The 57,671-nt window shown below is 69.0% G+C and carries 38 protein-coding genes (1 of these 38 cut by a window edge); 21 read left to right on the top strand and 17 right to left on the bottom strand.

Features of this window, described 5'->3' with window-relative positions:
• Window positions 1-326: 326 nt before the first annotated feature.
• The 3 genes from H4O13_14170 to H4O13_14160 form a co-directional block, all read right to left on the bottom strand.
• Window positions 327-899, bottom strand: a complete 573-nt coding sequence (locus H4O13_14170) for a RebB family R body protein (GenBank protein ID MBE5316536.1) — start codon at window positions 897-899, stop codon at window positions 327-329.
• A gap of 414 nt (window positions 900-1,313) precedes the next feature.
• The gene (locus H4O13_14165) at window positions 1,314-1,958 is read right to left on the bottom strand and encodes a hypothetical protein (protein MBE5316535.1); all 645 of its coding nucleotides are present in this window, start codon (window positions 1,956-1,958) and stop codon (window positions 1,314-1,316) included.
• Window positions 1,959-2,168: 210 nt separating this feature from the next.
• The gene (locus H4O13_14160) at window positions 2,169-2,825 is read right to left on the bottom strand and encodes a hypothetical protein (protein MBE5316534.1); all 657 of its coding nucleotides are present in this window, start codon (window positions 2,823-2,825) and stop codon (window positions 2,169-2,171) included.
• Window positions 2,826-3,202: 377 nt separating this feature from the next.
• Between H4O13_14160 and H4O13_14155 the strand changes: the two genes are divergently transcribed.
• Entirely contained in the window at window positions 3,203-3,649 is a 447-nt protein-coding gene (locus tag H4O13_14155) for a DUF3293 domain-containing protein (GenBank protein ID MBE5316533.1), read from the top strand.
• A gap of 35 nt (window positions 3,650-3,684) precedes the next feature.
• On the opposite strand, the gene H4O13_14150 is transcribed toward H4O13_14155, so the two are convergent.
• The 4 genes from H4O13_14150 to mnmG all read right to left on the bottom strand — a co-directional run bounded on the left by H4O13_14150 (window position 3,685) and on the right by mnmG (window position 9,075).
• A complete protein-coding gene (locus H4O13_14150) occupies window positions 3,685-4,035 on the bottom strand; it encodes a VOC family protein (GenBank protein ID MBE5316532.1) in 351 nt (116 codons plus the stop codon).
• A 71-nt stretch (window positions 4,036-4,106) separates the two neighbouring features.
• Entirely contained in the window at window positions 4,107-4,817 is a 711-nt protein-coding gene (locus H4O13_14145; protein MBE5316531.1) for a helix-turn-helix domain-containing protein, read from the bottom strand.
• Between the two features lie 104 nt (window positions 4,818-4,921).
• Window positions 4,922-6,631: a gamma-glutamyltransferase gene (gene ggt, locus H4O13_14140; protein MBE5316530.1), complete on the bottom strand. Its 1,710-nt coding sequence runs from the start codon at window positions 6,629-6,631 to the stop codon at window positions 4,922-4,924.
• Between the two features lie 515 nt (window positions 6,632-7,146).
• Window positions 7,147-9,075 (bottom strand): tRNA uridine-5-carboxymethylaminomethyl(34) synthesis enzyme MnmG, encoded by a 1,929-nt coding sequence (mnmG, locus tag H4O13_14135; GenBank protein ID MBE5316529.1) that lies wholly within the window; start codon window positions 9,073-9,075, stop codon window positions 7,147-7,149.
• A 698-nt stretch (window positions 9,076-9,773) separates the two neighbouring features.
• Here mnmG and H4O13_14130 point away from each other — a divergent pair.
• Window positions 9,774-9,959 carry a hypothetical protein gene (locus H4O13_14130; GenBank protein ID MBE5316528.1) on the top strand — a complete coding sequence of 62 codons (186 nt, stop codon included), beginning with the start codon at window positions 9,774-9,776 and terminating at the stop codon, window positions 9,957-9,959.
• 375 nt (window positions 9,960-10,334) lie between these two features.
• Here the strand turns inward: H4O13_14130 and H4O13_14125 are convergent, their stop codons facing one another.
• Complete coding sequence (locus H4O13_14125) at window positions 10,335-11,654, bottom strand: hypothetical protein (GenBank protein ID MBE5316527.1); 1,320 nt, start codon at window positions 11,652-11,654, stop codon at window positions 10,335-10,337.
• 581 nt (window positions 11,655-12,235) lie between these two features.
• On the opposite strand from H4O13_14125, the gene H4O13_14120 reads away from it, so the two are divergent.
• From H4O13_14120 to H4O13_14085, 8 genes are all read left to right on the top strand, one after another.
• Window positions 12,236-13,018 carry a DUF3450 family protein gene (locus H4O13_14120; GenBank protein MBE5316526.1) on the top strand — a complete coding sequence of 261 codons (783 nt, stop codon included), beginning with the start codon at window positions 12,236-12,238 and terminating at the stop codon, window positions 13,016-13,018.
• On the top strand, window positions 13,015-14,427 hold the full coding sequence (locus H4O13_14115) for a MotA/TolQ/ExbB proton channel family protein (protein ID MBE5316525.1): 1,413 nt from the start codon (window positions 13,015-13,017) through the stop codon (window positions 14,425-14,427). Before H4O13_14120 ends, H4O13_14115 begins: the two co-directional genes overlap by 4 nt.
• Before the next feature lie 29 nt (window positions 14,428-14,456).
• Window positions 14,457-15,113, top strand: a complete 657-nt coding sequence (locus H4O13_14110) for a MotA/TolQ/ExbB proton channel family protein (GenBank protein MBE5316524.1) — start codon at window positions 14,457-14,459, stop codon at window positions 15,111-15,113.
• Window positions 15,114-15,125: 12 nt separating this feature from the next.
• Complete coding sequence (locus H4O13_14105; GenBank protein MBE5316523.1) at window positions 15,126-15,539, top strand: biopolymer transporter ExbD; 414 nt, start codon at window positions 15,126-15,128, stop codon at window positions 15,537-15,539.
• Complete coding sequence (locus H4O13_14100; GenBank protein ID MBE5316522.1) at window positions 15,539-16,168, top strand: energy transducer TonB; 630 nt, start codon at window positions 15,539-15,541, stop codon at window positions 16,166-16,168. The genes H4O13_14105 and H4O13_14100 overlap by 1 nt, the downstream gene beginning before the upstream one ends.
• Window positions 16,165-17,310 (top strand): tetratricopeptide repeat protein, encoded by a 1,146-nt coding sequence (locus tag H4O13_14095; GenBank protein MBE5316521.1) that lies wholly within the window; start codon window positions 16,165-16,167, stop codon window positions 17,308-17,310. Before H4O13_14100 ends, H4O13_14095 begins: the two co-directional genes overlap by 4 nt.
• Window positions 17,311-17,362: 52 nt before the next feature.
• Window positions 17,363-20,428: a TonB-dependent receptor gene (locus H4O13_14090; protein MBE5316520.1), complete on the top strand. Its 3,066-nt coding sequence runs from the start codon at window positions 17,363-17,365 to the stop codon at window positions 20,426-20,428.
• 124 nt (window positions 20,429-20,552) lie between these two features.
• Window positions 20,553-22,247: a hypothetical protein gene (locus H4O13_14085; protein ID MBE5316519.1), complete on the top strand. Its 1,695-nt coding sequence runs from the start codon at window positions 20,553-20,555 to the stop codon at window positions 22,245-22,247.
• Window positions 22,248-22,335: 88 nt separating this feature from the next.
• Here H4O13_14085 and H4O13_14080 read toward each other — a convergent pair whose 3' ends face one another.
• From H4O13_14080 to lexA, 4 genes are all read right to left on the bottom strand, one after another.
• Window positions 22,336-25,515, bottom strand: a complete 3,180-nt coding sequence (locus H4O13_14080) for an error-prone DNA polymerase (protein MBE5316518.1) — start codon at window positions 25,513-25,515, stop codon at window positions 22,336-22,338.
• Window positions 25,516-26,126: 611 nt separating this feature from the next.
• Window positions 26,127-27,575, bottom strand: coding sequence for a DNA polymerase Y family protein (locus H4O13_14075; GenBank protein MBE5316517.1), 1,449 nt, complete (start codon window positions 27,573-27,575; stop codon window positions 26,127-26,129).
• 12 nt (window positions 27,576-27,587) lie between these two features.
• On the bottom strand, window positions 27,588-28,364 hold the full coding sequence (gene imuA / locus H4O13_14070; protein MBE5316516.1) for a translesion DNA synthesis-associated protein ImuA: 777 nt from the start codon (window positions 28,362-28,364) through the stop codon (window positions 27,588-27,590).
• Between the two features lie 20 nt (window positions 28,365-28,384).
• Window positions 28,385-29,002, bottom strand: coding sequence for a transcriptional repressor LexA (lexA, locus tag H4O13_14065; protein MBE5316515.1), 618 nt, complete (start codon window positions 29,000-29,002; stop codon window positions 28,385-28,387).
• A gap of 324 nt (window positions 29,003-29,326) precedes the next feature.
• On the opposite strand from lexA, the gene H4O13_14060 reads away from it, so the two are divergent.
• Window positions 29,327-29,725, top strand: a complete 399-nt coding sequence (locus tag H4O13_14060; GenBank protein MBE5316514.1) for a VOC family protein — start codon at window positions 29,327-29,329, stop codon at window positions 29,723-29,725.
• A 409-nt stretch (window positions 29,726-30,134) separates the two neighbouring features.
• Here H4O13_14060 and H4O13_14055 read toward each other — a convergent pair whose 3' ends face one another.
• Complete coding sequence (locus tag H4O13_14055) at window positions 30,135-31,046, bottom strand: DUF808 domain-containing protein (protein MBE5316513.1); 912 nt, start codon at window positions 31,044-31,046, stop codon at window positions 30,135-30,137.
• 235 nt (window positions 31,047-31,281) lie between these two features.
• Between H4O13_14055 and H4O13_14050 the strand changes: the two genes are divergently transcribed.
• From H4O13_14050 to H4O13_14040, 3 genes are all read left to right on the top strand, one after another.
• A complete protein-coding gene (locus H4O13_14050; protein ID MBE5316512.1) occupies window positions 31,282-33,990 on the top strand; it encodes a hypothetical protein in 2,709 nt (902 codons plus the stop codon).
• Window positions 33,991-34,111: 121 nt separating this feature from the next.
• Window positions 34,112-36,952, top strand: coding sequence for a hypothetical protein (locus H4O13_14045; GenBank protein MBE5316511.1), 2,841 nt, complete (start codon window positions 34,112-34,114; stop codon window positions 36,950-36,952).
• A 323-nt stretch (window positions 36,953-37,275) separates the two neighbouring features.
• Entirely contained in the window at window positions 37,276-39,690 is a 2,415-nt protein-coding gene (locus H4O13_14040) for a serine/threonine protein kinase (GenBank protein MBE5316510.1), read from the top strand.
• A 197-nt stretch (window positions 39,691-39,887) separates the two neighbouring features.
• Here the strand turns inward: H4O13_14040 and H4O13_14035 are convergent, their stop codons facing one another.
• Window positions 39,888-43,685, bottom strand: a complete 3,798-nt coding sequence (locus H4O13_14035; protein ID MBE5316509.1) for a glycosyl hydrolase 115 family protein — start codon at window positions 43,683-43,685, stop codon at window positions 39,888-39,890.
• 474 nt (window positions 43,686-44,159) lie between these two features.
• Between H4O13_14035 and H4O13_14030 the strand changes: the two genes are divergently transcribed.
• From H4O13_14030 to xylA, 5 genes are all read left to right on the top strand, one after another.
• A complete protein-coding gene (locus H4O13_14030; protein ID MBE5316508.1) occupies window positions 44,160-45,662 on the top strand; it encodes an MFS transporter in 1,503 nt (500 codons plus the stop codon).
• The gene (locus tag H4O13_14025; protein ID MBE5316507.1) at window positions 45,659-46,678 is read left to right on the top strand and encodes a glycoside hydrolase family 43 protein; all 1,020 of its coding nucleotides are present in this window, start codon (window positions 45,659-45,661) and stop codon (window positions 46,676-46,678) included. The genes H4O13_14030 and H4O13_14025 overlap by 4 nt, the downstream gene beginning before the upstream one ends.
• 10 nt (window positions 46,679-46,688) lie before the next feature.
• Window positions 46,689-47,534 carry an aldose epimerase gene (locus H4O13_14020; protein MBE5316506.1) on the top strand — a complete coding sequence of 282 codons (846 nt, stop codon included), beginning with the start codon at window positions 46,689-46,691 and terminating at the stop codon, window positions 47,532-47,534.
• Between the two features lie 82 nt (window positions 47,535-47,616).
• Complete coding sequence (gene xylB / locus H4O13_14015; protein MBE5316505.1) at window positions 47,617-49,149, top strand: xylulokinase; 1,533 nt, start codon at window positions 47,617-47,619, stop codon at window positions 49,147-49,149.
• Window positions 49,150-49,187: 38 nt separating this feature from the next.
• Window positions 49,188-50,525: a xylose isomerase gene (gene xylA, locus H4O13_14010; GenBank protein MBE5316504.1), complete on the top strand. Its 1,338-nt coding sequence runs from the start codon at window positions 49,188-49,190 to the stop codon at window positions 50,523-50,525.
• A gap of 60 nt (window positions 50,526-50,585) precedes the next feature.
• Here xylA and H4O13_14005 read toward each other — a convergent pair whose 3' ends face one another.
• A complete protein-coding gene (locus H4O13_14005) occupies window positions 50,586-51,557 on the bottom strand; it encodes a LacI family DNA-binding transcriptional regulator (GenBank protein ID MBE5316503.1) in 972 nt (323 codons plus the stop codon).
• Window positions 51,558-51,856: 299 nt separating this feature from the next.
• Here H4O13_14005 and H4O13_14000 point away from each other — a divergent pair, with 299 nt between their 5' ends.
• Together H4O13_14000 and H4O13_13995 are read left to right on the top strand one after the other, a co-directional pair.
• A complete protein-coding gene (locus H4O13_14000) occupies window positions 51,857-53,863 on the top strand; it encodes a 9-O-acetylesterase (GenBank protein MBE5316502.1) in 2,007 nt (668 codons plus the stop codon).
• 245 nt (window positions 53,864-54,108) lie between these two features.
• Window positions 54,109-55,755, top strand: a complete 1,647-nt coding sequence (locus H4O13_13995) for a glycoside hydrolase family 43 protein (GenBank protein ID MBE5316501.1) — start codon at window positions 54,109-54,111, stop codon at window positions 55,753-55,755.
• A gap of 41 nt (window positions 55,756-55,796) precedes the next feature.
• On the opposite strand, the gene H4O13_13990 is transcribed toward H4O13_13995, so the two are convergent.
• A complete protein-coding gene (locus H4O13_13990) occupies window positions 55,797-57,356 on the bottom strand; it encodes a tryptophan 7-halogenase (protein MBE5316500.1) in 1,560 nt (519 codons plus the stop codon).
• 75 nt (window positions 57,357-57,431) lie between these two features.
• Window positions 57,432-57,671, bottom strand: the end of a protein-coding gene (locus H4O13_13985) for a cupin-like domain-containing protein (GenBank protein MBE5316499.1). Its footprint extends 780 nt past the window's final position; the window shows 240 of its 1,020 coding nt (coding positions 781-1,020); the start codon falls outside the window, past its right edge; its stop codon occupies window positions 57,432-57,434.

Here is a 57,671-nt window from a genome sequence, read left to right as displayed (position 1 = left end):
CGGTCGTACCCGCCGCACCCTTGAGCCCGAGCGAAGCGAAGTCGGCTTGGGGAGAGGGGGGAGCCTTGCGGCGAGATCCACCGCTCTCCTCCGGCCCCACCTTCGCTTCGCTCGGGCGCATGGGCCTCAAGCTCGCACCCGGGGCCTGAAAGCGAGCCGCCTCGCCCCACACGGGGGAAGGGGAGGATCTGAGCCCGGCGATCTCACCACGCTCAGTCGCGATCGATCGAACTGTGCGTCAGGCGCAGCTCGAATCGGATACGGCCAAAGCGACCGAAGGCGTCATGCTCACGCAGCACCTGCGCCGAACGCCAAGCCGCTGTCGCTCAGGCCAGCGCCTCGATGCTTGCCAATACCTGCGCGTACTCCGCCGCCTTGTCAGGGGCACGCAGCATGCAGGCGATGCAGGCGGCGCGGGCGGCGTTCTTCAGCAGCGCGCTCTGCGATTCCAGGGTGGTCCGGTTGAGTGCGCCTAGCGCGGCCACCGCAGCGCCGGCGCTGACGCGCAGGGCGTGGGCGAAGGCATCGGCATTGTCCAGTGTGGCGGCATTGCTGAAGATCATGGACTGGATGATCTGCTCGTTCAGCCCACTTGCCTCGGCTTGCAGGGTGGCCTGCACCTCGCTGTGCTGGCGTCCGATCGCGGCGACGAGGCTCGGGTCGGACAGCGCGGAGGTGAGCGTGTCCGAGCTGAAGAGGAGCACGACGCCCTGATTGGTGGCGGCCTGGGAAATCGCGTTCATCTGCTGCTGGGCAGACACCGCGTTCTGAAAGGCGATTCCCATGCTGTAGGCCAAGGCTTCGTAGAGCTGGCTGATAGCTGAGGCCGGGGATTCCCCCAAGGTTTTGGTGTTGGCCGGGGTTACGGCATCGGTGACCTGCGGGTTGATGCTGTCCATGAGTGCTCCGTTGGAAGAGGGGGGGCGGCTGAGAAGGGGCCTCGATCAGGTCCAAGGCTGCGCACTTTCGCTCGCTGGATTTCGCAGCACGCGCCTTGCCCTGGCTTGGGTACAGCAGTGCCAAGCCGCGGAGCGCTGTTCGTGCGGCCCGCGCATCACAGCACGCGACAGCAGGAAGGTGAGGCGGCAGGAGATCCGAGCTTGTGGACGAAATGGGACCGACAGCGCGGCGCGGCCGGACGGCTGCGGTCTGCTGGGCGAAGCCCGGCTCACGCGGCCATCTTTGCGCCGGGTCAGGCTTGGCAGTGGAGGCCTGTGTGGGCGGCTCCGCATCCGGAAGGTGGATGCGATGAAGCGCGCGGCCGACCGGCTGGCTGCACCCTCTTGCATGAGGCAGAAGTCTGCGGACGCTCCTCAGCGGCTCGGCGGCTTCCTGAGGTTCGGCAGATGCGATCGCGGAAAGCGGAAATCGCGCCAGCGCGCCCAGGCCAGTGCGCCGAAATACAGCGCGCCGAAGGCGATCACGATGTGCGGGTTCTGAACCCATTCGCCGCCACCTTCGATGCCGAGCTGCGGCTGGATCTCGTGGGTGATGCCAAGCCGCGGCAGCGGCAGGAACAGGGTGGCGAATGCGCCGCTGAGGTAGAGCATGCAGGTCAGGGCCCAGTCGGAATGGCGCTGCCAGCGTGCGTCATCGCTATCGGCCGTGCCGAACAGGCGAACCAGCTTCGCCAGCAACAGCCAGCCGAAGGCGTACACCGGCCACCACTCGCGAAAGGCGAAGGCGAACGCGCCGATGAACAGCGCGTAGAGCAGGCCGAAGCCGAGCAGCACGCGGACCTTGGCCACTCGCCCCGAGCGCGCCTCGACCGTCGCGCCCATCATCGCGGTGGCGTGGATCAGCACGAACTCGACCAGCATCAGCAGCATGGCGTTGCGCACGCCGGCGGCGCCGAAGGCGAAGGGCGAGACCCACAGTGCGAGGAAGACGCCGGCGGTGATCGCGTCGGGCAGGGCGGAGCGCGCGCGCGCCCACTGCGACTTGGGTTCCCTCGACACGGCTTCTCTCAAGCTGCCTTTCGACATCAATCGGTATCTCCGGTCCGTGGCGGGATTCGAGGACGTGCTCTTTCCCATGGATCTGGAGCGCAGGCTGCGCGCGGCTCAGAGCTCACCCACGGCGCCCCTTGAGTGCGGAGCGGCGATCCCAGCCCTACACCGTACCTGCGAATGCATATTCGCCGTACTCGTCCCGCCCGCGCGACATCTTCAATCGCGACCCTCAGGCTTCGCCGCGTTCGCCCTCGGCAACCTCAGCCCGCGCCATTTCGCCCAGGCCAGAAAGCCGAAGTACAGCGCGCCGAACGCGATGCCGGTCTGCGGGGATTCGATCCATTGGCCGCTGCCCGGCAGCCCCAGCGTCGCGACGACATCCGGCTGCAGGCCGAGACGAGGCAGGGGCAGCAGGCTGGTGGCGACCACGCCGCCGAGGTAGGCCATCATGCTGAGCGCCCAGTCGTCCTTGCGCTGCTGACGCGCGGCCTCGCCGCCGTCGGCGCCGAACAGGGTGCGCAGTTTGCCGAGCAGCAGCCAGCCCATCGCCGCCAGCGGCCACCACTGGCCAAAGGCCAGGGCGAAGGCGCCCACCATGCCGAGGTAGAGCGCGCCGAACAGCAGCAGGGCGGGCACCGGGCTGCGGCCGTCGCTGCGGCGCGCTTCCAGCGTGCCGCCCAGCATGGCGCTGGCGTGGATCAGCAGGAACTCGACGATCATCAGCAGCAGGGCGCCGCGCACCGCATCCGGCCCGAGCGCGGTGGGCGCGATCCACAGCAGCAGGAAGCTGGCGCAGGTCACCGCATCGGGGCTGCTGGCCAGCACGCGGGCGGGGAGTGAGGTCGAAGCGCTGGTTCCGGGTTCGATGCGCATGGGGCCGGCCGGGGTGGCGTGTACTGGCGTGTCGCAGAGTGCCAGCCGTGGCGGCGCCCGTCAGCTGCTGGCGACCGCGGGCCGGACCCATGCGCGTGTGGGCCGGCGGATCAGCGCAAGCCTTGGCATGCGATACGGTGCAGCGCGTCGGCAAGCGTCAGGCCCTGGGTTGCGCCGCCTGCGGCGAATGCAGGGCGTGAGCGTGGCGCATCCTTCGCCGCAGGAGGCGGCCGACGGTTGCCTTACATCGTCCGTGCTGGCGATGGGCCCGCCGTGGAGCGTGCGAAGCTCGACCGCGCGCATACGCGTACTTGCGCTTGGGATAGCCGAGTGCGAAGTGGCTTGCGAGCTGGGCATAGGACAGGCAGCGTGCGCGCATGGATGCCGCCACCCGCGCCCGCTACGAGCCGCTCTACCGCGCCACCGACTACTGCGTGGAAGATCCGCGGCTGCGCTGCAGGCTGCGGATCGATGAGCCCTGCGAGGCACTCGCCACCTGGCTGCGCGCACAGGGTCATGGCGGGGCCGTCTTCATCACCGCCTGGAACCCGCACAGCCTGCCGCAGCCTGATCAGCGCAACCGACGCGACATGCGGGCCTTGCAGGGCGCTGTCGAAGCCCTGGGTCTGCCCGCCCTGAAGGCGATCGGTCGAGCGTTCGAGGGGGACTACAGCGAGCCCAGCCTTCTGGTGGCCGGGCTCGGCCTTGATCAGGCGCAGGCCCTGATGCAGCGCTTCGCTCAGAACGCCTGCCTGTGGTTCGACTGTGCCGCGCCGTTGGCGCGCCTGCAGTGGCGCGAGGTGCGCGAACCGGGGCAAGGCTGAAGAAGCCAGCGTTCGCCAGCGGCGTCGGCCAGGCTTCAGCTCGCTGACCAGACCGCCCATTCGTAGCCGTCCGGGTCGAGAAAGTGGAAACGGCGACCGCCGGGAAAGCTGAAAATCGGGTGGCAGATGCGCCCGCCTGCGGCTTCGACCTTTGCCAAGCTGTCCTCAAGCGCCGTCGATGCCAGCACGACCAGCGCGCCGCCCGGCCGAGGCGATGCATGGGCGAAGCCACCGCACAGGCGACCGTCGCGGAATTCGCAGTAGTCGGGCCCGTAGTCCTGGAACGTCCAGCCGAAGGCTTCGCCGAAGAACGCCTTGCACGCGGCGATCGAGGCGACGTTGAACTCGAGATAGTCGATGCGATGGTGGTGTTCGGCAGCGCTCATGGCGGATCTCCGTGGGCAACAGCCTGCAGTCTGAGCCGACCCCCGCAGCCTGTCTTGGCGAAATCGGACATTCAGCGGGACGAGGTCGCCACCAGCAGGGTGGGCGTCAGGCCGGTCAGGCGGCGCGCGTCGCCGGCAAGCTGGGCCGCGTCGTAGTAGCCCGCGTCCAGTGCGGCCTCCAGCAGGGTGGAATGCGTGCGCCGGCGATCGAGAAAGCGCTGCAGCCGCAGGATCCGCGCCAGCAGTTTCGGGCCATAGCCATAGGCTTGCTCGCAGTGCCGCAGCAGCGTGCGTTCGCTGACACCCAAGTCCCGGGCCAACTGCGCAACAGGGGTCGAAGGCGCCGATGACAGTCGCAGGTGGACTGCGCTCAGCCGGTCGGCGCGGTGAGCCGTCTCGGCCAGGATCCGCGCGGCCAGCCAGCCCAGAGCCCCTCGACCGTGCTCGGCCATGCGCTCGGACAGGCGCGCCAGACGAGGAACGTCGAGCTCATGCAGGGCCACACGCTGGTCGGCAAGCGTGTGCAAGGGCACACCCAGCCAGCGCGCTGCCGCGCCGGGCGCAAAGCGCAGGCCTTGCAGGCGCGTGCCCGGTGCCAGCTGCGCGTACTGGGCCTGACGGTCGGGTCCGGCGACCCGAAGCGTGTTGCCATCCCACAGCAGATCGACGCATGCATCCGGCAGCACGAGGACAGGCGTGGCTGAGGTGTCCTGGCGGTAGTCCCAGCGGCACAGCAGCGCCTGCCCCTGCGCGAAGCTCCGCTGCCGGTAGCGTCCGCTCATGCGCGCATCGCTTCAGCGAACGCCGTGCGCCACGCCGCGTCGTACGGCATGGCATCGGTGGTCATCGGGCGTGACCGCAGCGACCTGGGCACGGGCGTCGCCGTTCAGTACCCGGCTGCCTGCCCATCCTTGCGGCTCTCGGACGCGCCGATGTACACGCCCTGTTCGTGATCGCGGGCAATCGCCTGGTAGCCGCCGAAGGGGCCGTTGGCGAACTTGACGCTATGGCCCGCATTCATCAGCGCGCGCACGGTCTCGTAGGGAAAGCCCGTTTCGAGTTCGATCACGCCGCCGTCGGTCATCTGCAGGGCCTGGCCGGTGGGCTCGGTGCTGCCGTCGTGGTGGATGCGCGGCGCGTCGCCGGCCTCCTGCAGGTTCATGCCGAAGTCGACCATGTTGATCACGATCTGCGCATGGCCCTGCGGCTGCATCGCACCGCCCATCAGGCCGAAGCTGACCCAGGGCTTGCCGTCCTTGGTGATGAAGGCCGGGATGATGGTGTGGAAAGGACGCTTGCGTGGCGCGAAGGTATTCGCGTGGCCTTCTTTCAGCACGAACATCTCGCCGCGGTTCTGCAGGATGAAGCCGAGCCCTGGCGGGGTCATGCCCGAGCCCATGCCGCGGTAGTTCGACTGGATCAGCGAGACCATCATGCCGCTCGCATCGGCGGTGGTGAGATAAATGGTGTCGCCCTCGTTGAGCCGCGGATTGCCGGCCTCGACGGTGCGCGCCGCGCGCTGCGGGTTGATCAGGGCGCGGCGTTCGGCGGCGTAGTCCTTGCTGATGAGTTCAGCCACGGGTGCCGGCGCGAACTCGGGGTCGGCGTACCAGCGGGCGCGGTCCTCGAAGGCCAGCTTCTTGGCCTCGGTGAACAGATGCACGTGCTCGAAGCTGCCGAAGCCGAAGGACTTGAGGTCGTAGCCTTCCAGAATGTTCAGGATCTGCAGGGCGGCGATGCCCTGGCCGCTGGGCGGAAGCTCCCACACGTCGTAACCGCGGTAGTTGGTCGACACCGGCTCGACCCATTCGCCGCGGTGCTCGGCAAGATCCTCCACGCTGAGAAAACCGCCCTGGGCCTGCACGTAGTCGGCGATGGTCTTGGCGATATCGCCCTTGTAGAAGCCGTCGCGGCCGCGGCGGGCGATGGTCTCCAGCGTGTTCGCGAGGAAGGGGTTCTTCCACATCTCGCCCTTGCGCGGGGCGCGGCCGTCGAGGGTGAACTGCTCGACGAAGCCCGGGTACTGCGAAAGCGCGGGCACGCTGCGCTCCCAGTAGTAGGCGATGGTCTCGTGCACCGGGTGGCCATTACGCGCGTAGTCGATGGTCGGCTGCAGCAACTCGGGCATGGAGAGCTTACCGAAGCGCTCGTGCAGATCGAACCAGCCGGCGACCGCGCCCGGCACGCTCACCGGCAGCGCCCCGCGCTGCGGGATGTCCTGGTAGCCCTTGTCGATGAACCACTGCAGCGAAAGACTTGCGGGTGAACGACCGTGGCCGTTGTAGCCGTGCAGCTTCTGCGTCTTCGGGTCCCACACGATCGCGAACAGATCGCCGCCGATGCCGTTGCCGGTGGGCTCCATCAGACCGAGTGCGGCATTCGCCGCGATCGCTGCATCCACCGCGGTGCCGCCGGCTTTCATCACGTCCAGCGCGATCTGCGTCGCCAGCGGATGCGAGGTCGCGGCCATGGCGGACGGCGCGATGACCTCCGAGCGCGTGGTGAAGGGCTGGCCGGTGATGCGATCGGCGGCGCTGGCGGGCGTTGCCAGCAGCAGGCTGAGGGACAGGGCGAGCGGGGCGAGCAGCAGACGCATGGCGAGCTCCGGCGGGTGGGCAGGCCCGCGAGTGTGCGCCGCTGTGGTGTGTGCGGCCTGTGGCTTTGGTTGGAGGAGTTGGGAGCGGGGATTGGGGATTGGGGATTCGGAGTCGCGCGGCTCGGCGCTTCGCCCTTCTCCCCACGGGAGAAGGTGGCGCGTAGCGCCGGATGAGGGGCCGTTCGAAGCGCGACGATGCTGGGCGAGTGCCGAGCGCGCGGGTGGAGGCGGAGCGAAGCCACGCTTGAGCCCCTCTCCCCTTGGGAGAGGGGTTGGGGAGCGGGCTGGGTGCCTTGAGCAGTGGGTTTGCTAGAGTTTTTTCTGTGCCTCTAGGCGAGGTTCGCGTCGGCGCTTCGGCCGAACCCTCGCCCCAACCCCACCTCGCTTCGCTCGGGCTCTCGGGGCCATCGGCTGCCACCGGCAGCCGGTCAGCGTCCCCGAACCGCTCCGACGGGAGAGGGGCACGAACCGCGCGACAAACAAGTGCGCGGGCAAGTGGATCGCTGTCGATTGCGTCAGCCGGCAGCACCCGTGCCGGCGGATCGCGCCGCGCCGCGCTCCCCCAATCCCGAATCCCGAATCCCGAATCCCCGCTTCAAGAACACCAGCAGCAGCGAGATCGCGGCCGGCGTCATGCCGGGAATGCGGCTGGCCTGGCCCACGGTTTCGGGTCGCGTCGCGCGCAGCTTCTGCAGCACTTCGGCCGATAGGCCGGAGATGTGTGCGTAATCGAAATCCGCGGGGATCGGCGTGCTCTCGCTGCGGCGCGCGCGTTCGATCTCCTCGCGCTGGCGCTCGACGTAGCCGCTGTAGCGCACCTGCACTTCGATCTGCTCGATGGCTTCGGCGTCGTCGATTCCCGGGCCCAGCGCCCCGACCTGCATCAGCTTCGCGTAGTCGATCTCAGGGCGCTTCAGGAGATCCAGCGCCGGCGTCTCGCGGCTGATCGGCACGTCGAGCTGCTGCGCGATCGCCGCCCCAAGACTGTTGTTCGGCGCGGCCCAGATCGCGGCGAGACGCGCGCTCTCGCGTTCGATCGCCTCGCGCTTGGCGCTGACCCGCGCCCAGCGTGCGTCGTCGACCAGTTTGAGTTCGCGCCCGATTGCCGTGAGCCGCAGGTCGGCATTGTCTTCGCGCAGCTGCAGGCGGTACTCGGCGCGCGAGGTGAACATCCGATAGGGCTCGGGCGCGCCCATGGTGATCAGGTCGTCGATCAGCACGCCGATGTAGGCCTCGTCGCGTCGCGGCGCCCACGGCGCCTCGCCGCGCGCATGGCGGGACGCGTTCAGGCCGGCGATCAGGCCCTGGGCCGCGGCCTCCTCGTAGCCGGTGGTGCCGTTGATCTGGCCGGCGAAGAACAGGCCCTCGATGGCCTTGGTTTCCAGCGAGGCCTTCAGCCCGCGCGGGTCGAAGAAGTCGTACTCGATCGCGTAGCCCGGGCGGGTGATCTCGGCGCGCTCGAAGCCGCGGATCGAGCGCACCAGATCCACCTGCACGTCAAAGGGCAGCGAGGTCGAGATGCCGTTCGGATAGATCTCGTGGGTGTTCAGGCCTTCCGGCTCGACGAAGATCTGGTGCGAGTCGCGCTCGGCGAAGCGCACCACCTTGTCTTCGATCGAAGGGCAGTAGCGCGGGCCGGTGCCTTCGATCTGGCCGGAGTACAGCGGTGAACGATCCAGCGCCCCGCGGATGGTCTCGTGGGTTTGCGGGGTGGTGTGGGTGATCCAGCAGGGCACCTGGCGTGGATGCGAGGCGCGCGAGCCCATGAAGGAGAACACCGGCGCCGGATCGTCGCCGGGCTGGATCTCCATCACCGAGTAGTCGAGCGTGCGGCCGTCGATGCGCGGCGGCGTGCCGGTCTTGAGCCTGCCCACGCCGAGATCCAGCTCGCGCAGCTTCTCGGCCAGGGCAACCGCGGGCGGATCTCCGGCGCGGCCGCCGCTGTACTGCGCGGGGCCGATGTGGATGCGGCCGGCGAGGAAGGTGCCGGCGGTCAGCACCACGGACGGCGCGAAGAAGTCGAGGCCCATCTGCGTGCGCACTCCGATCACGCGCGTGCCTTCGATCAGCAGGTCGTCGACCGCCTGCTGGAACAGGCGCAGGTTCGGCGCGTTCTCCACCGCTTCGCGGATCGCCGCACGATAGAGCATGCGGTCGGCCTGGCAGCGCGTGGCGCGCACTGCCGGGCCCTTGGACGCGTTGAGCGTGCGCCACTGGATGCCGGCGCGATCCGCGGCCCAGGCCATGACGCCGCCGAGCGCATCGACCTCGCGCACCAGATGCCCCTTGCCGATGCCGCCGATCGCTGGATTGCAGCTCATCGCGCCGATGGTCTCGATGCTGTGGCTGAGCAGCAGGGTGCGCGCGCCTGAACGGGCAGAGGCAAGTGCCGCTTCGGTGCCGGCGTGGCCGCCGCCGACGACGATGACATCGAAAGACTTCATGGCGGTGGTCCGGGCGACTCAGCGCATAGCAAAGGAGCGGGGCGTGAATTCTGAGGCCGCGACGACCGTTCTGTCGCGCCGGAACGTGAACGCCCTCGGTCTTGGCACGCAATCTGCTTAGCCCACAGCGCACCCGCGGCGGCTGACCGCAAGGTGGCCGGGTATGGAACAGGGACCGGCCGTGCGCGTTGTGGGGTAGCACGGCGCGCGACCGCGGTCTTTAGGACGCGGTCGCAGCGCCAGCGGCATGGGTCATCCAAGCGCCAGCGGCATAGGTCATCCAGTGGCGAAGCCTCTCCGAGCCCGCGCGACTTCGTCCTGACAGGGCGAAGGCCCAAAACCGTGCGCGAGATCCGGCCTTTCGCGACATCGCGAGTATTCGCCGTGTCGAAACGCAAAGGTAACGCCGAGCAAGAACGCGATGACGCCCGCGTTCCCGCCCGTCAGATCAGAGGAAAGTCGGCGCCCGGCAGTCTTAGGAACAGGGGGAATCCAGGGGACCGTTGGCCCGGGCGCCGATGAGCGTGCAAGAGGGGGAGCGAAGACTTCGCTTCGCGTCAGAACCCGCCCTCAGGCGTCAACGGCTGAGATTCTGCCGCTGCTTCGTCGCGCCGTGCAAGCTTTTTTACAAACCTCTGTGATGCTCATCACCAAAGTTTTTCCAGATGCTCAGAAACACCGCACCAGGAACCGACCCCATGAACGCCATTGAGCACTTCGACATGTCTGAAGACCTGCGCTATCGCCACGACCTGATGGTCGAGCTGTATCGCGTCGAGCAGGCCCAGGAGCAAGCGCGTCAGCGCGCCAGTGCGCCCGAGCTGGAGCGCCTCCAGCGCCAGCAGCGGATGATTCGCGACGCCTTGGCCCGGCTCGCCGCCTGAGCCTCGAATCGCCCCCGGCGCTGACTCCTGCTGGGCGCTGGAGCGCCTGATCCTCATGGCAACGCTCGAGAAATCAGCGTGGACGCCCGAGATGGGCGGGCGCGCTGGCGGATCGAAGGCGCGATGCTGGATCCAGCGGAAGCGAGTCCCCTCACGCGCCTGACGTGAGACCTCGGATCAAGTCCGGGTGAACCTGGTCTGTGTTGTCGCAGGCGACTGCCGCGCCATCGTGTCGGAGCAGGCCGAGCTGTCGGCAGGCTATCTGCCTTGCCTTCCGTGCGTTGAAATCCGCGCCTTCAAGGCAGATCGCCAGGCGCGTGCCTCGCGATCTGCCGTGCCGGGTATCGGATGCTTGCGACGTTTTCTTCTGCAGCGCTAGTCAAACGGCAGCGCTTCCCGCGCGCGCGACTCTTCTCGTTCATCGCGGCCGCCCCCGTCGAACTGCGGCGCCGGCTCGCTGCGCATCTCGCTCGGCTCGCTGCGGAACATCTCCTCGCGTGGGCTTTCGAAGCGCGGCGCCGGTGCATCAAAGCTGCGATCGCCGAAATCCGAGCCGCGGCCGCTGCGCTCCGTGCGGAACTCGCTGCGCGGGGCGGCGGGCTCGAAGCGTTCGGCCGGGGCGTACTCGCGCGGAGGCTCCTGGTACTCGCGGACGGGTAGCGACTCGCGCGGCGCCGGCCGGTACTCCTCAGCCGGCGCGAAGCTGCGTCCGCGAAAGCGGTCGCGCGATTCCGGCATCGCCTGATACACCCGGGCGGGTGCGCTGCGGACCGGGGCCGGGTCGGACTGCGGCCCCGATGGCAGGACGATGCCCTCCACCTCGGCACTCCGGCCTCCGAGCTCACGGCGCCCGCCGCCGAAGGTCCGGGCTGGCGCTGAGCCGATCTCGCGGCGATCCAAGGCGGGCTCAGACCACGACTCGCGGACGGACGCGGCGCGGCCAGGCAGCACGGCCGGCGCTGCGGCGGGCGCCATCCGCGTCGCGCCGCGAGGGCCGTAGTCCGCGCCTCGTGAGGGCGCAGCCCCGGTGCCATACGTGCGCGGCGTCCCACCGCCCAGCCCGGTGGCCATGCCGTCACCGCGCACCGACGCGCGTTCGCGTTCCTCCCAGGCCAGTCGCTCGGCGGCGTTGCGCGCATGGCCAAAGCGCGGCTGGCTGTAGGCCGGCGCGTAGTAGCCGTGGCCGCGGCGGTTGTCGCGATAGTGGAAGCTGTAGCGATCCCAGTCGTAGTAGCTGTCGACCCAGCTGTTGCGGTAAGGCGAGTACCAGTGGCTGTAGCCGAAGGCGATTCGGTAGCCGCTGCTGTAGCCCCAGCGCGGCAGGCTGTGCCCACGCCAGCCGCTGTGGAAGCTGACGCTGAAGTAGTTGCGTGGGAAGTAGGTCACCCCGTAGTGGAAGTCCGGGTACCAGTAGGGGTCGTGGTACCAGCGGTGGAGCGGCCAGAACAGCGAGTAGTAGGCGGAATAGCTGACGTAGTCCGGCGCGTAGTAGCGATAGCCGCCCGAGCCGTAGCGGTAGCCACCGCTGTAGTAGTCGCCGTAGTCGCCGTCGGTCGGGCTGTAGTAGGTGTCGTCGCCGACGTAGTGCGAGTCGCGCACCGGAGTGCCGTCGCGGTAGGTGTAGGTGGGGTAGGTGACGCAGCCGCCAAGCAGCAGCGACAGCGGCAACAGCAGGGCGATCTTCCAGCGGTTCATGGCGCATTCCCCCGAATCAGGACGCACAGGCTGGCGTCCGGCAGCCCGATGCTCGCATGCGGCGCGCATCACGGGCCGAGTCTTGGCGCGGACGGGTGAATTGCCACTGAAGTAAGGCGATGGGACGCGCTGCGGCCGCAGGCCCTAGCGACAAGGCGTGTCTCTGCCACAGCACAGCGTGCGCTTGGGGAGGATGCGGCAGGACCCCGTCGCCTGCGGCGGTCGCCTAGGGTGGGTCTCGACCCACCAGGCGCCCCGCGCTCGCCTCGGCCGTATTCCCGGGCTTCATCGCACGCTTCGCCGCGTGTTCACTCCGCTGCAAGCGTGGCGCGAACGCCGAAGGAGGCCCCGGCGTGGAAGAAGGCAGGATGCCCGGGGTCGAGAAAGGCCGCCCAAAGCAAGGCCTGCACGTCCGCGCCCTGCGCGAGCAACACGCCTCGTGCGCGTCGCCTGCGTCCGGGCGACGCGCAGATGTTTCAAGCGCATGACCGCCCTGTCATAAAAGCGCAATTGCCCGGTCATACCGTATGCGGCTGCCAAGCGCAGCCTGCGCCGCGCTGATCCCGCTGTCCGGAGCCTCCATGACCCGCCCCACCGCGTTTCGTCCGCGCGCACTGGCTGCCTTCGCGGCCCTGTGCCTTGCGGCTGCCGTTCCCGTTTCTGCCCAGGACGAAGCCGATGAGCTGGCCCAAGGCCTGATCCGTCTGCGCGGTGAAGTCGAGCAGCTGAACTCCGAGCTCGAACTGCTGCGCGAAGAGCAGCGGGTGATGCTGGCAGGTCTGAACCAGCAGAAGGCCGAGCTCAGCAACAGCGCCGAGCGTCAGGGCCTGGCGGCACGCGAAGCGCGCGAAAAGCTGGCCGCCAAGCAGGCGGAAATTGAAGCCGCCGGCGCCAGCGGCGACAACCTGCGCCCGGCCCTGCTCAGTGCGATCGAAGCCCTGAAGACACACATCCAATCGGGCCTGCCCTTCAAGATCGAAGAGCGTCTCGGCGAACTCGACCGCTTCCGCGGCGAGCTGGAGAACGGCAGCGTGCCGGCGCAGCGCGGCGTGAACCGCCTCTGGGCGTATTTCGAGGACGAGTTCCGGCTCTCGCGCGACAACAGCCTGCACACGCAGACGATCCAGCTCGGGGACGAGCGCGTGCTGGCCGATGTCGCCAAGCTCGGCTCGATGGCCCTGTACTTCCGCACCCGCGATGGACGCCTGGGCCAGGCCCAGCGCCAGGGCAGCGGCTGGACCTTCGTGGAACTCACCGATGCAGGCCAGCAGGCGCAGGTGCGCAACCTGTTTGATTCGCTGGGCAAACAGATTCGCCAGGGCTGGTTCGAACTGCCGCTGGCCGCCGCCGGAGCCGCCCAATGATTCGTCTCGCCCCTCTTCTTCTTGCCAGCCTGCTGCCCTTCGCCGCCTTCGCCCAGGACAGTGCGCCCGCTCCGCAATCGCCCGCTGCACCTGCACCCGCCGTGACTGCCCCCGCGCCGACGGTGAACGTCGAGCAGGCCTACCGCCGCGAATTCGCCCTGCTGGAAGCGCAGAAGCGCGAGCTCACCGCGCGCGTGAACGAGATCCGCCAGCAGACCGCCGCGCAGAAGTCGCGGCTGGAGGCCGAAGTCGCCGCGCTGGAAAACCGCGTGTTCGCCGAGCGCGCCGAAGCCGAGACCGCGACCGAAGAGCTGACCCGCATCGAGCAGGCTGCCTTCGCCCTGGCCGAGAACGCGGGCTTCGTCGACGCGACCCTTGAGCAGGCGCGCAGTACGCTCGCGGGCTTCGGCAACGATGCGCTGTCGGCCGACGACTTCGCCGCCCGCGATGAACTGGGCAAGCTGCAGGGGCTGTTCGAGCAGGGTATCGCCCAGCTCGGCCAGCTCGCCGAGATCCGCCGCGAGGCGGGCGCGTTCTTTCTGGCTGACGGCACCGAGGTGCAGGGGCAGATCATTCGCTTCGGCAACATCGCCGCCTTTGGCGTCAGCGAGCAGGGCAGCGGTGCGCTGGTGCCGGCGGGTGGTGAGCGCTTCCGTCTGTGGAAGGATCCGGCCGCCGCCAGCGCGCAGGCGCTGGCCCAGGGCCAGCTGCCGGCGACTCTGCAGGCCTACCTGTTCGAGAACACCAACACCGCCGTGCTCGATCCCGAGGACAAGAGCTTCATCAACGAGATGAAGAAGGGCGGCCTGATCGGCTACATCATCCTTGCGCTGGGCGCCCTGGCCCTCGTGTTCGTCGTGCTGCGCGCGCTGTTTCTGCAGCGTGCCGGCGCGAGCATCCAGGCCATCATGGACGGCGTCGGCCCGGCCGTGCGGGCCGGGCGTATCGATGACGCCATCGCCGCCGCCAAGCGCTTCAAAGGCTCGGCCGCGCGCGTGGTCACCGCCGCCCTGCGCAACGTCGATCGCGAGCGAGAGCACCTGGAGGACATCATCTCGGAGTCGATCCTGCACGAGTCGACCCACCTCAACCGCTTCGGCGCCTTCATTCTGATGATCGCGGCGGTCGGCCCGCTGCTCGGCCTGCTCGGCACCGTCACCGGCATGATTCAGACGTTTGATGTCATCACCGAGTTCGGCACCTCCGATCCCAAGATGCTGTCTGGCGGCATCGCGGTGGCGCTTGTGACGACCGAGCAGGGCCTGATCGTGGCGATTCCCTGCCTGCTGTTCGGCAGCCTCTTGAACGGCTGGGCCGAGCGCATCAAGGACGACATGGAAAAGGCCGCGCTGAAGGTCGTCAATCTGGTTCAGGAAGTGCGTCTTGCGCCCTCGCGCAAGGCCGCCTGAGCCTCGACGCGCAGCTCGGAGATCCCCGCATGGCCCTCGGCCTCGACCCCAACGATGGCGCAGTGCAGTCCATCGGCAACTACCTCGTCCTCGGCGGCTTTGTCATGCCGGTGCTGGTGGTCTGCGCCATGCTGCTGTGGTACGCGATCGGCGCGCGTTGGATGCTGCTGCGCCGCGGCAGTCGCAAGAACGTGCGCGTGCTGATCAAGCGCTATGCCGATGGCCGCGCCAAAGCGCCGGACGGCATCGTCGACCAGGCCATCGTGCGCGGCATGGCGGTGTGCGCGCAGCCGCGTCCGCATCTGCGCCGCTACCTGGACGAGTCCTTCGCCGAGTTCGACGGTGAGATCAAGCGACACGCCACCATGATCACCGCCATGGTCGGCATCTCGCCGCTGCTGGGCCTGCTCGGCACCGTGGCCGGCATGATCGAAACCTTCAGCTCGCTCGGCGACATGAGCCTGTTCTCGCAGGGCGGCGGCATTGCCGCCGGAATCGCCACCGCGCTGTTCACCACCCAGATGGGCCTCGTGGTCGCGGTACCGGGTGTCATCGTCAAGTTCCTTCTCGACCGCAGGCAGCAGCAGCTGGAGCTCGATCTCGCCCAGATCAAGGACCTGCTGATCAGCCGCTTCGACCCCGAAGCCGACCATCGCCACGTGCCGGCTGCGCCGGCCACCGCCTAAGGCAATCCGCTCATGCTGCGTCGTCGTCAGAGCAAATCTCCCGAGGCCGCCGTCGATCTCACCCCGATGATCGACATGACCTTCATCCTGCTGATCTTCTTCATGGTCTCGACGACCTTCGTCAAGGACATGAAGCTGGACATCAACCGCCCTGCCTCGCAGTCGCAGGTGGTGGCCTCGACCAAGGCCGTGCGCCTGTACATCGACCGCCAGGGCGAGACCTACCTCGACGGCGAGCCGGTGCGTGAGTGGGTGATCCAGTCGCGCGTGCGCGATCAGCTGAAAGGCATGACCCAGAAATCGGTGCTGGTGATTACCGACGACCAGGTGCCGGCCGAAAAGCTGATCCGCGTAGTCGATGCCGCGCGCCTGGCCGGCGCGGAAGAAGTCGGCGTTGCCACGGTCGCTGAGGCGGGAGAAGGCTGATGCGCCTGCGCGACCCGCGCCTTGTCGGGCTCGGCGTCTCGGCGCTGGGCACCGTGCTTGTGCTTGCTCTTGTGCTGTGGATGAACCAGCCCTTCGAGCCGCCGGAAGGCGAGGATGCCGGCGCCTTCAGCGCGATCGAGGTGGTCAAGAAAGAGAAGCCCCCGGCCGCTGAACCCGTGCGTCGCCCCGCGCCGCCGCGCCGCGCGCCGCAGCGCAGTGCGCCTGCGCCGATCGCTGGTCTCGACGGCGGGCTGTCGGGGCTCGACTTCGGTCTGCCCGGCTTCGACGCCGACGAGCTGGGCCTCGGCAATGACATCCTCGGCGACAGCAGCGATGTGGTGATGACCGACGACACCGTCGACGTCGCGCCGCGACCGATCGTGCAGACGCCTATGACCTACCCGCCGCGTGCGCGCGCCGAGGGCGTCACCGGCTACGTGCTGCTGAGCGTGCTGATCGGCCCGACCGGCCAGGTCGAGCGCGTCAAGGTGCTGGAAGCGCAACCCGCCGGCGTCTTCGACGAGGTCGCCGTGGCGGGCGTGCAGACCTGGAAGTTCGAGCCGGCCACCTACCGCGGCGAGAACGTGCGCGTGTGGGCCACCCAGCGCGTGAGGTTCAACCTGTCATGAGTCGCCTGATTGCACTCGCCCTGCTGCTTGCTCTGTCGCTGCACTCGATCGCGCAGGACAACAGCGACGACGAAGTCGACTACGTTGAGCTGGCCGCACTGCTGATGCGCGATGGCGAAGCCGAGCGCGCCGCCGAAGCGCTGGCGCGCGTCGACCTCAGCGTCGAGGGCATCGATCTCGCCAAGTACCACACCGTGCGCGGCCTGATCGCGCTGGAGCAGCAGCAGCTCGAAACCGCGGCCGAGTCCTTCGACGCCGCCGTCGGCGCCGGCCAGGCCGAACCGATGATCCACCTCTACCGCGCCCAGGCCTACTTCGGTCTGGAGCGTTACGAGCAGGCTGTGCAGGCCTTGGACGAGGCCGGTGAGGCGGTCAACGGCATCAGCGGCGCCTGGCTGCTGCGCGCGCATGCGCAGTGGATGCAGGGCCAGCGCCAGGCCGCGCTGGACACGCTCAGCGAGGCCGGCAACCGCTTCCCGGGCAACCTGAGCTTCCAGCGTCGGCAGGTCTTCTATCTGGTCGAGGCCGGGCTGTACGCCGAAGCCGCCGAGCTGGGCCGCGATTACCTGAATCGCGGCGAGCCCAAGGCCGAGGACTATGCCGCGATTGGCACTGCGCTCCGCCGCAGCAAGTCCTTCGATGAGGCCCTGCGTTTTCTGGAAGCCGCACGGCTGAAGTTCCCCGACAACGGCGCGATCGCCCGCGCTCTGGCGCAGACCTGGTTGGAAAGCGGCAGGCCCCTGGCCGCCGCCGAGGTGATGGCGGCGCAGGCCGAACGCGAGCCCGAGCTGCTGGTCGAAGCCGCCGAGCTGTATCGCCGAGCCGGACAGACCACCCGCGCGCTGAACTTGAATTCGCGCGTCGAAGACGGCGAGCGCAAGCTGAAGCAGCGCGTCGGCCTGCTGATCGCCGCACGCAAGTACGCCGAAGTCACTGCGCTCGAAGGTGCACTGCGTCGGGTTGGCCTGTGGAACGACGAAGACCTGCGCTATGCGCTGGCCTATGCCTGGTACCGCCTTGGGCAGTTCGAACGCGTCGAGCCCCATCTGCAGGTGCTGACCCGGCCCGAGCTGTTCCGCCGCGCCACCGAGCTGCGCCGGCTGATGCAGGAATGCGCCGACACGCCCTGGGCCTGCGCCTGATGCACCCTGCCTGCGCGCGGCGCGGGCACCACGATCCCTGGAACGCCACGCCATGAAGCGCCGCCTGCTTGCTCTTGCCATCTCCGCCCTCGTCGCCACCTCGGCGGGCGCGGCCGAGCCCGCCGAGCTGTCGCTGTACCTCTTTGACGAAGGCCGGCCGGTGGCCGATGCCGAAGTGCAGATCGACGCCGCGCCGCGTGGACGCACCAGCAGCGACGGTGCGTTGAACCTCAAGATCAAGCCGGGCGCGCGCACCTTGCGCGTGCTGCGTGGCGGCGCCGAAGTGCTGAGCCTTGAGCTGAACCTGGTCGAGGACGAAGACGCGCAGATAATCGCCACGCTCTATCCCGATGCCGCACCCAGCGTGTTCATCGAGAGCACCAATGCCGGCGCCGCGGCGGCCGCCGAGGCCAAACCCGAACTGGGTCCGCCCGGGCGCTTGAGCGGCCGCGTCTTCAACAGCGAAGACGGCAAACCGGTGGCCGGCGCGCGGGTGTATGTCTCTGGTACCCCGATCGATCTCGTGAGCGACGCCGAAGGCCGCTTCAGCGCCGAGGTGCCGCCGGGCACCTATGCCATCTCGGTGCTGGCGCCGAGCTTCGCCTCGCGCAGCTTCGAGGGGGTGAGCATCGCCAGCGAGCAGACCACCGAGCAGGCCATCGAGCTGACCCCGGCCGGCGTCGAACTGCCCGAGTTCGTGGTGCTGGAGCCCTTCATCGAAGGCTCGCTGGCCAGCTTCGTCGAGGAGCGCCGCACCAGTTCGGCGGTGACCGACATCCTCGGCGCGGAGCAGATCTCGCGCGCCGGCGACTCCGATGCCGCCGGCGCCTTGAAGCGCGTGACCGGCCTGACCTTGGTCGACGGCAAATTCGTCTATGTGCGTGGTTTGGGTGAGCGCTACTCCAGCACGCTCTTGAATGGCGCCCAGGTGCCCAGCCCGGACCCCACCCGCCGCGTGGTGCCGCTGGACCTGTTCCCTACCGAGGTGCTGCAGGGCATCGTGGTGCAGAAGACCTACTCGGCCGACATGCCCGGCGAGTTCGGCGGCGGAACCATCCAGCTGCGCACACGCGGCGTGCCGGAGGAGTTCTTCTTCCGCAGTTCGCTGACCGTGGGTTACGCCGATGGCACCACCGGTGAGGACGGCCTGCGCTACGACGGTGGACGCCGTGACTGGACGGGTGATGATCGCGGTGCGCGCTTCGCCCCCAGCGTGTTCGGCGTCGATCGTCTGCCCAGCAACCCCACTGAACTGCAGGCGGCCGGCCGCGAGCTGGCGGCCCTGGGCTATGCGACCCGCGAGGACAGCCTGATTCCGAACGGTAGTCTGGGTCTGGGCGTGGGTGACGATTTCCGTTTCGGCGATTCGGATGTGCGACTGGGCTACGTTGCCGCGGTGCGCTATGCCCACGCCTGGAACGACAACACCGAGACCCGGCGCAGCTACAGCCTGTTCCAGGACGAACTGCTTCCCGCGGAGGATTTCGAGCGCCGCAGCACCGAGCGCGCGATCGACGGCAGCGTTTTTGGTGTTCTCGGCCTGAAGGTGGGCGAGCACCATGCGGTCGATCTCACGATGACCCGCCTGCGCCAGACCACCGACGAAGTGCAGATCGACGAGGGCGTGCTCGGCTCGGGCAACATCGATCGCGTGACCACGCTCGAATGGATCGAGAATGGCCTCGACACTCTGCAGCTGGCCGGCGAGCACAGCTTTCCCGCATTTGGCGGCGTTCATCTGAGCTGGCAGGCCACCGATGCCAGCGCCAGTCGCTTCGCGCCGAACGCCCGCACCTTCCGATTCACCTTCGATGAGAACATTGGCGACTTCCTGTTCGAGAGCTTCAATCAGCAGCGCTACGAAGTGCTGAACGACGAAGCCAGCGACTACAGCGTTGACCTCAAGAAGCTGTTCAAGCTTGGTGATTCGATAGAAGTTGGCGTGCAGACGGGCGTGGCGCAGATGCAGCGCGATCGTGTGTCGAGCATCCGCCGATTCCGCTTCTCCGGACGTCGCCCGCAGGGCGACATCTTCAACTACGAGGATTTCCTTCAGCCCGGCAACATCGGGCCCAACGGACTGCGCCTTGAGGAGGGCACGCTGTCCAGCGACGCCTACACCGCCAGCCAGACCCTGGATGCGCGCTACCTGATGCTGGATGCCAGCTGGTGGCAGCTGCGTGCCAACCTGGGTCTGCGCCGCGAGGACATGCTGCAAACGGTGACCACCGTGCGGCCCTTCGATCCCAACGCCACACCGATCGTCGGCGTGCTCGACAGCAGCGACAACCTGCCGGCGGGCTCACTGACCTGGGCCTATTCGGACAAAGCGCAGATCCGTCTGGGCTACAGCACCACCCTGTCGCGACCCGACATCCGCGAGCAGTCGCCGGCCAACTTCGTCGACCCGCTGCTCGACGTGCGTGTACAGGGCAACCCCGAGCTGGTGCAGGCCGAGATCGAGAACCTTGACCTGCGCTGGGAGTACTACTTCAGCACCTTGGAGAGCTTTTCGGTCGCGCTGTTCTCGAAGGAGTTCACCAACCCGATCGAGCTCATCTCCACGCCGGCGTCGGGCGAGCTGCTGGCCATCGACAACGCCGACAGCGCAACCAACATCGGCATCGAGTTCGATGTGTATCGCTCGCTTGAGCGCGTGGGCAAGCTGGGCTTTCTGCCGTCTTTCCTGCAGCGCCTGCCCTGGCAGGATGTGTACGTCGGCGCCAACTACGCGCGCATCGATTCCGAAATCGATCTCGGCGATCCGGGCATCCAGACCAATGCCGTGCGCCCGCTGCAAGGGCAGTCGAAGTTCGTTGCCAACGCCTCGCTGTCCTACCTGCACCCCGAGGGCCGCACCGAGGCCCAGCTGTCCTGGAACGTGTTCGGCGAGCGCATTTCCCGCGTCGGTGTAAACGGCCTGCCCGATGTCTACGAGCAGCCCTTCAACCAGCTCGACTTCACCCTCTCGCAGAAGCTGCCCTGGGAGGGCTTCGGCCTGAAGCTGCGCCTGCGCAATCTGCTCGATCCGGAAGTGCGCTTCGAGCAGGGCGGTGCGCCCACGCGCGCCTTCCGCAAGGGCCGCGAGGCCGCGCTGTCGGTGGAGTGGAAATTCTGAACCCGCGCAGGTGACGCTGTCACCAAACGGTCATGCACGCGCAGGCTCGCTGAAACAAAAGCTTCTTAGTGTGGGGATTCCCGTCGGCACCGTCGGCGCGATCCCCCACTTACGGAGCTTCCCCATGCGTTCCTTCCGCAAGACCCTGCTCGCGACCTCGTGCCTGTTGGCCCTGGCTGGCCCGGCCTCTGCTTCGATCGTCACTGAAGCTTTCGATGGCGCTTGGGTGGACGGTCGCGACATCGGCCGCAACAAGGGCCTGCTGCTCGACTACATCCCCGAAGCGAACGTCACTTTCGGCGCCTTCTTCAGCTACGACAACAGCGGTAACCAGCTGTGGGCGACCTTTGCGATCCCGATGGTGGCTGGCCAGCTCGACTACACCAACGTCAACCTGCTTCGCTACAGCGGCGGTCGCTTCAGTGAGCGCGGCAGCCCGGCCGAGGCCTCGATGGGCAGCGCCAGCGTCTCCTTCACCTGCGAAGGCATCGCGGTGAACGTGAGCCCGAATGCGGCCTCCGGCCTGGCCAACGCCAACTTTGTGTTTGCTCCGAGCAGCAAGATCAGCTCGCTGGAGTGCAACGAGCCGGCTTCGACCTGCCCGGCCGGCACCACCGCCGACGGCAGCGACTGCCGCCTGCCCAACAGCATCACCAGCAACCTGTTCCTGCCGGCCGGCAAGAAGTACATCGTGCGCGGGCAGGTGACCGTCGAGAACAACGCCACCCTGACCATTGCCCCGGGCGTGACCGTGCAGGGCTCGACCGATCGCAGCTCGCCGAACTTCATCGCGGTCAAGCAGGGCGGCCGCCTGTACGCGGAAGGCACGGCCACGCAGCCGATCACCTTCACCGGCCCTGATGCCACCCCGGGTTCCTGGGCGGGCATCGTGCTGAACGGCCGTTCGATCTGCAACGACGCCACGGCCACCACCACCTGCCGCTTCGAGGCGGTGCCGGAGCTGGTCTATGGCGCCGTGCCGGCGATCGAGAACGACAGCTCGGGCGCGCTGCGCTACGTGCGCATCCTGTGGGCCGGCCAGCAGATCGCGCCGAACGAGGAACTCAACGCGCTCACCCTGAATGCGGTCGGCTCGGGCACGGTGCTGGAGTACGTGCAGGTCGATGGCGGCCTCGACGACGGCTTTGAGTTCTTCGGCGGCAGCGTCAACGGCAAGTACCTGGTCTGCTCGAACATGGGCGACGACTGCTTCGACTTCGACCAGGGCTACAACGGCAAGCTACAGTTCGCGCTGGGCTGGCAGGGCGTGAACCCTGACCAGGGTGGCGACAGCAACGGCGTCGAGTCGGACAACGACAACCCCGCCTCGGACAAGACGCCGCGCACCCTGCCGACCGTCTCCAACCTGACCCTGGTCGGCCGCGCTGACGTCGGCAACGAAGGCATGCGCATCCGCCGCGGCTCGGGCGGCAACTACGCGAACGTGCTGGTCACCGGCTTCCGCGACCGCTGCATCAACCTGATCGACGCGCAGACCTATGCGCTGAGTTCGGCGACGCAGACCGGCAGCAGCCTGACCATGACCCGCTCCTGGGTCGGCACCTGCGGCGGTGGCCAGTTCGAGGACAACGCCAGCGCCGCCTACGCGGTCAGCGCCTGGTTCAATGCCGGCACTGGCAACGGCACGGGCGCTCCGCTGCTGGTGGCCAACGGCTTCCTGCCGACGGCGACCTCGCCGCTGCTGGGCGGCGGCCAGGCTCCGAGTGACGCCTTTTTCCGCCCGGTGCAGTACCGCGGCGCCTTCGCCGGCCCGCGTGACAACTGGACCGCTGGCTGGACGGTCAACATTCCGCGCTGATCCTTCGCGATCGCACACGGAGCGTACCGAAGGGGCCGGCATCGCCGGCCCCTTCTGCGTTTGCAGAGACTGCAATCGCCTCGAACCCTCAATGAAAATCCCGCGAGCGCGCATCGAGCGCGCCCAGCAGGTCGCTGACATCGCTCAGCCGTCCGGCGATCAGGTGACGCACGCCGTCCGCGCTTTCGAGGTGGCCTTCCACCAGCAGCAGGCGCGATTCGAGCAGGGCGCGGCGATCGCGGATCGCCACCCGCTGCCAGACCACCAGGTTCACCATGCCGTCCTCGTCTTCGAGGGTGACGAAGGTGACGCCGCTGGCGGTGCTGGGCTGCTGGCGCAGGCTGACCAGGCCGGCGTAGCGCACATGGCTGCGGTTGCGCATCTGCAGCAGATCGCGTGAGCGCCTGCAGCGCAGCGCATTCAACTGCGGCCGCAGCAGGGCCAGCGGATGCGGCCCCAGCGACAGACCCGTACGTGCGTAGTCGGCCAGCAGGTTCTCGGCGGCACTCGGTGGCGGCAGGCTGACCCGGGCCTCGGGTGTCGGCAGGTGCTCGAACAGGGGCAGGGTGGTTTCGACCCCGGCCACCGCCCAGCGCGCGCGATGTCTGTGTCCGGCCAGGCCGCGCAGGGCGCCGGCCTCGGCCAGGAGGCCGAGATCACCGCGGTCGAGCTGGGCGCGATGGGCGAGATCTTCGACATCGCGGAAGTCCTTCTGCGCACGCGCCTGAACAATGTGCTGCGCGGCCTCGGACTTCAGCCCGCGCACCTCGCGCAGGCCCAGGCGGATCGGCCCGCGCGCGGTTTCGCCGCCGGCTTCAAGGTGTGAGTCGAAGTCGCTGTAGCGCACGTCCACCGGATGCACGCGCACGCCGTGGCGGCGGGCGTCGGCGATGAGTTGGGCGGTCGAGTAGAAGCCCAGCGGCTGGGCGTTGAGCAGGGCGCAGGCGAAGGCATCCGGGTGGTGGCATTTGAGCCAGCAGCTGACGTAGGTGATCAGGGCGAAGCTGGCGGCGTGCGATTCCGGAAAGCCGTAGCTGCCGAAGCCCTTGATCTGCTCGAACACCTGCTCGGCGAATTCGGGCGGATAGCCGCGCGCGGCCATGCCTTCGAGGATGCGCGCGCGGTGGTGCTCCAGCCCGCCGCGGCGCTTCCAGGCGGCCATCGAGCGGCGCAGTTCGTCGGCCTCGCCGGGCGTGTAGCCGGCGGCGACGATGGCCAGCTGCATCACCTGCTCCTGGAACAGCGGCACGCCCAGCGTGCGCTCGAACACTTGGCGAAGATCCGCGGACGGATAGGTGACCGGCTCCAGGCCCTGCCGACGCCGCAGGTAGGGATGCACCATGCGGCCCTGGATCGGCCCGGGCCGCACGATCGCGACTTCGATCACCAGGTCGTAGAAGGTGCGCGGTTTCAGCCGCGGCAGCATGGCCATCTGCGCGCGCGATTCGATCTGGAACACGCCGACGGTGTCGGCACGCTGGATCATCGTGTAGGTGGCGGCATCCTCCGCCGGAATGGTGGCCGGCGTGAGCTCGATGCCGCGCGCCTCGCGCAGCAGGTCGAGGCAGCGCCGCACGCAGCTCAGCATGCCGAGCGCCAGGCAGTCGACCTTGAGCAGGCCGAGCGTGTCGAGGTCGTCCTTGTCCCACTGGATGATGGTGCGATCGGGCATGGCGGCGTTCTCGACCGGCACCAGGGTCGACAGCGGCGCGTCCGAGATCACGAAGCCGCCGACGTGCTGCGAGAGATGGCGCGGAAACCCCTTCAGCTCACTCGCGATCTGCAGCAGCCGGCGCACCACCGGGCTGTCCAGAGCGAAGCCGCGCTCAGCCAGGCGGTCCTCGATCGGCACCGCGCTCTGCCCGCGCGCCGAGGCCGCGCTGAGCTGCTCCAGCTGGTCGGCTGACAGGCCCAGCGCGCGCGCGGCATCGCGCAGGGCGCTGCGGCTGCGGTAGCAGATCACGGTGGCGGCCAGCGCCGCACGCTCGCGGCCGTAGCGTGAATAGAGGTACTGGAGGACCTCCTCGCGGCGCTGGTGTTCGAAGTCGATGTCGATGTCGGGCGGCTCGTTGCGCTCCTTCGACAGAAAGCGCTCGAACAGCAGCTGGCTGTGTGCGGGGTCGACCTCGGTCACACCCAGCGCGAAGCAGACCGCCGAGTTCGCCGCCGAGCCGCGGCCCTGGCAGAGGATGCCGCGCTCACGCGCGAAGCGGACGATGTCGTGCACGGTCAGGAAGTAGGCCGCGTAGTCGAGCTCGGCGATGATCGCGAGCTCCTTCTCGATCTGTGCCTGCACCTTGTCCGGCACGCCCTGCGGCCAGCGCCAGCGCGCGCCCTGTTCGGTCAGCGCGCGCAGCCAGCTGTCCGGGGTGTGGGCGTCCGGCACCACCTCGCGTGGATAGCGGTAGCGGATCTCCGTCAGTTGGAAGCGACAGCGATCGGCGATGCGCAGGCTTTCCGCCATCAGCGCATCGCCGTAGATCGCGAGCAGGGCGCGCCGCGTGCGCAGATGGCGTTCGCCGTTGGGGAACAGCAGACCGCGCGCCTGGACCACGCTCAGCCGGTGGCGCAGCGCGGTCAGGCAGTCCTGCAGCGGTCGTCGCGCACGGATGTGCATGTGCGCGTCGCCACAGGCCACGGCCGGCAAGTCGCAGCGTGCAGCGAGGTCGAGCAGTTCCGCCTTGCGCGCTTCGTCGTCCGGGCCGCGGTGCAGCTCGACCGCCAGCCAGCAGCGATCGTGCCACTGCTGGGCCAGCGCTTGGCCTTGGGCTTCGAGGCCGTCATTGTCCAGCGCCTGCGGTATCCACAGCAGCAGCAGGCCGGGCGGTGCGGGATCGATGTCGGCAAGCTCGAAGCGGTATTCGCCTTTCTCCGAGCGCCGGCGCGCGCGGGTGATGATTTCGCACAGAGCGGTGTAGCCGGTGCTGTCCTCGACCAGCAGCACGCACTTGAAGTGCTGGTCGGCTGTGCTGAATTCGGCGCCGACGATGAGGGTGAGATCGGTGGCTTTCGCCGTCTCGTACGCACGCACGATGCCGGCCAGCGAGCACTCGTCGGTGATCGCCAGCGCGCTGTAGCCCTGCGCCCGCGCGCGCTCGAACAGCTCCATCGCACTGGAGGCACCGCGGCCGAAGCTGAAGTTGGAGAGGCAGTGCAGTTCGGCGTAGGGCGGGGTGGTGCTGCGGGGGCGTTTGGGTGTTGGGCGCGAGGGCGCGCCCCCGCGAGTTGGTTTTATCGGCAGGGAGAAGAGGTTGGTCTTGGCGGTCATCGGGGATCAGGTGCTCGTTGTTGCCGATGACGACTGATGAGGTCGAGGGGCTAGGCGCTGCTGCTTCGGGCCCCATTCCCTTTGGGGGAGGGGCTGGGGTGAGGACCGGGCGGAGCAGGCGCCCCGAGGCTGTCCAAGCGGAAGGCCTCGGCTTTTGCTGTTGCGGTCTTCACCGCTCACCGCTCACCGCTCACCGCTGAAAGCGAATAGCAACAGCAGCAGAAGTGAGAGGCGTGGCTCTCATAGGGTGGGTCTTGACCCACCGATGCCTCAGGCTCGCCGCATTGACCGCCTTCGCGCTGCCTGCACTCCCGATGCGACTTTTTACGAACATTCCGTACCACGCATCAACGCGGCGATCTTCAAGGTCGGGCGGTGCGATGCCGGCATGTGCCGGCTATTGCTGACCGAGGCAAGCGTCCAGCTCCGGTGGGTCAAGACCCACCCTATGACCTTTCGCTCCGGTGGGTCACGCCCTGTGTGGCCATCGATCTCCAGCCCGCCGGCTTCAAGCCAATCCCGAATTCCTCCCCGGCCCTCGCGCATAGCGCTCGGGCGTTCGTCGGCTCGCGCGGCAGTGCCGCGCAAGCGAGCCGCCTCACTCCCGCTCTTCAAGCAAACCACCCCTGCAGCATCCACCCCTGCAAGCTCACCGCATCGCCGGCCGGCCGGAAGGCCCAGGCGCGTTGGCCGCTGCGGGTTTCGATGAGGTAGTAGTCGCGGCGTTGGTCGGCCTCGTCCCACCAGCCGGCTTCGATGCGTTCGGGCCCGGCCAGCACGGCGGCGACCGCCTCGCGCAGCGGACGTGGTTCGGGCAGCAGCCAGGGTGGGCGCGGCACCGGGCGCTGGGCCGGGTCGCGCTGCTTGCGCGTGGCCACCCACTGCTGGGCGCGCTCGGGCCGCGGGTCGCCGGTCAGGACCAGCTGCTGCAGGGCTTCTTCGCCCAGCCGGGCGCGCAGGCGTTCGCGCAGGCCTTCCCAGGGTTCGGTCTGGCCCGGCGCGGTGTCGAACAGATCGCTGCGCGCCGGAATGAAGGGCGGCAGCTCGTTGGCCTCCAGCCGCAGTGCGAGTGCGGCCTTGGGCAGGGGCAGGCGCTCCAGCCGGCCGCGGGCGAGTTCGAACAGGCGCGCGGCTTCGCGCTCGGGTGCGAGCAGGCCGATCTCCAGCGTGCTGGCCGGCTGGCCCTCGTGCTCCAACGCCAGCACGAAGCGCTGCACGCCGCCGTCGCGGGCGGTGAGGAATTCGGCGAGGTCGCTGCACAGCCGGCGCAGCGGGAACAGCAGCGGCGTGAAGTGCTCGATCTCGTAGCTGAATTCGACGCGGGCAGCGAAGCGTTCGGGCGGGCGGTACAGGTCCTGCGGGTCGGGTGCATGGCCGAGCAGGCAGTCGATCTGCCCCAGCAACTCGGGGCCGAAGCGCCGCGCCAGCCCTGCGCGCGGCAGGGCGAACACCTGCCGCAATGTGCGCAGGCCCATGCCGCGCAGGCTGTCGGCTTCGCGCTCGGACAGCGGCAGGGCTTCGACCGGCAGTGGATCCAGCGCGTGCTTCAGCGGGTCGGGCCGGTCCACGGCGAGGCCGTCGCGATGCGCGGCCAGCAGGCAGGCGCCGCTGATCGTGGGTGCTGCGGCGATGCGGTGCTGCACGCCGAGTGCGGTGAGATCGGCGCGCAGGCGGCGCTCGAAGGCCGGCCACTGGCCGAACAGGCCGAAGCTGCGGCCGACTTCCAGCACCACGGTATCGGTCTGCGGCAGGCAGACCATCGAGCTGTAGCGGTAGGCCCAGGCGGCCAGCAGCTCCAGCAGGCGCTGGGCGTCCTGCGGGCGGTGTTCGAGCGCGCGCAGCTCGGCGCAGCGCGCGCGCGCCGCCGCCAGTGCTTGACCGCGCTGCACGCCGCTGCTGCGTGCGACGCGGTTGGCATCGAGCACGCGGCGTCGCTGCGCCGGGCCTTCGATCAGGGCCAGCGGCGCCTCAGGCTCGGACTGCTGGCGCAGCACCGCGTCCAGCGCCAGCTGCGGCAGATGCACGGCGGCCCACAGGGGCGGTGGCGTGGAGGACGACATCGCGCGTCGGCATCAGTGCAGGGGCAGGATGGACTGCAGGCCGGGCCGCGGCGCGCAGGAGTCATCGCGATGGCCGATGCCATGGCCCAAACGCAGCGCCGGGTTGGAGGCATTGCTCGGCCCGATCGCATCGTGCGGCAGCGTGCGCAGGCTCGCCGACGGCAAAGGTGGATGCGCAGCCACCGGCACGCGCTGCCGCCAGCGCAGGCTGCGCGTAGGCGGATGGGCGCCGCGCACCTTCAGCACGCGCAGTTCGCCTTCCATGTCGAGGGTCAGACGCAGCGCCGCCGGCGAGGTCTGCGCGGCCGCGCGCAGCGGCCGGAAGGCGATGCCCAGGCTGTGCCCGGCTTCGGCCGCCAGCTGCAGCCGGCGCAGGCTGCGCTCGTCGGCGTCGCGGCCTGCATCCGGCCAGCACAGCACGGCCGCGCAGCAGCCGGCGCGCAGACACTGCTCGGCCGCCCACAGGGCCTGCTTCGGCGGCGCTTGCACCACCACCAGGGCATCCAGCTCGATACCGCACTGGACCAAGGCCGGCGCGTAGGGCCGGTAGGGCGGCGCCACCAGCACCAGACGGCCGCGCCCGCTGCTCAGGCGCGCCAGCAGCGGCAGCACCAGGCTGAGTTCGCCCTGGCCGTCGGCGGCGAACAGCACTTCGCTCAGGCTGGACTGCGGCCAGCCGGCGGTGGGCAGGAAGGCGTCGAGCTCGGCTACGCCGGTGGATTCGGATGCGCGCTGGCTGCGCGCGCTGCCGGCGCGCCACAGGCGCGGATCGGTCAGCAGCTGGCCCAGCGGCGTGGCGGTATCGGCGCTCACGGCATGTTCCCGGTGCCCAGCCGCAGCACGCCGACGAACAGGCCCTCGATGGCGAAGCTGTCGCCGGAGCTGGAATCGACCTCGATCGGCGCATAGGCCGGGTTCTCCGACAGCAGCTGCAGGCGGCCCTCGCGCTGGTGCAGGCGTTTGACGGTGATCTCGTCCTCGATACGCGCCACCACGATCTGGCCGTCGCGGGCCTCGGGCGTGCGGTGCACGGCGATCAGGTCGCCATCCAGGATCGCCGCATCGACCATCGAATCGCCCTGCACGCGCAGCAGAAAGTGCGCGCGCGGGCGGAACAGGCCGGGGTCGACCGCGACATGCCGCTCGATGTGCGCATCGGCCAGGATCGGCCGCCCCGCCGCCACCCGCCCGACTAGCGGCAGCCCGGCCTCGGGCGTCGGCATCAGCAGGCGGATACCGCGCGCCTTGCCGGGCTTCAGCTCGATCAGGCCCTTGGCCTCCAGCGCGCGCAGGTGGTCCTGGGCCGAACGCGCCTGCCTGAAGCCGAAGGCCTCGGCGATCTCGGCCAGGCTCGGCGGCGAGCCGTCCTGGGCGAGGCGGGCGCTCAGGAAATCGAGGATGGCTTGCTGGCGGTCGGTGAGCGGCATGGGCACAAATTTATGTGGTGTTTGGCGGCGCGGCAAGCGCGGAGGTGTGAAGAGCGGGAATTAGGGATTCGGGATTGGGGATTCGCAGCTGGTGGGCGAGGCAGCCGTCGTGCGTGGCACCGCTGCGCGCGCTGCTGAATGCCCGAGCGCTGCGCGCGAGGGCCGGGATTCGTGCAGGCTCCATGAGGCTTGCCCTCTTCCACCCGGGCCCACGGCAGCCGCACCCGCGCAAGCACAGCGCGCTGTCGTCTCGCGGGCTGAGACGGCCGGATCGCGGGTGCCACGGAGTGCGGCAGACTGCAGCGCCCTTCCACGAGCACGCCCATGTCCACGCCCCCACAGCTCTTCCAGTTCGCCCTGCTGGTGCGCGACTACGACGAGGCCATCGCCTGGTACACGCGGGCGCTCGGCTGGCGCCTCATCGAAGACACGTCGCTGACGCCCGAGAAGCGCTGGGTGGTGATCGGCGTGCCGGGTGCGATGCAGGTGCTGCTGGCGCGGGCGGCCACCGAGGCGCAGGCGGCGCACATCGGCCGACAGGGCGGCGGGCGGGTCTGGCTGTTCCTGCGCAGTACGGATTTCGACGCCGATTGCGCGCGGCTGGCCGCCGCCGGCGCGCGCTTCGACGGCGCGCCGCGCAGCGAGACCTATGGGCAGGTGGTGGTATTCGAGGATCTGTACGGCAACCGCTGGGATCTGATCGGGCCGACGCGCGGCAGCTAACAGGCTGTTGAAAGAAAGCCTGCTCGCCTGGCCAGGGATGGCTGGGACGACGAAGCAAGCGCGTCAGCGATGGATGTGTCGTGAGGCGGTACCGACCTGCGCCGGACCGCCGACTTGAAAAACTCCCCGGAAGGGAGCTTTTCAACAAGCGGCTAAGGAATCTCTGATTTGTCGGAGCTTCCGGCGCGCCATCGAGGGCGCGCTCGCGGATCGAGCGCGCGATGCGTGATCGAGCGAAGCGAGCGCGCCTTCGTGTCGCGGCCGAACGCGTTGGAACAGGCCGCGGATGCGCGACCACGGCTCACCTCAGGCGGGGCCGCGTCGTGTCGCCCAAGGGCGCGCCAGGGATGGCCTCGACAGCGCCAGTCGGGCTTTGCTCAGAGGTCGCCGATCAAGCGACCGCAGGCACTCACCCTGCCGCGCGCCCACGCAGTTTCTGCACGCCCATCCACAGCGCCACCAGCACCGCCCCGGCGGCGATCCCCACGCCGGCATTGATGCCCATCTCGGCGGGCAGGGCGAAGCCACCGAGGGTGGGCAGGGTTGCCTGCACCCAGTGATGCAGGGGGCCGATGCCGTGCACCAGGATGCCGCCGCCGACCAGGAACATCGCGGCGGTGCCGGCCACCGACAGGAACTTCATCAGCCAGGGCGCCGCCGTGAGGATGCCGCGGCCGATCGCCTGCTTGGCCGCCGACGCGCGCCGGGTCAGGTACAGACCGAGGTCGTCGAGCTTGACGATGCCGGCGACCAGGCCATAGACGCCGACCGTCATCACCAGCGAAATGCCAACCAGGGTGCCGAGCTGGCGGCTGAAGCTCGCCGTGGCCACGGTGCCGAGCGCGATCACGATGATCTCGGCCGAGAGCACGAAGTCGGTGCGGATCGCGCCCTTGATCTTGTCGCGTTCGAAGGCCACCAGATCGACGTCGGGGTTTGCCACCGCGTCCACCCGGGCCTTGTGCTCGGCCTCGACCTCGGCGCGGTGCAGCCACTTGTGCACCAGCTTCTCGACGCCCTCGAAGCACAGAAAGGCGCCGCCGAGCATCAGCAGCGGCACGATCGCCCAGGGCAGGAAGGCGCTGATGGCGAGCGCTGCCGGCACCAGGATGGCCTTGTTCACCACCGAGCCCTTGGTCACTGCCCACACCACCGGCAGCTCGCGCTCGGCGCGCACGCCGGTGACCTGCTGGGCGTTGAGCGCCAAGTCATCGCCGAGTACGCCGGCGGTCTTCTTGGTAGCGAGCTTGGTCATCGCGGCGACGTCGTCGAGCAGGCTGGCGATGTCGTCGATCAGGGCGAACAGGCTGGATCCGGCCATGGCTCTCACGCGCGTCAAGGAAGGCGCGGAGTGTAAGGCGCCGCTTCATCCGGGTGTGTGTCACGCGCGGTCGATGGCAGAAACCCGCCGCAGTTTGCGTGCCCTCTGTGCCGGCACTTCAGCTCGGCTGACCGGGAGAGCGCGGATGTGGCAGACAGGCAGGGCGGATGGGGCGGGCCGCGGCAGCCAGGGTGCGGGACGCGTCCTCGCGCAGGCGCGGAGGTGGAGCGATGCGGTGCTGTGGCTGGCGCTGCTTCTGGGCGCCTGCGGCGTCGCCGCCGCGCAGGGGGGCGCGTCGGTGGTCGCCTTGCCCGATCAGTTCACCGGATTGAACGACGCCCAGGGCGGCGGCCTCGGTGAGTCGGCGAGCTTTGACGGCCGCCAGTTCTTCACTACCGCCAGCTTCGAGGAGGGCAGTGAGCTGTGGGTCACCGATGGCACCCCGGCCGGCACCCGCCTGTTCGCCGATCTCTGCCCCGGCCAGTGCAGCGGCACGCCGATGAATCTCAGCGTGGTCGGCAGCCGTCTGTTCTTCAGTGCGCAGGATCTGCTGACCGGCCGCGAGCTGTGGGTGCTCGAGGCCGGCGCCAGCGCGCCGAGGTTGTTCGCGGACATCAACCCGGGCGTGGAGGGCTCCAGCCCCGGCCCGGTGCGCCGGGTCACGGTGGCGATCGGCGGGGTGTCGCGGACGCTCGACTTCGTGGTGGCGCGCAGCATCACCCGAGGATCCGAGCTGTGGCGCGTGCTGCCCAACGAGCTGCGTCTGGAACACGACTTCCGCGCCGGTCGCGAGGACGGCCGCCCGACCCTGCCGGTCAACTTCGGCCCCAACCGCCTGCTGACCACCGCGCTCGACAGCGCCGGCGCGCGTCGGCCGCTGCAGCTGATCTACAGCGGCGTCGACACGCTCGACCTGGTGTCGGCGGTGAGTGGTTTCCCCGCCGACACCGCCACCCAGCGTCTGTCCGAACAGGCTGCGCTCAAGCTCGGCGACCGCGCCTACCTGCAGCGCTCGGGCCTTGCCGCCAATCCCTCGCAGCTTTGGGTGCTGCGCGACGGCGGGGCGGCCGCCGACATCCAGCAACTGCACGAGTCGAGCTCGATCCGCGAGCTGGTGGCCGTGGTCGGTCTGAACCGGGTGTTCTTCACCAGCAGCAACCTGCTGCACGTCAGTGACGGCACGCCCGCCGGCACGCTGTCCCTGGGCCTGTCATCGGCGCAGCGTCTGCTTGCGCTGCCGACCCAGCTGCTGCTGCTTGGTCGCAGTGGCGCGGCCAGCAACATCGAGCTGTTCCGCAGCACCGGCACCGTGGCCGGCACCGCGCTGGTGCGCGAGATCGTCCCGGGCGATGCCGGCTTCAATTCCTTCAGCCCGCTGGTGGCCAGCCGCGACGGCACCCGCATCTACCTGGGCGCGAACGACGCCCTGTGGAGCAGCGACGGCAGCAGCACCGGCACCGTGCTGCTCGACGTGCTGGCCGACGGCGCGATCGATGTGCTGCTGGCGGGCAGCGGACGCACCGTGTTCGCTTCGCGCGCAGGCGGCGAGCCGCATTTCAGCAGCGGCCAGGTCGGTGACCTGCGGCGCCTGGCCGAAGTGCGTTCGGACGTCGGCCATGCGTTTCCGTTTCCGGTGGATCTGGTCGGCGAACGCCTGCTGTTTAACGCGCGCGTCGATGGTGCCTCCCTCAGTGCGCTGCAGGCGGCGGACCCGGCCGATCTCGACAATCGCCTGACCCTGCTTGCGCAGAACGTGCGCCAGCGCCGCGGGGTGTCGCTGGGCAGCCGCCTGCTGCTGCAGCGCGCCGGCACGCGCAGTTTCGCGACCGATGGCTTGAGCCCCGTGCTGGAGGAGGCGACGCATCCGTTCATGAGCATCGGCCAGGGCTGCGGCGGACTGTTCGACGGCGGCCTGATCCTCGCCGATGACGATGATGGCACCCGCATCCTGCGGCTCGACGGCAGTATCGCCGGCAGCCTGCCTCTGTTGACGCTCAGCGCGGGCGCGTTCGAGTACTGCAGCCCGCGCGATGTCAGCGACATCCTCACCTTCGCCGCCTTCGCCGACGGCTTCCTGGTGGCGGGAAATCCCGGCACGCCGAACATCGGCAGTGAGCTGCTGCGCTACCTGCCGCCGGCCGGCCTCAGCGCGGTGGCCGACATCAATCCCGGCCCTGCCAGCTCAAGCCCGAGCGGCTTGGAGCGCCTCGGCCCGCAGATGCTGTTCAGCGCTGACGACGGCATCCACGGCCGCGAACTGTGGATCAGCGACGGCACCGCCCAGGGCACGCGCCTGCTGCTGGACATCGAGCCCGGCGCCGCGGGCAGTTCCCCGCACGGTCTGCGTCGGGTCGGCAGCCGGGTGGTGTTCGCCGCGCGCACCACGCTGCACGGCTTCGAGCTGTGGAGCAGCGACGGCACCACCGCCGGCACCGTGCTGCTGCGCGATCTGTACCCGGGGCCTGGCTCGGGCATCGCCTTCGTGAGCTCCACCGGCGGCATCCGCTCGCCGCTGCTGGATGCGAACGCCAGCCGCGCCCTGTTCGCCGGCAGCCCGGATCCGCTGAGCCTTGAGGCCGGCTGCCCCGTGTTCATCACCGACGGCAGCCCGGCCGGCACCCGCTGCGCGCAGAACCGCGATCTGCCGGTGCCCACGGTCGGCTTCAGCCCGGCCAGCGTGGCGCGCCTGCTGGACAACGGCGCGATCGCCTTCATCGCGCACGCGCCGCAGCTCGGCGAAGAAGTGTTCGCGCTGAGCAATCGCAGTCTGCTGCCGATCACCGGTGGCGATGTCCGCCCCGGAGCGCGCGGCAGTGCACCCAACACCCTGCTGGTGCGCGCCAACCAGGCCTGGTTCGGCGCGGACGACGGCAGCCGCGGCTTCGAGCTGTACCGGCTGGATCTGTCCGACATCGATCGCCTGTTCGCCAACGGCTTCGAATAGCGCCGCCCGCCATCGCCCCCGCTGCCGGGGCCGCTGCAGCCGATGGCAAAACGCGATGCCAATCGCCGTGTACCCGCAGCAGGGGCCTGCGCCCCGCTGCGTCCACTTGGAGGAATCGACCATGCAATGCGTGCTCCCCATCGCTCCGCTGCGCGCGCCGCCGCGCCCGTTCAATCGCGCCGCGCTGGCCGTGCTGATGTGCCTGATCGGGGCGCTCGGGCTGGCCGTCGGCAGCGCGCGTGCGCAGGGGACGGTCAGTCTGGTGGCCGATCTCCACACCGGGCCGAACGCCGCCAGCGACGGCGGCCTCGACCGCTTCAAGGCGGCGGTGTTCTTCGGTGGCCGCACGGTGTTCAGCATGCGCACGCCCGAGCACGGCGTCGAGCTGTGGGAAACCGACGGCACCGCGCTGGGCACCCGGCTTCTGGCGGATCTCTGCCCGGGCCAGTGCAGCAGCCTGGAAAACGCGCCCAACTTCCATGTCGAAGGCGGCAGCCTGTACTTCGCCGCCAACGATGGCCAGCACGGCCGCGAGCTGTGGCGACTCGATGTGGCCAGCGGGGCGCGCCCGGTGATGGCGCTGGATCTGAACCCCGGCGCCGACGGCTCCAACCCGGTCAACTTCACCCGCCTCAGTTTCAGCGTCAACGGCAGCGCCGTGACCCGCACCTTCTTCAGCGCGGCACGCGCCGATGTGGGCCAGGAACTGTGGCGCCTGACCGGGCCGTCCTCGGCGTCGCTGGAGATCGATCTGCTGGCCGGCCCAGCGTCGGGCTCGCCGAGCGATATCCAGCTCTGCTCGACCGGCCAGGTCTGCCTTCTCGCCCGCACCGTCGATGGCGTCAACGACGTGCGCCTGCTGACCTACAGCTCGACCACCCAGGCGCCGATCGGCGCCACCGGTGTCGGCGGGCTCAACATCAGCGGCTTCGCGCGCAGCGTGTCCGATCTGCAGTCGCTGGGCCCCAACACCTTCATGCTGATTCGCGACAGCGCGGCGCCGGATGAGCTGCGCGCTTTCGGCAGCAGTGCCGCCAGCAGCACCCTGCTGCGCAGCTTCGCCACGGCCAGCGGTCTGCTGACGCCGAACGTCAGCCTGTTCCGCATGTTCTTCGTGGCCGACAGCCAGCTGTTCGTCAGCGACGGCACGCTCGCAGGCACGCAGTCGATCTCCTCCGCCAGCCCGGCCAATCTGGTCAGCCTCGGCAATCGCGTGCTGTTGACCGCCAACACGCCGGCCAGCGGCCGCGAGCTGTTCAGCAGTGATGGCACGGCAGCAGGCACGGTCCTGCTGAAAGAGCTGGTGCCCGGCGCCCAGGGCCTGGCGAACTCCAGCATCAGCTTCTTTCTGACCCGCAGCGCCAACAACCTGCGGGTGTTTCTCGGATTCATCAATCCCGCGCTCAGCAGCGGCGGCGAAATGCAGCTGTGGATCAGCGACGGCAGCGCCGCCGGTACGGTCGAGATCAGCGGCAATGCGATCGACGATCCCGGCCTGATGGTGCTGTTCCCGACCGCCGGCAGCGCTGCCCTGATTGGATACGGCGCGACCGATTCCGGCAGCGGCGAGCCTTTCATGACCCAGGGCAGCGCCCTCTCCACGGTGCCGCTGGGCAACTTCGTCGGCGATGTCGGCGACAGCTTTGCCACCCCGCTCGCGGTGTTCAACCAGCGGCTGTTCGTGAACGCATTCCGCGGCGGCGCCAGCACCGAGACCCTGCTGTTTCCGCTGGTCGCAGGCGACCCCGGCGCGCCCTCACCCTTTCTGCGCATCTTCCAGGCCATTGGCGCGTTCTTCGGTCGGCTGTGGGTCGACAGCGGCGACGGGCTGCAGGCGATCGACGGGACCCCGACGGGCACCATTGACCTCGGCAGCATCCGCGCACGCAATGCCGACGGCAGCTGCTACGCCGAGCGCAACGGTCGGGTCTACTTCTACGCGGACGAAGGCGGCTTCGACGACGTCGAGATTTTCAAGAGCGACGGCACAGTGGCGGGCACCGTCGCAGTGACCAACCTCTCGACGCCGGAAGAACGCCGCCTGGAGAGCTTCTGCTTCGATGACGGTTTCACCCAGCTGGCGACGGTCGCCGACAAGCTGCTGTTCGTCGCCAGCAACGGCAACTCCGGCCTGGAGCTGTTCGCGCTGGACGCCAACGACAGCGCGGCCCTGGTGCTGGACATCCAGAGCGGCAGCAGCGGCAGCCAGGTGCGCGAGCTGGTGACCCTGCGCGGGCGCCCGGGTCTGCCCGAAGTGGCGGTGTTCCGCGCCGACGACGGCATCTTCGGCATCGAACCCTGGGTCACCGGCGGAACGGCGCAGACCACCCAGCGCCTGCTCGACATCCACCCCGGCGCTGGCGACAGCGAGCCGCGCGAGTTCGTGCTGGCCGGCCCGCGGATGTTCTTCACAGCGTTCAGCCCCAGCACCGGCCGCGAGCTCTACGTCACCGACGGCAGCCCGGCCGGCACCCGACTGGTGGTGGATCTGTTCGCCGGCAGCGGCAGCGGCATGGCGGCGCAACAGCAGCAGCGCCCCTACCTGTTCGCCAACGGGCGGCTGTACTTCAGCGGCATCAGCAGCAGCCGGCCCAACTGCGCGCTGTTCGAAACGGATGGCAGCGCCGCTGGCACGCGCTGCGCGTACGACGACAGCAGCACCACCCTGCGCGCGATCGGCCGCGAGCCGGTGGTGACCGCGAACGGTGCGCTGGTGTTCAGCGCGCACCGTTCGGCGCCGGTCAACGACGGCGAGGAGCTGCGCGTGCTGTTCAACCGCCAGTTGCTCAACTTCAGTGGCGCCGACATCGCCCCCGGCCCGGCCGGCAGCCGGCCCAGCGAACTGCTGGTCGCAGGCGATGACGTGTACTTCCGCGCTGACGACGGCGTGCTCGGCGCCGAGCTGTACCGGCTGCAGCTGGACGACCTGAACCGGGTGTTCGCCGACGGTTTTGAGCCCTAGCCACCTCATGCGATAGGACTGTCCGCGCTGCGCTTGGCCCTACGTTCGCGACTTCGCATGACCTGCGCCGCGCGCCGGCTGCGCCGCGCATAGGGTGGGTCTCGACCCACCGGCTCTCCGCGCCGGTCCGCACGGATGACTGACGCGGTGATCTCGAAGGTTGCGACGCGGGGCCGCGTTGCGCTTGGCCCAACCTGTTCGGCTTCGCTGTGCTGCGATTGGGACGACCTGCGCTGCGCCGCTCTGCATAGGGTGGGTCTCGACCCACCGGCTCTCCGTCATCCCGGTTAGGCTGCGCACCTGCATCAGGCAGGGGGCCGCGCATGCCGATCCGACCCGAAGACTTCGCCACCGGCGGCGCCCTGTTGGGTGCCGCAGCGGCTTCGTTGCTGCGCGAGCGCGAGCGCGCGCGGCTGCCGCAGCCGGGCGAGCGCATCGGCCCCTTCGCCATCGTCGAGGAGCTGGGCCGCGGCGGCATGGCGGTGGTCTACCGCGCCGAGCGTGCCGATGGCGAGTACGTGCAGACGGTGGCGCTGAAGTGGATCGGCGGCGGCAGCAACGACGAAGGCGCACGCGCCCTGTTCCGCCGCGAGCGCCAGGCCTTGGCCGATCTCAACCACCCGCATATCGCACGGCTGCTGGACGGCGGCCACAGCGCCGAGGGTCAGCCCTGGCTGGCGATGGAGTACATCGAAGGCCAGCGTATTGACGTCCACGCGCGCGCCGCCGGGCTGGATCTGCACGCGCGGCTGCGGCTGTTCCTGCAGGTCTGCGAAGCGGTGGCCTATGCGCATGCGCGCGGGCTGCTGCATCGGGACATCAAGCCTTCCAACGTGCTGGTCGATGGCAGCGGCCAGGCCAAGCTGCTCGACTTCGGCATCGTCCAGCTGATCGGCGAGGAGGACGCGCTCTCCCGCCATGCCCACACGCCCGGCTACGCCAGCCCCGAACAGGTGCGCGGCGAGCGCCTCACCGTGGCCGCCGACATCTACCAGCTTGGGCGTCTGCTGCAGCGCCTGCTGGCCCGCAGCGAAGCCGAGGCGGACGCCTTGACCCGCGCCACCACCGTGCTGCACGCGGAGGCCTTGCCGCGCGACTTCGACAGCTCGACGCTGCCCTACGAGTTGCGGGCTTTGATCGACTGCGCCTGTGCGGCCGAGTCGGCCCACCGCTACGCCACGGTCGAAGCGCTGATGATCGATCTGCGCGCTTACCTCGCGCAGCGTCCGCTGCGGGCGGTGTCACGCAGTGCCCGCTACCGCTCGCGCAAGTACCTGCAGCGTCACCGCTGGTCGGCGCTGGCCGCTGCGCTGTCGCTCGCCGTGCTGCTGGGCCTCGCCGCCTACTCGGCGCTGCGCGTGCGCGCCGAGCGCGACCTGGCGGCCTACCAGGCACGGGTGGCGACCACGGCGCTGCAGTTCCTCACCGAAGACCTGCTGGCGGCCGCCTCGCCCGAGGTGGCGCAGAGCCGCGAACTCACCGTGCGCGAAGCCCTGGACCGCGCCGCCGACAGCGTGGGCGCACGCTTTGCCGACGCTCCGCTGGAGCAGCTCACGGTGCGCAGCGCGCTGTCCGCGCTCTATCAGCGCTTGGGCCGGCTGGAGGAATCCGGGCGCGAACTCGGCCTTGCCGAAGCGCTGGTTCCGCGCCTGCCCGCGGCGCGTCGGATCGAGGTGCAGGCGGAACTTGCCCGGCAGCGCGCCTGGCTCGACCTGGATCGCGGTGATCTCGATGCGCTGGCCGGCTATGTGGCGGGCCTGGGCGCCGCCGATCTTGCCGCCCTCGACAGTGCAGCGCTGCCCGCGGCGCTTGAGCAGCGCCGGCTGCAGGCGCTGCTGGCCTGGCACCAGGGCGACTACGCCCGCGCCGAGGGCCTGCAGTCCAAACTGCTGCGGCTGAGCGCGGACCGGCTTGGCGAAGACGCTCTGAGCACGGCGCGCATTCGCCACGAGCACACCGACTCATTGCGCATGCTCGGCCGCGACGCCGAAGTGGTGGCGACCCTGCGTGCCCTGCGGGCGAGCTTTGCCAGTGCGCTGGGCGCGCTGCATCCGGACACGATTCTGGCGCAGCTCGATCTGGGCGTAGCGCTGCGCCATGCCGGTGACTTCGACGCTGCCCTGCAGCAGCTCGACGAGGGCCTGCGCAGCGCCCGCGCGGTGCTCGGAGCCGAGCACGCCATCAGCCTGCGGTTCGCCAGCGAGAAGGCGACCGTGCTGCAGGAGCTGAAGCGCTACGACGAGGCCGAGCCGCTGTTCCAGCAAGCGCTGGCCGGTCGCCTCGCGCTGTTCGGTGAAGCCAGTGCGCTGACCCGCAACGCCATGGCCAATCTCGGTCTGCTGCATGTGCTGCAAGGGCAGCTCGACAAGGCCGCGCCGCTGTACGAACGGGTGCTCGCGCTCGAACTGCAGCAGCTGGAGGCGGATCACCCCGACACGCTGAGCCTGATGCACAACCTGGGCGGCCTGTATCGGCGCCAGGGGCGATTCGACGAGGCGCTGCGGATGCATGCGCGCGCGATCGAGGGCGCGACGCGCAAGCTCGGCGCGCGCGCCTGGCAGACCGGCATGTTCGAGATCGGGCGCGCGCTGACGCTGGAGGCTGCGGCGCGGCCGACGGAGTCTGACGCGGCCTTTGAGCTGGCGATCGCCATTCTCAGCGAGAGTCTGGGCCCCGAGCACGCGCGCACCCTGCGCGCGGCCGAGATGCACAGCAGCGCGCGCGCTGCGCGGCCTTGAGTGATGCCCTGGGAAAGCTCCGAACCGCCGCGTCTACGGGGATCCACTCGGACGCTGCCCGAGCAGGGGAATGCCTCGCCTTCGGTACGTGCAGACAGCCTGCGCGCCGCGTGGGCTGGCGGTCAGAAGCGTTCGATGGCGGGCGTCTCTGCCCCGGGGGGCGAGGCGGGTGGGGCTGAGTCCGCCTGCACGCCCGCTCATCGGCGCGGGCTCTCGAGTGGGCCGAGGTAGCTCGGTGGTTCTTTCGCGCGCCACAGCGCGATGCGCTGGAACACCAGGCCGGAATCGACCCGCCACAGCTTCAGCACCTGGGGCCCTGCGCTGGCCTGGTGTCGGCTGCGGCCGATGTAGACGTTGTCGGCGACGGCCCGCTCCCAGGCCAGAGCGTGTGGATGCCCCGGGCTCGGTTCGAGCTGCATCTGCACGATCTGCGGCGGCTCATCGCCGATCGACACCGCGTAGCGCAAGCCGCCGCTGCCGTGCAGGTCGAGGGTCGGCGACAGATGCACCTGCAGTTCGACCTCACCGCCGGTGTGCAGGTGCATGGCGTACTCAAGCCGCGCGCCCTCGCCGCCGGGTTGCGAAGCGTGTGGGGCCGGTGGCCAGAGCGTGACACCGGCAGCGGTGCGACCGAGGTTCGGGATCACTTCCCAGGCCATTCCGGCAGGTGCCGTCGCGCGATCGAAGTGGGCGGCCTCGATGACCACATGGCCGTCGCCCTCGATGAAGCCGCGCGCGTTGTCGCCCCCGCTGGGCACCTGCACCGGCACCTCGATCGTCACCTGGGTCAGCTCGTCCCCGCGCACGACCACCCGGCCGCGGTGCTCACCGGGTGGCAGCTGGGCGAAATCGACGTCGATGCTCAGTTCGACAGCATCCTCAATCGTGCCCGCCTCAGGCTGGATCCGCAGCCACGGGTCTGAACTCGACGTGGTGTAGCGCAGCGGCTGCGCGCCGCGGTTGAAGGCTTCGACTCGGCGCGTGCGCGCGGTATGCGGGTCGATCGTCGGTAGCACGGCCTGGCGCGCCGGCTGCGGCCAGCCACGCGGATCGCCTTCGATCTGCACGCCGAGCGTTCCCGGCTCGCGCACATCCACCGTCGCCAGCGAGGGCAGCACGTTGCGATCGGGCTGCTGCCAGTGGGTATAGCCGATCCGCGTCTGCGACATCATGCCGATCCATTTGCCCTCGGCGATCTCCTGCTCGTAGACCCGCGCCAGCTCGGCGTCGCGCGCGAACAGGCGCCGCGCTTCGTCCGCCCAGTCCTTGGCCGAAGCGCGGCCCTGCGCGGCATACAGCCGGTTGCGCGCCACTGCGGCGTACAGCCGATGCAGGTTGTCGACGGCCAGCACGGGGTATTCGACCAGCTGATACCAGGCAGCCCGCTGCGAGCTCGGCAGCTCCGCTGCGATGCGCTGGGTCCGGCTCACCAGATCCGCCCATTCTGCAAGCACCCGTTCGAGCTCGCCGAAGTGGAGCAGGCTGTAGGTGTCGGCATCCAGCAGCTCGGGTTTGCGGCGCGCGGTGTACTGCGCGTAGCGGGTGAGGATCGCGCCGATTTCCTGTGCGTGCTGCGGGCCGAACTGCTCGGCGGCCCAGTGCGCCGGGTAGTCCTGCAGTGCCTGCAGGTCCGTTCGCCCGGGTGCCCAGGCCTGATCCAGAAAGAAGCTGATCGGCAGCTCCATCGGCTTGATGTCGCCGACATTGACGATCCACAGGCGATCGACGCCGTGCGCCCAGGCTAGCCGCATCTGCTCCCAGACGCGCTCGATCTGCTGGGTGTTGAGCCACTTGTAGCTGCGCGGGTCGCCGACGTAGTCGAAGTGGTAGTAGACGCCGTAGCCGCCGGCGCGGGTCGACCCTGGCGGCGGCAGTCGCCGGAGGTTGCCCCAGTTGTCGTCGGCGAACAGCAGGGTGACGTCGTCTGGTACCCGCATGCCGGCGTCGTAGTAGTCCTGCACTTCCTTGTACAGCGCCCACACCTGCGGCGTCTGCTGCGGTGTGCGGCCGCTCACGTCGGCGATGATTTTCCGCTGGTCTGTGACGATGCGTTCCAGCAGGTCCGTAGCGGTGTGATCGCTCATCGCTTCGTCGCCGTCGCCGCGCATGCCCAGCGTGACCACCGCCTCCCGGCCCTGCAGCCGCTCGACGCCCTCACGCCAGAAGGCGCGCAGGCGCTCGCCGTTGCGCGCGTAGTCCCAAGGGCCCTGGCCGTGGCGTGCCCACTCGACATGCGCCCGCATCATCGGCTCATGGTGCGAGGTGCCGATGACCACGCCCATGGCGTCGGCAAGCGCGGCGTTCTGCGGGTCGTCCGCGTAGAAGGCGCGGCCCCACATCGCCGGCCACAGGTAGTTACCCTTCAGGCGCAGGATCAGCTCGAACACGCGCTCGTAGAAGCGATGGTTGCTGCCGCCGAAGGTGGCTCGCGTCCACGCGCCGAGCGCGGGCTCCTCGTCGTTGATGAAAATGCCGCGATAGCGCACGGCCGGTGCGTCGAGCAGGCGGCCGGGGCTCACCCAGGCCTTCGCACGTCGCGGAATCGGAACATCGGCCCAGTACGTCCAAGGCGACACACCGAGCCTGCGCACCAGCTCGTACAGCCCGAACACGGTGCCGCGTCGATCCGCGCCCACAATCACCAGGGCACGCTCGATGCCCTCCTCGGGTTGGTGGACGACCTGCATGGAATACGCTTCCCAGCGCCCGGCAAGGTCGGCCACCTCAAGTTTTCCTGCGGCGACCATCCGCTCGATGCGCGGGCTGTGGCCAAGGGTGCCGGCGATGATCGCGTGGGGCGAGTCGTCGGCCGGCTCCGCGCCGGCCAGGGCGACAAGATCCCGGCGGACCGCAGTCGCGGCGCGTTGGGCGGCCTCCGGATCTTGCGGGTCGATCAGCAGCGGTAGCGGTCGACCGCTATCGATCACCGCCAGGGCGCCGGTGATCTCGCCATCGAGCACGCTGGCCGGGCCTGGGCAGGGTTCGGGTGCGGCCACGGCGTCACCGGCGACATAGTCGCGCAGCCAGCGCAGGGCAGGGCGTTCCTGCCCGCGTTCATCGATCAGGTAGGCCCGCTGTTCGTGCCGCCACAGGCCGGGCCGAAAGCCCCACAGCGTGATGCCGGCCACCGCCGGGTGCTCCCAGAACAGCGGAAATACCCGCTGGTAGTGGGCCAGCTGCTCCTCGTCGGTCGGGCCGTCGATGTCGAGTTCGGTCACGTACAGGGGCAGGCCGGTGGCGCCCAGCAGATCGAGGGCGGCGCGGTGCACCGCCAGCGGCGTTTCGCAACTGGTCGAGAAGGCGTGGCCCTGAACGCCGATCGCATCGATCAGCCCGCGCGCCTGCAAGAGGTCGACGATTCCGCGATAGCGTCGGGTGTTGTCGGGCGTGTTGGTGATGCTGTAATCGTTGAGCAGCAGCTGCGCTCGCGGAAAGTGCTGCCGCGCCAGCCGGAAGCTCTCGATGATCCAGTCCCAGCCGGTCTGCCCAGCGCCGCCCAGTGCCTCGCAGTAATGGCCGCCATCGGCGTCATTGCTGCAGGGCGGGTCATGCAGGGGTTCGTTCACGACTTCGACAATCGCGATATCGGAATAGCGCGCGGCGACCGCAGCGAACCATTCCTCGATCTCTGCGCGTTGCTCGTCGGCGGGAAGCTCGCGGATCCACTCCGGCTGCTGGTTGCCCCAGACCAGCACGTGGAACTGGAAGGGCATGCCGTGGGCCCGGGCGTAGGCATACGCCTCGTCGAGGGCCTGCCAGTCCATGACGTCGCGCACGGCTTCCACCTCGCCCCACTTGCCGGCGTTCTCGGGGCTCAGCTTGTTCCAGTAGTGGGCGAAGTCCTCGCGCTGCGGCGCGCTGTAGGCCGCGCCCAGAAACTTGGGCTGACCACTCGCGAGTGGCTCCGCACTGGCGCTTGCGAACAGCACAGCCGCCATCAGCAGAAGCAGCGCGCCGCAGATCAGGGATCGGTGGATCCTCCATCGGGTGACCATCACGTCTCTCCCTGCGTCGACCGGTCATCGGCGTGTCGGGGCGGGACACGGGGCGGGAGGCCTCTCCTGCCGGTGCTCCGCTGCCGCTGAGGCGAAAAAATGAGAGCGCTACCATTAGCACGGATGCGCCGAAAGACCATGTTGCTGCGCAGCGTGCGTTGGATGAATGGTAGCGCTACCGTTAGGTCGTCATGGTGCGAAAGCCGTGTTGGTGCGAGCGCCCCTCCGCTCCCCGTTCCGCGGGTGGGCCCGAACAGTCGGATCGTGCGGGCCACACCCGCGGCTTTTTCGGCCGAGGGAGCCGGTCTGCGTGGGGTGGCTGACGGCCGCTGCGAACAGAAGCGCGGCGCCTGCCGTGGCTTGGGCGACACCCGATTCAGGCGACACGCGAACGCGCACAGGTCACGCCAGCGAGCCGGTCGGATCGCGGCGCTCGCCAAGGTCGAAGCAGTCAAGGGAGAGAGGCAGGCGCACATGCAGAACCACCCGGCGACCGAAACGCTGCGTGTCCGCGAAAAGCTGGGTTACAGCCTGGGTGATCTGGCGGCCAATCTGATCTTCCAGACGCTCATCACCTTTCTCGCGTTCTTCTACACCGACGTCTACCGCATACCGGCTTCGGCCGCGGCCAGCATCATCTTCTTCGTCGGTCTGCTCGGGGCATTCGTGTTCACCCCGATGGTCGGCCTGCTCGCCGATCGCACGCACACGCGCTGGGGCAAATTCCGGCCCTGGATCCTGTGGACGGCGCTGCCCTTCGGTGCCTTGTCCTTGCTGGCGTTCAGCACCCCTGACTTCGACGAGACCGGCAAGATCGTCTATGCCGTCAGCACCTACACCCTGCTGGTGCTGGTGTACGCGGCCAACAACCTGCCGTACTCGGCGCTTTCCGGCGTGCTGACGGGCAGCATGAGCGAACGCAACAGTCTGTCGTCCTACCGCTTCGTCGCGGTGATGATCGCCCAGTTCGTGATCCAGGTGCTGCTGCTGCCGCTGGTGCTGATCCTCGGCGATGGCGACCGGGTGCGCGGCTTCCACAACACGATGGCCGTGTTCGCCGTGGTGGGCACCGTGTTCTTCCTGCTGACCTTCCTCAGCACCCGTGAGCGCGTGGTGCTGCCGCCCGAGCAGACCTCCAGCGTGCGCGAAGACCTCGGCGATCTGATGCGCAACCGGCCGTGGATGATCATGCTGCTGATGACGGTGCTGGTGTTCGTGACGCTGGCGCTGAAGGGCGGCACCTACGTCTACTACTTCCAGTACTACCTGGACGTAAGCGCCCAGGCCGAGTTTCTCGATGCGGTCGGGTTCAACCGGTTCATTGCGGGCTTGAACAGTGCGCTGGGCTCGCTCGGCCTGGTCGAGTTCCAGTGGCCGAAGGACGCCGCCACCTCCGCCTTCAGCCTGTTCAATGCCGGCGGCATCCTCTGCATGATCGTCGGCATCGGCTTCTCGCGCCGCTTGGCGGACCGCTTCGGCAAACGCGACGTGTTTGGCGCAGCGCTGTTCGCCTCGACCCTGTTCCTGCTGGTGTTCGTCGCGTTTCCGCCGGATGCCATCGCCCTGGTGTTCGTCTCGCACATCCTGCACGGCTTCTTCTACGGCATCACCATTCCCCTGCTATGGGCGATGATCGCTGACGTCGCCGACTACTCGGAATGGCGCAACGGCCGACGCGCCACCGGAATCATCTTCTCGGCGATGCTCTGCGGTCTCAAGGTGGGCCTCAGTGTCGGCGGTGCCCTGGTCGCTGCGATCCTGGCCGCCTACGGCTATGAAGCAGGCGCGGCCGTACAGACCGACGAGACCGTCAACGGCATCCGTCTCGCGGTCAGTGTGCTGGCCTCGACGCCGTTCCTGATCTGCGTCGGCCTGCTCTACTTCTACACGATCGACAAGTCGCTGGAGGTGCGCATCGAGCAAGAGCTGATCGCCCAGCGCGCGGGGCGTGATGCGCTCGCGGGGAGGGCCGCATGAGCACGAATCCCACGGGACGGCCCGCGCAAGAGCTGATCGCCTGCGCGATATCGAGCCCACTGGTGCGCCATGTGTACACGGCCGACCCTTCCGCGCATGTGTTCGAAGGGCGTGTGTACGTCTACCCCTCGCACGACATCGACTCCGGCGTCGAAGCGAATGATCTGGGCGACCAGTACGCGATGGAGGACTACCGCGTCTTCCGCCAGGACTCGCCCGATGCCGAGGCGGTGGACTGCGGCTGCGTGCTGCACGTTCGCGACGTGCCCTGGGCCAATCGTCAGATGTGGGCGCCCGATGCCGCCGAGCGCGACGGTCGCTACTACCTCTACTTCCCGGCCAAGCGTGCCGACGGTGTGTTCCAGATCGGCGTCGCCTGTGCGGATCGCCCGGACGGCCCCTTCATCGCCGAGCCCGAGCCGATCCACGGCAGCTATTCGATCGACCCGGCCGTGTTTCGAGACGTCGACGGCGCGCACCACATGGTGTTCGGCGGCCTCTGGGGCGGCCAGTTGCAGCAGTACCGCGACAACCGCCACTCACCCCTGCACGGGGAACCCGAAGGCGAGGCACCGGCGCTGGGGCCACGGATCGCCCGCTTGACCGAGGACATGCTGCAGTTCGCGGAAGCCCCGCGCGAGCTGCAGATCCTCGACGCAGAAGGCCGGCCTCTGCGCGCCGACGACCACGCGCGCCGCTACTTCGAGGGGCCGTGGATGCATCGGTACGGCGGTCGCTACTACCTGTCCTACTCGACCGGCAACACCCATACCCTGTGCTACGCGATCGCCGATTCACCCTGCGGACCTTTCGTCTGGCAGGGGGTGCTGATGACGCCGGTGCTGGGCTGGACGACGCACCACTCGATCGTCGAATTCGAAGGGCGCTGGTGGCTCTACTACCACGACGCGAGCCTGTCTAAGGGCGTAGACCATCTGCGGTGCATCAAATGCACCGAGCTTGAACATCTGCCTGACGGCCGGATACGCACGGTGCACCCGTATGGCCCGGCTTGAGCCTGCATCGATGGCTTCATGCGATCCGGTCGATCGGCTCGACGCGCGCGCGCCGATGCCGCCGGGTGAACTGATCGAGATCGGCGATGCACAGCTGCGCGTCGAGATCGCGCCCGCAGCCGGCGGGCGCATCGCAAGCGTGCGCTGGCGCGGTCGCGAATGGCTGTACGGGCACAGCCCTGACAACGACAGCATGATCGGCTGGGGCTGCTATCCGATGCTGCCCTGGGCAGGCCGTCTGCGCGGCGGCGCCTTCCGCTTCGAGGACCGGCGCATCGAGCTTGCGCGCAACTTCGATGCGCATGCGATCCATGGCCTTGGATTCGCCCTGCCTTGGCGACTGTTGGCCCTGCAGACGGGGGCGGTGAGCCTCGGCCTGCAGCTGCCGCGCGACGCGCGCTGGCCCTTCGGCGGGCATGCGCGTCAGCACCTGAGGGTCGAGGGCGACAGCCTGCGCTTCGAGCTCGAACTGCAGGCCGAAGAGCGCGCCATGCCGGCCGTGCTCGGTTGGCATCCGTGGTTCCACAAGCCGGAGCGTCTGCGCTTCGCTGCGGGGCGCTACTACCCGCGCGATGCCGAGGGCATCGCCACTGCGCCTTTGCAGCCGGCGCCACCGCCACCCTGGGACGACTGCTTCGTCCATCGCGGTCCGATCCGTGTCGAGCGCCAGGCGCAGTGGCTGCAGATCGACTCCGACTGCGATCACTGGGTGATCTACGACGGCCATCCGCAGGCCACCTGTGTCGAGCCTCAGACCGGGCCGCCGGACGCCTTCAACCTGCGGCCGGAGACGTGTCACCTGCCTGCCGGCGGGCGCCTGTGCGCCTGGATGCGCTGGTCATGGTCGCCGGCATGAGTCGCATCCAGGCCGCCACGCGCGTGGTGTTGATTGCCGCTCGCCAGGATCGCGTTTGGGCTACGCGCAGGAGCATGCATCGATGACGGTACCGAAGGGCGAGCTCTACGTGGGGCTGGATGTCGGCAGTCAGAGCGTCAAGCTGCTGGTCTTCGAGCCGCAGGCGAAGCGCATCGTCGCCCTGCACGGCCAGCCCTTGCAGATGAGCGCGGGCGAGGACGGCAGCCGCGAGCAGCGCGCCGAATGGTGGATCGACGCGATCCGCGCCTGCTTCTCGCGGCTGTCGGCATCGGTGCGCGGACGCGTGGTGGCAATTGGCGTGTCCGGGCAGCAGCACGGTCTGGTCGCGCTCGACGCGGCGGGCAAGGTGCTGGCGCCGGTCAAGCTGTGGTGCGACACCAGCACGCAGCAGGAGTGCGCCGAGATCATGCAGGCGGTGGGCGGTGCCCGCGCCTGCGTGGCGCTCGCCGGCAACCCGATTCTTGCCGGCTACACCGCGTCCAAAGTGCCCTGGACGCGCAAGCACCGACCCGAAGCCTATGCGCGGCTCGACACGATCCTGCTGCCGCATGACTACGTGAACTTCTGGCTGACGGGCGAACGCTGGATGGAGTTCGGCGACGCCTCGGGTACCGGTTGGCTGGACGTGCGTACGCGCACCTGGTCGCAGGCGCTGCTGCAGGCGACCGCGCCCGAGCGCGACCTGTCGCGCTGTCTGCCACCGCTGCTGCCGCCTGAAGCCGGCTTTCCGCTGGCGCCGACCAGTGCCGAAGAGCTCGGTCTGCCGAGGAACGTTCGGGTCAGCGTCGGCGGTGGCGACAACATGATGGCGGCAATCGGTACGGGCAACGTGGCGCCCGGCGTGCTGAGCATGAGCCTGGGCAGCTCCGGCACCTTGTTCACCTGCGCCGACCGCCCGGTGGTGGACGACGCGGCGGGCTGGGCGGCGTTCTGCTCATCCACCGGCGGCTGGCTGCCGCTGGTGTGCACCATGAACTGCACGCTCGCCACCGAGTCGATCGCGCGCGCCTTCGGCTTCTCCTCGCGCGATGGCGATGCCCTGCTGGCAGGCACCCGAGCCGGCGCGAGTGGCCTGAGCCTGCTGCCCTTCTTCAACGGCGAACGCACGCCCGACCTGCCGCAGGCGCGCGCCGCCCTGTTCGGCATGGACGCCAGCAATCTGGATGCGGCAAACGCCTATCGGGCCGCCATGGAAGGCGCGACCTTCGCCCTGCGCTTCGGCTTCGATGCGCTGCACGCGGCGGGGCTCTCCTTCGATTCGATCCGGCTCACCGGCGGCGGCAGCAACAGCCCGGTCTGGCGACAGATGGTGGCCGACGTTTTCGACCTGCCGGTGGACGTGCCCGAACAGACCGAAGGCGCGGCCTTCGGCGCGGCGCTGCAGGCGCTGTGGTCGTACCGACGCTCGCAGGACGCAGACGCGCCCGATCTGGCGGCGACCGTCCGGGCCCATGTCCGCCTCGATCCGCAGCGCTCGGCGCGCCCGCAGGCGGACCTCTGCGAGGCCTACCGCGCGCACTACCGCCGCTACCTCGAACTGCTGGACTGCATGCGCCGCCTGCATGCCGTCGGCCTTGCCGATGCCTCCGCCTGACGCACGCCTCTCATCATCGCATCCCCAGGACGCCCACCATGACCAGCCCCTACATCGGCGCACGCGAGTTCTTTCCCGGCATCGGCCGCATTCCATACGAGGGACGGCAGTCGGACAACCCGCTGGCATTCAAGCACTACGACGCACAGCGCCTGATCGGAGGCCGCAGCATGGCCGAACACCTGCGCTTCGCGGTCTGCTACTGGCACTCCTTCTGCAATGCCGGCCACGATCCCTTCGGACCCGGCACGCGGCGCTATCCCTGGGATCAGGCCGAGCCCGCGCTGGCGCGTGCCGAAGCGCGCATGGATGCGGCCTTCGAGTTCGTGACCAAACTCGGCGTGCCCTACTACTGCTTCCACGACATCGACATGGCGCCGGACGCCGATGACATCGGCGAGTACCAGGCGAATCTGCAGCGCATGGTGCAGTTGGCCAAGCAGCGACAGCAGGCGAGCGGCGTCAAGCTGCTGTGGGGCACCGCGAATCTGTTCTCGCATCCGCGCTACATGAATGGGGCCGCGACCAATCCCGATTTCGCGGTGGTCGCGCGCGCGGCGGTGCAGGTCAAGGCGGCGCTGGACGCCACCGTCGAACTGGGCGGCGAGAACTACGTGTTCTGGGGCGGTCGGGAAGGCTACGCGACCCTGCACAACACCCAGATGAAGCGCGAGCTTGAGCACATGGGGCGCTTTCTCGCGGCAGCGCGCGACTACGGCCGCAGCATCGGCTTCAAGGGCGTGTTCCTGATCGAGCCCAAGCCGATGGAGCCGATGAAGCACCAGTACGACTTCGACTCCGCGACCGTGGCCGGCTTTCTCAAGAGTCATGGTCTGGAGCGCGACTTCAAGCTCAACATCGAGGCCAACCACGCCACGCTGTCGGGCCACACCTTCGAACACGATCTGCAGGTCGCCTCCGATCACGGCCTGCTCGGCAGCATCGACGCGAATCGCGGCAACGCGCAGAACGGCTGGGACACCGATCAGTTCCCGACCGACCTCTACGACACCGTCGGCGCGATGATGGTGGTGCTGCGCCAGGGCGGGCTGGGCGCGGGGGGCCTGAATTTCGATGCCAAGGTCCGACGCGAGTCGAGCGACGCCGAGGATCTGTTTCTCGCCCACATCGGCGGCATGGATGCGTTCGCTCGCGGGCTGGACGTGGCGCATGCGCTGCTGACACGTTCGCCCTGGGAAGCCTGGCGCGCCCAACGCTACGCCAGCTTCGACAGCGGACACGGCCAAGCCTTCGAACGTGGCGCGCTGGGCCTGGCCGATCTGGCCCGTCTTGCTGCGGAGCTGGGAGAACCCACGCAGCGCAGCGGCAAGCAGGAGCGCTACGAGAATCTGCTCAACCAGTATCTGCTGGGCTAGACCCGTGTACGGCGATGCCTGCCAGCGGCGGACCTCGCGGTGACGGGACCCGCGCCGACTTCAACGGATCGGTGCGGCCACCGAGCCGCGCACGATCAGCTCGTGCGCCAGCACCATGTCATCGGCGAGGCGCGGTTCACTGCCGCGCTGACGCAGTTGGTGCAGCAGCATCTCGAGGGCGGCGTCGGCCATCGCCGCGATGGGCTGCCGCACCGTGGTCAACTCTGGCCAGACCGTGGTCGCGGCCGAGCTGTCGTCGAATCCGACCACCGACAGATCGCGCGGCACGTCCAGCCCTCGCCGATGCGCGACCGAGACCACGGCGGCGGCCATGTCGTCATTGGCAGCCACGATCGCCGTCGGCGGCTGCGGCAGGGCCAGCAGAGACTCGGCCGCTTCCAGGCCCGAACGGTAGGTGAAATGGCCCGGGCGAACCAGCTCGGGATCGGGCGCGAGGCCGGCCTGCTTCAGCGCCGCTTCGAAACCTTCGAAGCGGCGGCGGCTGGCGACCTGGTTCGGATCGCCGAGGATGCAGGCGATGCGCGTATGCCCGAAAGCGATCACATGCCGAACGATCTGCAGCGCCGCTTCGAAATCGTCGATACGCACGCGCGGCAGCTCAAGGCCTTCGGCACCCCATCCGATCGCCACCACGGGGACCCCGGCCGCAGCGAGTTCGTTCACGACCGGCATCGACTCGCACAGCGGCGGCGGCAGCAGCACGCCGGAAACGGTGCGTGCAAGCGCACGCGCGGCGGCCTGTTCGGCGACCGCGTCGTGGTCGGCCCAGGTGTCGACGACCAGCTGCGTGGCGGTGCGCGCCGCGGCGCGCAGTGCGCCGATCAGCAACTCGCTGAGGTAGGCCGTGCTGGGGTTGGAGTAGATCAGCGCAATGCGCGTCCCCTGCGCGGTGGCGAGCGAGCTGGCGGCGAGGTTGGGCGTGTAGTCGAGCTGCTGGATGGCGCGCTGCACCCGTGCACGGGTGCTGTCGCGGACGCTGCCATGGCCGTTGATGACGCGCGAGACGGTCATGGGCGACACCCCCGCCAGCCGCGCCACCTCGTCGATGGTAACGGCACTGCTCTTGCGCCGGATCGAGCGTTTGGTCTGCAACGCGATGTCCTGTGGGTAGGCTGGCCTGCGCCGACGATGGCTGCGGCCCTGCTTCTTCTTTGCCGCCGGGCGAACCCGTGCGGTCGGAGCGTTATCGCATGGTAGCGAGAACTGTCGAACCCGGCGACGGCGGACCCAGCCTGCGCAGCCTCGCGCAGCCGTTCCCTACGGCGCGCCGCAATCGCTTGCAGGACGGGCCTGTGAAATTGCGCCCGCTCATGGCGCTGCTGGTGCTGTGCATGCAGCTGAGCGCGGCGGCTGCTGAGGCGGGCGACGGCCGCCTACTTGCGCCGATCTTCCAGAACCACGCCGTGCTGCAGCGCGATAGACCGATTCGACTGTTCGGACATGCCGATGCGGGAACGCCGCTCACGATCTCCCTGGCCGATCGCGTATTGCAGGTCGAGGCGGATGCGCAGGGGGCGTGGCGGGCTGAGCTGCCGGCGCTGCCGGCTGGCGGACCGCACGTGCTCGAAGTGCGATCCGGCAGTCGTCTGCAGCGTGTCGAAGACGTTCTGATTGGCGAAGTCTGGCTGTGCTCGGGGCAGTCGAACATGGTGCTGCCGGTGCGCCGCAGTCTGGATACCGACAGCGAGATCGCGCAGGCACAGAACGAGCGGATCCGCATGCTGACCGTGCCCGCGGCCGCATCGGTCCGCCCCGCGCGCGCCTTCGCTCACACCGCCCAGTGGCAGTTGACGCGTCCCGACACCGTCGCGGAGTTCTCGGCCACCTGCTACTACTTCGCCCGCGAACTGCAAAAGCACGTCGACGTGCCGATCGGCCTGATCGTCGCCGCCTGGGGCGGTTCGCGTATCCAGGCCTGGATTCCGGCCGCGGGACTGGCTCGATTGAAGGGCTATGCGGATGAGCTCGACGCGCTGCGCCAGTACGCCGATGACCCCAGCGCGGGTGCGGCACGCTGGGGCGAGGGCTGGGCGCGCTGGTGGCAGCGCAACAGCGCGCACGGACCGCAGGATCGCCCCTGGCGGCCCGACTACCGCGAGGGCCCGGAGTGGGCCGATGCGCCCGTCGAACTCGGCGCCTGGGAGCGCTGGGGAGTGCCCGCGCTCGCGGGTTACGACGGCATGCTCTGGTACCGGAACTCGCTGCGCCTGACGGCAGCGCAGGCGCGCCAGGCCGGCGTGTTGGTGCTGGGCCCAGCCGATGAAACCGACGTGACCTGGGTCAACGGTCGGACGGTCGGAAGCCTGTACGGCCCCGGCGAGCATCGTCGCTACGCTGTGCCCGCCGGCCTGCTGCGCGCAGGCGACAACCACATCGCGATCCATGTGCTCGACACCTGGCGCGACGGCGGCCTTGCAGGGCCCGCCAGCGCCTATGCCCTGCGCCTGCAGGACGGCCAGCGCATCCCGCTGGCCCGCCCCTGGCGATGGCGCATGGCCAGCGCTTCTTCGACGCCACCGCCCGCGCCCTGGCAGAGCGCGGCCGGCCTGTCGACGCTCCACAACGGCATGATCGCGCCGCTCGGCGCCTACGGGCTGCGCGGTGTCGTGTGGTACCAGGGCGAATCCAATACTTTCGAAGCGAGCCAGTACGCCCCGGCACTCGAAGCCCTGATCGCCGACTGGCGACAGCGCTTCGGTGCGCCCCTGGTGTGGCTCACGGTGCAGCTGGCCGGTTTTGGTGCGCCGCCGACCGCCCCGGCCGACAGCGGCTGGGCCGAGCTGCGCGAGGTGCAGCGTCGCCGTGCGCTGGACGATCCGCACTACGGCCTCGCCACGGCGATCGATCTGGGCGATCGCTACGACATTCACCCACCGAACAAGCAGGAGCTCGGCCGTCGCCTCGCGCGGCTGGCGCGTCAGCGCGCCTATGGTGAAGCGGAGCTGCAGTCGACCGCGCCCGAACCCGAGCGCGCCTGGCACGAGGACGGCGAGGTCGTCCTGCAGTTTCAAAGCGGCGGGGCGCGGCTCGTCAATTACGGTGGCGAGCATCCGATCGGCTTCGAGCTGTGTGACTCGGCAGGCCCGCAGGAAGGCGCGCTGCCTGCCGCCGGCCAATCGCGCCGCGGCGGGCGCTGCCGGTACGCGCAGGCGCGGTTGGACGGCGCGCGCGTGTACTTGCATGCGCCGGAGGCTGCGCGTGCCACCCACATACGCCACGCCTGGGCCGACAACCCCGTCATCACCCTGTTCGACAGCAGCGGTGTGCCGGTGTCGCCCTTCGAGCTTCCGATTGCGCCCGCGGCCGCGAAAGAGTGAGAGCATGTGAAAAAACCATCCGCCTACTGCGGCCGCCTCTGGACGTCCGTGGCGGCAGCGCACTCCGCGAATTCCGCGGTCATTTGGCTCGCCAAACTCCCTTGAATTCACGTCGCGCGCTTTGCCACGAACGCCCAGAGACGCCCTCGCTACGGCGTCTGGGTTTTTTCACACGCTCTGAGCCCATGAGCACGATGCCCGTCGAGACCTCGCCTTGCACCAAGTGGCGCGTGCGGCTGCGCGCAATGCTGGTCGCACTTGCCCCGATGATGGCGACACCGGTCTTTGCCGACCCGTCCGCCCTGTTCGACCATTTCCGCTACGTCGGTCGTGATGCGGTGTTCGAGCAGCCGCTGCCGGGGGGCCACTTCCGCAATCCGATCCTGGCCGGCTTCCATCCGGACCCCAGCATCACCCGCGTCGGCGAGCGCTACTACCTGGTGCACTCGACCTTCGTTTGGTTCCCCGGCATTCCGGTGTTCGAGAGCCGCGATCTGGTGCACTGGACCCAGATCGGCAGCGTGATCGATCGCGCGGAACAGCTCGACTTCAGCGGACTCGGCGTTTCGCGCGGCGTGTTCGCGCCGACCATCGAACACCACGAGGGCACCTTCTACGTCTTCAACACCGCGGTCGACAACGGCGGCAATTTTCTGGTCACCGCCAAGAATCCAGCAGGGCCGTGGTCGGATCCGATCTGGTTGCCCGGCATCGAAGGCATCGACCCCTCGCTGTTCGTCGATGCCGACGGCCAGGCCTATGTGCTCAACAATGGCCCACCGCACGGCGAGCCGCGCTACGACGGCCACCGCGCGATCTGGATGCAGGCGTTCGACCTCAAGACCAACACGGCGGTCGGCCCGCGTCGGGTGCTGATCGACGGCGGCGTCGACCCTGCCACCCAGCCGATATGGATCGAGGGTCCGCACCTCTACCGCGTCAACGGCTGGTACTACCTGGTCTGCGCCGAGGGCGGCACCGGCCCGCAGCATTCGCAGGTCGTGCTGCGCAGTCGCGAGGTCTGGGGGCCGTATGTGCCCTATGAGAACAATCCGATCCTGACCCAGCGCGATCTCGATCCGGCCCGCCCGCACCCGATCACCAATGCCGGTCATGCCGATCTGGTGCAGATGGAGGACGGCAGCTGGTGGGCGACCTTCCTGTCGAGCCGCACCTATGGCGAAGTGCACTACAACACCGGCCGCGAGACCTTTCTGCTGCCCGTCGAGTGGCGCGACGGCTGGCCGCACATCCTGCCCGAGGGCAGGCCCATTCCCAGCGTTCTGCCTGCGCCGAAAGCGATGCAGGGCCCGGCAAGGCAGGCGCCGCTCTCCGGCAACTTCGAATGGCGGGACGAGTTCGAAGGCCCGCAGCTGGACCGCGCCTGGCTCAGCCTGCGCGGCCCGAGTCAGGGCTGGGCCACACTGAAGGATCAAGCAGGCTGGCTGCGCTTGAGTGCCCAGTCGGACCGGCTGCAAGGCAGCGGCCGTCCGGCCTTTCTCGGCCGCCGCCAGCAGCATCTGCGATTCGAGGCCGAGCTGCGCGTGGCCACTCCTGAAAGCACCGAGATCTCGGCCGGCCTGGTGGCCTTCCAGAACGAGGATCACTGGTACTACCTCGGCCTGCGCCGAACCGCCACGGGTCGCGTGCTGCTACTGCAGAAGCGGGCGGCCGGTGAAACGCGGACGGTCGCTGAGGTCGATCTCGCCGACGGTGAGCCCTTGCTGCTGCGGCTCGCCGCGGGGGATGCCGACTACCAGTTCAGCTACGACCTTGGCGAAGGCCCGGTGCCCATCGGTGGCGTGCAGGACGGTCGTATCCTCAGCACGGATGTCGCCGGTGGGTTCGTCGGGGCGATGCTGGGGCCCCATGTGGACTTGATCGAGCGCTGAGGCAGGGCTCTACGCGGCCCGCCGGGCGACCCGGGCGGGTCTCAGCGCAGGCGCTCGGCCGGGCAGTAGCGCTCAACAAAGGCCTGGTGGCTCGGCATCGATTCCACGCGGCGCTGGATCGGCTGTCGGATCGCCGCCAGCAGTTGGGCAAGGTCGCCGTCCGGCAGCGCTCTGGACAGGGGATGGTGCGCGCGCGGGACGATGCCCTGGCCGAGCATCACATGCGTCCACGAATCGACCCGGAACAGCTCATCCTCGCCCTGCCAGGCATGGGCGCGATCGCGGAACAGGGCGATGCGATGCGCCAGCGAATCCGGAAGACCCATGGCGCGGCATTCCTGCCACATGGGTTCGTCGCGCTGGTTCGCGTGGTAGTGCAGGATGATGAAATCCCGGACGTGCTCGGCTTCCGCGCGGCTTGCCTCGTTGTAGCGGCGCACCAGCGAGTCATCGATGCCGGCGAACGGAAACATGTGGATCAGTCGCGCCACGCCGCTCAGAGCGAGATGGATGCTGGTCGATTCCAGCGGCTCGATGAAGCCGCTCGACAGGCCCAGTGCAACGACGTTGTGGCTCCACACCTGACGCCTGCGCCCGGTCACGAAGGGCACCACCGTGGGCGGTCGCAGGGCAGCGCCCCGTGTGGCCTCCCGCAGGCGCGCGCTCGCCTCATCGTCGGACATGTAGCGGCTGCAGAACACCCAGCCGTTGCCGACGCGATGCTGCAGCGGAATCTGCCAGCGCCAGCCGGCACGGTGGGCGCTTGCCCGCGTGTAGGGCACGGCGGGCCCCACGGACTCGGTCTGCATCGCCACCGCGCGATCGCAGGGCAGCCAGTGGGTCCAGTCCTCGTAGCCGGTCTTCAGGGTCTGCTCGATCAGCAGCCCGCGAAAGCCCGTGCAGTCGATGAACAGATCACCCTCGATGACCTGGCCGCTGTCCAGCACCAGGGCGGAAACATCGCCGCTGTCCGCATGCTGGCGGACTTCACGGATCTTGCCCTCCACCCGCACCAGGCCCTGCTGTTCGGCGCGACGCCGCAGGAACGCAGCGTACTGCGCGGCATCCAGATGGTAGGCATAGCTCAGCTCGCCTTGCCCGGGGCCCGACTGCGCGGGCTCCCAGCGCGTCGACCAGCTCGCGGCGCTGCCCTGGGCGGCACCGGTCAAGGCGAAACGATCCGCACGCGAGGCGGCCGCCTCCAGGCAGTAGTCGGCAAGCTCGCTGCGCGTGCCGCGGCGCAGGCTGTCCAGCCAGAAGTGGTGGAACTCGCAGGCCCAGGTGCCGAGCCCGGTGCGGCCGAAGGGGTGGATATAGGTCTCGCCCTCGCGGCCCCAGTCGCTGAACTTGATCGACAGCTTGAAGCAGGCGGCGGTGGCGCGCATGAATTCGCGCTCGTCGATCTGCAGCAGGCGATGGAAGGTCCGAATGGTCGGAATGGTGGATTCTCCGACGCCGATCGTGCCGATCTGCTCGGACTCGACCAGGGTGATCTCGAGCAGATCGCGGAACTGATGGCTCAGCGCGCAGGCCGCCACCCAGCCAGCGGTGCCGCCGCCGGCAATCACTACCTTGCGGACCCTGCGCGCTTCATCGGCCATCTGTGCATTCCAGCAGCATTCGGGTGGCTCGCGATCGCCGCAGGCGACGGAGACGGTGGGCAGGTTGAGCTGCAGTCATCGGTTGAGCTTGCCGATGAGCATCGCGCGCAGCTGGCGCGCTACAGCTTCGTCGATGGGCCCCAGCACATGGCGGGCTGCCGGCGGCAGGTGCGCGCCGGCGCGATCGGCCGGGCCGAACACGTAGTAGTCGAACACTTCGCGCCAGGCGCGCTTTTCCGGCTCGGGGCGATCGCGCAAGGTCCAGAGCGCGTGATACAGCGCGTGCATCGGGGTCGGCATCCAGGCGGGATGGCT

Source organism: Lysobacterales bacterium (genome assembly GCA_014946745.1).
GTDB lineage: Bacteria > Pseudomonadota > Gammaproteobacteria > Xanthomonadales > Xanthomonadaceae > Aquimonas.
Note: the sequence above shows the minus strand (reverse complement) of the source record. Positions and strands in the feature narration are given on the sequence as shown.

Bases quoted from the DNA above. Each gene is read 5' to 3' on its own strand.
- H4O13_14170 (MBE5316536.1), bottom strand. From the start codon at position 899: ATGGACAGCATCAACCCGCAGGTCACCGATGCCGTAACCCCGGCCAAC.
- H4O13_14160 (MBE5316534.1), bottom strand. From the start codon at position 2,825: ATGCGCATCGAACCCGGAACCAGCGCTTCGACCTCACTCCCCGCCCGC.
- H4O13_14155 (MBE5316533.1), top strand. From the start codon at position 3,203: ATGGATGCCGCCACCCGCGCCCGCTACGAGCCGCTCTACCGCGCCACC.
- H4O13_14150 (MBE5316532.1), bottom strand. From the start codon at position 4,035: ATGAGCGCTGCCGAACACCACCATCGCATCGACTATCTCGAGTTCAAC.
- H4O13_14145 (MBE5316531.1), bottom strand. From the start codon at position 4,817: ATGAGCGGACGCTACCGGCAGCGGAGCTTCGCGCAGGGGCAGGCGCTG.
- ggt (MBE5316530.1), bottom strand. From the start codon at position 6,631: ATGCGTCTGCTGCTCGCCCCGCTCGCCCTGTCCCTCAGCCTGCTGCTG.
- mnmG (MBE5316529.1), bottom strand. From the start codon at position 9,075: ATGAAGTCTTTCGATGTCATCGTCGTCGGCGGCGGCCACGCCGGCACC.
- H4O13_14130 (MBE5316528.1), top strand. From the start codon at position 9,774: ATGAACGCCATTGAGCACTTCGACATGTCTGAAGACCTGCGCTATCGC.
- H4O13_14125 (MBE5316527.1), bottom strand. From the start codon at position 11,654: ATGAACCGCTGGAAGATCGCCCTGCTGTTGCCGCTGTCGCTGCTGCTT.
- H4O13_14120 (MBE5316526.1), top strand. From the start codon at position 12,236: ATGACCCGCCCCACCGCGTTTCGTCCGCGCGCACTGGCTGCCTTCGCG.
- H4O13_14115 (MBE5316525.1), top strand. From the start codon at position 13,015: ATGATTCGTCTCGCCCCTCTTCTTCTTGCCAGCCTGCTGCCCTTCGCC.
- H4O13_14110 (MBE5316524.1), top strand. From the start codon at position 14,457: ATGGCCCTCGGCCTCGACCCCAACGATGGCGCAGTGCAGTCCATCGGC.
- H4O13_14105 (MBE5316523.1), top strand. From the start codon at position 15,126: ATGCTGCGTCGTCGTCAGAGCAAATCTCCCGAGGCCGCCGTCGATCTC.
- H4O13_14100 (MBE5316522.1), top strand. From the start codon at position 15,539: ATGCGCCTGCGCGACCCGCGCCTTGTCGGGCTCGGCGTCTCGGCGCTG.
- H4O13_14095 (MBE5316521.1), top strand. From the start codon at position 16,165: ATGAGTCGCCTGATTGCACTCGCCCTGCTGCTTGCTCTGTCGCTGCAC.
- H4O13_14090 (MBE5316520.1), top strand. From the start codon at position 17,363: ATGAAGCGCCGCCTGCTTGCTCTTGCCATCTCCGCCCTCGTCGCCACC.
- H4O13_14085 (MBE5316519.1), top strand. From the start codon at position 20,553: ATGCGTTCCTTCCGCAAGACCCTGCTCGCGACCTCGTGCCTGTTGGCC.
- H4O13_14080 (MBE5316518.1), bottom strand. From the start codon at position 25,515: ATGACCGCCAAGACCAACCTCTTCTCCCTGCCGATAAAACCAACTCGC.
- H4O13_14075 (MBE5316517.1), bottom strand. From the start codon at position 27,575: ATGTCGTCCTCCACGCCACCGCCCCTGTGGGCCGCCGTGCATCTGCCG.
- lexA (MBE5316515.1), bottom strand. From the start codon at position 29,002: ATGCCGCTCACCGACCGCCAGCAAGCCATCCTCGATTTCCTGAGCGCC.
- H4O13_14060 (MBE5316514.1), top strand. From the start codon at position 29,327: ATGTCCACGCCCCCACAGCTCTTCCAGTTCGCCCTGCTGGTGCGCGAC.
- H4O13_14055 (MBE5316513.1), bottom strand. From the start codon at position 31,046: ATGGCCGGATCCAGCCTGTTCGCCCTGATCGACGACATCGCCAGCCTG.
- H4O13_14045 (MBE5316511.1), top strand. From the start codon at position 34,112: ATGCAATGCGTGCTCCCCATCGCTCCGCTGCGCGCGCCGCCGCGCCCG.
- H4O13_14040 (MBE5316510.1), top strand. From the start codon at position 37,276: ATGCCGATCCGACCCGAAGACTTCGCCACCGGCGGCGCCCTGTTGGGT.
- H4O13_14035 (MBE5316509.1), bottom strand. From the start codon at position 43,685: ATGGTCACCCGATGGAGGATCCACCGATCCCTGATCTGCGGCGCGCTG.
- H4O13_14030 (MBE5316508.1), top strand. From the start codon at position 44,160: ATGCAGAACCACCCGGCGACCGAAACGCTGCGTGTCCGCGAAAAGCTG.
- H4O13_14025 (MBE5316507.1), top strand. From the start codon at position 45,659: ATGAGCACGAATCCCACGGGACGGCCCGCGCAAGAGCTGATCGCCTGC.
- H4O13_14020 (MBE5316506.1), top strand. From the start codon at position 46,689: ATGGCTTCATGCGATCCGGTCGATCGGCTCGACGCGCGCGCGCCGATG.
- xylB (MBE5316505.1), top strand. From the start codon at position 47,617: ATGACGGTACCGAAGGGCGAGCTCTACGTGGGGCTGGATGTCGGCAGT.
- xylA (MBE5316504.1), top strand. From the start codon at position 49,188: ATGACCAGCCCCTACATCGGCGCACGCGAGTTCTTTCCCGGCATCGGC.
- H4O13_14005 (MBE5316503.1), bottom strand. From the start codon at position 51,557: ATGACCGTCTCGCGCGTCATCAACGGCCATGGCAGCGTCCGCGACAGC.
- H4O13_14000 (MBE5316502.1), top strand. From the start codon at position 51,857: ATGGCGCTGCTGGTGCTGTGCATGCAGCTGAGCGCGGCGGCTGCTGAG.
- H4O13_13995 (MBE5316501.1), top strand. From the start codon at position 54,109: ATGCTGGTCGCACTTGCCCCGATGATGGCGACACCGGTCTTTGCCGAC.
- H4O13_13990 (MBE5316500.1), bottom strand. From the start codon at position 57,356: ATGGCCGATGAAGCGCGCAGGGTCCGCAAGGTAGTGATTGCCGGCGGC.